52 protein-coding genes, 3 tRNA genes, 1 other RNA gene and 1 riboswitch (2 of these 57 running past the window's edge) are annotated in these 55,809 nt (G+C 62.0%); of the genes, 32 read left to right on the top strand and 24 right to left on the bottom strand.

The window, feature by feature from the left end:
* A protein-coding gene (locus tag ACQ4W0_RS21620) for an MDR family MFS transporter (protein ID WP_436578613.1) crosses the window boundary here: on the top strand, positions 1-534 show its 3' end. The gene continues 966 nt to the left of window position 1, outside the view; only the last 534 of its 1,500 coding nucleotides appear in the window; its start codon lies beyond the left edge, outside the window; it ends in the stop codon at positions 532-534.
* Here the strand turns inward: ACQ4W0_RS21620 and ACQ4W0_RS21615 are convergent.
* Positions 528-1,616, bottom strand: coding sequence for an NADH:flavin oxidoreductase/NADH oxidase (locus ACQ4W0_RS21615; RefSeq protein WP_436578612.1), 1,089 nt, complete (start codon positions 1,614-1,616; stop codon positions 528-530). The two genes, ACQ4W0_RS21620 and ACQ4W0_RS21615, sit on opposite strands and share 7 nt — an antisense overlap.
* A gap of 106 nt (positions 1,617-1,722) precedes the next feature.
* Here ACQ4W0_RS21615 and ACQ4W0_RS21610 point away from each other — a divergent pair, with 106 nt between their 5' ends.
* Positions 1,723-2,064: an ArsR/SmtB family transcription factor gene (locus ACQ4W0_RS21610; protein WP_436578611.1), complete on the top strand. Its 342-nt coding sequence runs from the start codon at positions 1,723-1,725 to the stop codon at positions 2,062-2,064.
* Between the two features lie 122 nt (positions 2,065-2,186).
* Entirely contained in the window at positions 2,187-3,308 is a 1,122-nt protein-coding gene (locus ACQ4W0_RS21605) for an acyltransferase family protein (protein WP_436578610.1), read from the top strand.
* Positions 3,309-3,326: 18 nt separating this feature from the next.
* On the opposite strand, the gene ACQ4W0_RS21600 is transcribed toward ACQ4W0_RS21605, so the two are convergent.
* The 10 genes from ACQ4W0_RS21600 to ybgC form a co-directional block, all read right to left on the bottom strand.
* Complete coding sequence (locus ACQ4W0_RS21600; RefSeq protein WP_436578609.1) at positions 3,327-4,457, bottom strand: sensor histidine kinase; 1,131 nt, start codon at positions 4,455-4,457, stop codon at positions 3,327-3,329.
* Positions 4,458-4,653: 196 nt separating this feature from the next.
* Positions 4,654-4,729, bottom strand: a tRNA-Lys gene (locus tag ACQ4W0_RS21595).
* A gap of 88 nt (positions 4,730-4,817) precedes the next feature.
* Positions 4,818-4,893, bottom strand: a tRNA-Lys gene (locus ACQ4W0_RS21590).
* A gap of 67 nt (positions 4,894-4,960) precedes the next feature.
* On the bottom strand, positions 4,961-5,719 hold the full coding sequence (gene ybgF, locus ACQ4W0_RS21585) for a tol-pal system protein YbgF (RefSeq protein WP_436578608.1): 759 nt from the start codon (positions 5,717-5,719) through the stop codon (positions 4,961-4,963).
* 134 nt (positions 5,720-5,853) lie between these two features.
* Positions 5,854-6,375 carry a peptidoglycan-associated lipoprotein Pal gene (pal, locus tag ACQ4W0_RS21580; protein WP_034786578.1) on the bottom strand — a complete coding sequence of 174 codons (522 nt, stop codon included), beginning with the start codon at positions 6,373-6,375 and terminating at the stop codon, positions 5,854-5,856.
* Between the two features lie 43 nt (positions 6,376-6,418).
* Positions 6,419-7,687 (bottom strand): Tol-Pal system beta propeller repeat protein TolB, encoded by a 1,269-nt coding sequence (tolB, locus tag ACQ4W0_RS21575; protein ID WP_436578723.1) that lies wholly within the window; start codon positions 7,685-7,687, stop codon positions 6,419-6,421.
* A gap of 5 nt (positions 7,688-7,692) precedes the next feature.
* On the bottom strand, positions 7,693-8,709 hold the full coding sequence (tolA, locus tag ACQ4W0_RS21570) for a cell envelope integrity protein TolA (RefSeq protein ID WP_436578607.1): 1,017 nt from the start codon (positions 8,707-8,709) through the stop codon (positions 7,693-7,695).
* Positions 8,710-8,757: 48 nt separating this feature from the next.
* The gene (locus tag ACQ4W0_RS21565; protein WP_242428498.1) at positions 8,758-9,198 is read right to left on the bottom strand and encodes an ExbD/TolR family protein; all 441 of its coding nucleotides are present in this window, start codon (positions 9,196-9,198) and stop codon (positions 8,758-8,760) included.
* A 15-nt stretch (positions 9,199-9,213) separates the two neighbouring features.
* On the bottom strand, positions 9,214-9,903 hold the full coding sequence (tolQ, locus tag ACQ4W0_RS21560) for a protein TolQ (RefSeq protein WP_102122543.1): 690 nt from the start codon (positions 9,901-9,903) through the stop codon (positions 9,214-9,216).
* Between the two features lie 47 nt (positions 9,904-9,950).
* Entirely contained in the window at positions 9,951-10,352 is a 402-nt protein-coding gene (gene ybgC, locus ACQ4W0_RS21555; protein ID WP_436578722.1) for a tol-pal system-associated acyl-CoA thioesterase, read from the bottom strand.
* 314 nt (positions 10,353-10,666) lie between these two features.
* A riboswitch (ZMP/ZTP riboswitch) is annotated at positions 10,667-10,791 on the top strand.
* A 111-nt stretch (positions 10,792-10,902) separates the two neighbouring features.
* Here ybgC and glyA point away from each other — a divergent pair.
* The 11 genes from glyA to ACQ4W0_RS21500 all read left to right on the top strand — a co-directional run bounded on the left by glyA (position 10,903) and on the right by ACQ4W0_RS21500 (position 23,431).
* Positions 10,903-12,147: a serine hydroxymethyltransferase gene (gene glyA / locus ACQ4W0_RS21550; protein WP_436578606.1), complete on the top strand. Its 1,245-nt coding sequence runs from the start codon at positions 10,903-10,905 to the stop codon at positions 12,145-12,147.
* Between the two features lie 144 nt (positions 12,148-12,291).
* Complete coding sequence (gene nrdR, locus ACQ4W0_RS21545) at positions 12,292-12,756, top strand: transcriptional regulator NrdR (protein ID WP_071078724.1); 465 nt, start codon at positions 12,292-12,294, stop codon at positions 12,754-12,756.
* A gap of 224 nt (positions 12,757-12,980) precedes the next feature.
* On the top strand, positions 12,981-13,565 hold the full coding sequence (pilV, locus tag ACQ4W0_RS21540; RefSeq protein WP_436578605.1) for a type IV pilus modification protein PilV: 585 nt from the start codon (positions 12,981-12,983) through the stop codon (positions 13,563-13,565).
* On the top strand, positions 13,562-14,539 hold the full coding sequence (locus ACQ4W0_RS21535) for a PilW family protein (RefSeq protein ID WP_436578604.1): 978 nt from the start codon (positions 13,562-13,564) through the stop codon (positions 14,537-14,539). The genes pilV and ACQ4W0_RS21535 overlap by 4 nt, the downstream gene beginning before the upstream one ends.
* Before the next feature lie 9 nt (positions 14,540-14,548).
* Complete coding sequence (locus ACQ4W0_RS21530; RefSeq protein ID WP_436578603.1) at positions 14,549-15,217, top strand: pilus assembly PilX family protein; 669 nt, start codon at positions 14,549-14,551, stop codon at positions 15,215-15,217.
* Positions 15,214-19,077 carry a pilus assembly protein gene (locus ACQ4W0_RS21525; RefSeq protein ID WP_436578602.1) on the top strand — a complete coding sequence of 1,288 codons (3,864 nt, stop codon included), beginning with the start codon at positions 15,214-15,216 and terminating at the stop codon, positions 19,075-19,077. Before ACQ4W0_RS21530 ends, ACQ4W0_RS21525 begins: the two co-directional genes overlap by 4 nt.
* Before the next feature lie 89 nt (positions 19,078-19,166).
* On the top strand, positions 19,167-19,658 hold the full coding sequence (locus tag ACQ4W0_RS21520) for a type IV pilin protein (RefSeq protein ID WP_436578601.1): 492 nt from the start codon (positions 19,167-19,169) through the stop codon (positions 19,656-19,658).
* 9 nt (positions 19,659-19,667) lie between these two features.
* Positions 19,668-20,240, top strand: a complete 573-nt coding sequence (locus ACQ4W0_RS21515) for a GspH/FimT family protein (protein ID WP_436578600.1) — start codon at positions 19,668-19,670, stop codon at positions 20,238-20,240.
* Between the two features lie 73 nt (positions 20,241-20,313).
* Positions 20,314-21,387, top strand: a complete 1,074-nt coding sequence (ribD, locus tag ACQ4W0_RS21510) for a bifunctional diaminohydroxyphosphoribosylaminopyrimidine deaminase/5-amino-6-(5-phosphoribosylamino)uracil reductase RibD (RefSeq protein ID WP_436578721.1) — start codon at positions 20,314-20,316, stop codon at positions 21,385-21,387.
* 31 nt (positions 21,388-21,418) lie between these two features.
* Entirely contained in the window at positions 21,419-22,054 is a 636-nt protein-coding gene (locus ACQ4W0_RS21505; RefSeq protein WP_436578599.1) for a riboflavin synthase, read from the top strand.
* A gap of 111 nt (positions 22,055-22,165) precedes the next feature.
* Positions 22,166-23,431 carry a hypothetical protein gene (locus ACQ4W0_RS21500; protein WP_436578598.1) on the top strand — a complete coding sequence of 422 codons (1,266 nt, stop codon included), beginning with the start codon at positions 22,166-22,168 and terminating at the stop codon, positions 23,429-23,431.
* On the opposite strand, the gene ACQ4W0_RS21495 is transcribed toward ACQ4W0_RS21500, so the two are convergent.
* A complete protein-coding gene (locus ACQ4W0_RS21495) occupies positions 23,428-23,853 on the bottom strand; it encodes an OsmC family protein (protein WP_436578597.1) in 426 nt (141 codons plus the stop codon). The two genes, ACQ4W0_RS21500 and ACQ4W0_RS21495, sit on opposite strands and share 4 nt — an antisense overlap.
* Before the next feature lie 434 nt (positions 23,854-24,287).
* Between ACQ4W0_RS21495 and ribBA the strand changes: the two genes are divergently transcribed.
* The 3 genes from ribBA to nusB all read left to right on the top strand — a co-directional run bounded on the left by ribBA (position 24,288) and on the right by nusB (position 26,629).
* Positions 24,288-25,406, top strand: a complete 1,119-nt coding sequence (ribBA, locus tag ACQ4W0_RS21490; protein ID WP_436578596.1) for a bifunctional 3,4-dihydroxy-2-butanone-4-phosphate synthase/GTP cyclohydrolase II — start codon at positions 24,288-24,290, stop codon at positions 25,404-25,406.
* Positions 25,407-25,584: 178 nt separating this feature from the next.
* Complete coding sequence (gene ribH, locus ACQ4W0_RS21485) at positions 25,585-26,067, top strand: 6,7-dimethyl-8-ribityllumazine synthase (RefSeq protein WP_094445951.1); 483 nt, start codon at positions 25,585-25,587, stop codon at positions 26,065-26,067.
* 91 nt (positions 26,068-26,158) lie between these two features.
* Positions 26,159-26,629: a transcription antitermination factor NusB gene (gene nusB, locus ACQ4W0_RS21480; protein WP_071324693.1), complete on the top strand. Its 471-nt coding sequence runs from the start codon at positions 26,159-26,161 to the stop codon at positions 26,627-26,629.
* A gap of 107 nt (positions 26,630-26,736) precedes the next feature.
* Here nusB and ACQ4W0_RS21475 read toward each other — a convergent pair whose 3' ends face one another.
* Complete coding sequence (locus tag ACQ4W0_RS21475; RefSeq protein WP_436578595.1) at positions 26,737-27,654, bottom strand: transglycosylase SLT domain-containing protein; 918 nt, start codon at positions 27,652-27,654, stop codon at positions 26,737-26,739.
* Between the two features lie 478 nt (positions 27,655-28,132).
* Here ACQ4W0_RS21475 and ubiD point away from each other — a divergent pair, with 478 nt between their 5' ends.
* From ubiD to ACQ4W0_RS21440, 7 genes are all read left to right on the top strand, one after another.
* Positions 28,133-29,617 (top strand): 4-hydroxy-3-polyprenylbenzoate decarboxylase, encoded by a 1,485-nt coding sequence (gene ubiD, locus ACQ4W0_RS21470; RefSeq protein ID WP_436578594.1) that lies wholly within the window; start codon positions 28,133-28,135, stop codon positions 29,615-29,617.
* Positions 29,618-29,739: 122 nt separating this feature from the next.
* Positions 29,740-29,838, top strand: an RNA gene (gene ffs, locus ACQ4W0_RS21465) — signal recognition particle sRNA small type.
* A gap of 236 nt (positions 29,839-30,074) precedes the next feature.
* Positions 30,075-32,390: a DNA polymerase III subunit gamma/tau gene (gene dnaX, locus ACQ4W0_RS21460; RefSeq protein WP_436578593.1), complete on the top strand. Its 2,316-nt coding sequence runs from the start codon at positions 30,075-30,077 to the stop codon at positions 32,388-32,390.
* 40 nt (positions 32,391-32,430) lie between these two features.
* Positions 32,431-32,757, top strand: a complete 327-nt coding sequence (locus ACQ4W0_RS21455) for a YbaB/EbfC family nucleoid-associated protein (RefSeq protein WP_034759121.1) — start codon at positions 32,431-32,433, stop codon at positions 32,755-32,757.
* A gap of 47 nt (positions 32,758-32,804) precedes the next feature.
* The gene (gene recR, locus ACQ4W0_RS21450; protein WP_071078710.1) at positions 32,805-33,395 is read left to right on the top strand and encodes a recombination mediator RecR; all 591 of its coding nucleotides are present in this window, start codon (positions 32,805-32,807) and stop codon (positions 33,393-33,395) included.
* A 7-nt stretch (positions 33,396-33,402) separates the two neighbouring features.
* Positions 33,403-34,623, top strand: a complete 1,221-nt coding sequence (locus tag ACQ4W0_RS21445) for a CaiB/BaiF CoA transferase family protein (protein ID WP_436578592.1) — start codon at positions 33,403-33,405, stop codon at positions 34,621-34,623.
* A gap of 32 nt (positions 34,624-34,655) precedes the next feature.
* The gene (locus tag ACQ4W0_RS21440; protein ID WP_436578591.1) at positions 34,656-35,798 is read left to right on the top strand and encodes an esterase-like activity of phytase family protein; all 1,143 of its coding nucleotides are present in this window, start codon (positions 34,656-34,658) and stop codon (positions 35,796-35,798) included.
* Here the strand turns inward: ACQ4W0_RS21440 and ACQ4W0_RS21435 are convergent.
* The 4 genes from ACQ4W0_RS21435 to ACQ4W0_RS21420 all read right to left on the bottom strand — a co-directional run bounded on the left by ACQ4W0_RS21435 (position 35,767) and on the right by ACQ4W0_RS21420 (position 43,381).
* Positions 35,767-37,926, bottom strand: a complete 2,160-nt coding sequence (locus tag ACQ4W0_RS21435; protein ID WP_436578590.1) for a putative bifunctional diguanylate cyclase/phosphodiesterase — start codon at positions 37,924-37,926, stop codon at positions 35,767-35,769. The two genes, ACQ4W0_RS21440 and ACQ4W0_RS21435, sit on opposite strands and share 32 nt — an antisense overlap.
* A gap of 1 nt (position 37,927) precedes the next feature.
* Complete coding sequence (locus ACQ4W0_RS21430) at positions 37,928-40,798, bottom strand: hybrid sensor histidine kinase/response regulator (RefSeq protein WP_436578589.1); 2,871 nt, start codon at positions 40,796-40,798, stop codon at positions 37,928-37,930.
* Positions 40,799-41,120: 322 nt separating this feature from the next.
* Positions 41,121-41,321, bottom strand: a complete 201-nt coding sequence (locus tag ACQ4W0_RS21425) for a YbdD/YjiX family protein (protein ID WP_436578720.1) — start codon at positions 41,319-41,321, stop codon at positions 41,121-41,123.
* Positions 41,321-43,381, bottom strand: a complete 2,061-nt coding sequence (locus tag ACQ4W0_RS21420; RefSeq protein WP_436578588.1) for a carbon starvation CstA family protein — start codon at positions 43,379-43,381, stop codon at positions 41,321-41,323. The genes ACQ4W0_RS21425 and ACQ4W0_RS21420 overlap by 1 nt, the downstream gene beginning before the upstream one ends.
* A gap of 245 nt (positions 43,382-43,626) precedes the next feature.
* On the opposite strand from ACQ4W0_RS21420, the gene ACQ4W0_RS21415 reads away from it, so the two are divergent.
* From ACQ4W0_RS21415 to ACQ4W0_RS21380, 8 genes are all read left to right on the top strand, one after another.
* Entirely contained in the window at positions 43,627-44,997 is a 1,371-nt protein-coding gene (locus ACQ4W0_RS21415; RefSeq protein ID WP_436578587.1) for a cache domain-containing protein, read from the top strand.
* Between the two features lie 9 nt (positions 44,998-45,006).
* Positions 45,007-45,636 (top strand): response regulator transcription factor, encoded by a 630-nt coding sequence (locus ACQ4W0_RS21410; RefSeq protein ID WP_436578586.1) that lies wholly within the window; start codon positions 45,007-45,009, stop codon positions 45,634-45,636.
* 264 nt (positions 45,637-45,900) lie between these two features.
* Positions 45,901-47,025: an EAL and HDOD domain-containing protein gene (locus tag ACQ4W0_RS21405; RefSeq protein ID WP_436578585.1), complete on the top strand. Its 1,125-nt coding sequence runs from the start codon at positions 45,901-45,903 to the stop codon at positions 47,023-47,025.
* 1 nt (position 47,026) lies between these two features.
* Positions 47,027-49,072 (top strand): putative bifunctional diguanylate cyclase/phosphodiesterase, encoded by a 2,046-nt coding sequence (locus ACQ4W0_RS21400; protein ID WP_436578584.1) that lies wholly within the window; start codon positions 47,027-47,029, stop codon positions 49,070-49,072.
* A gap of 119 nt (positions 49,073-49,191) precedes the next feature.
* Positions 49,192-49,281, top strand: a tRNA-Ser gene (locus ACQ4W0_RS21395).
* A gap of 262 nt (positions 49,282-49,543) precedes the next feature.
* A complete protein-coding gene (locus tag ACQ4W0_RS21390; RefSeq protein WP_436578583.1) occupies positions 49,544-50,560 on the top strand; it encodes a hypothetical protein in 1,017 nt (338 codons plus the stop codon).
* Complete coding sequence (locus ACQ4W0_RS21385) at positions 50,526-50,906, top strand: hypothetical protein (protein WP_436578582.1); 381 nt, start codon at positions 50,526-50,528, stop codon at positions 50,904-50,906. The genes ACQ4W0_RS21390 and ACQ4W0_RS21385 overlap by 35 nt, the downstream gene beginning before the upstream one ends.
* Entirely contained in the window at positions 50,903-51,769 is an 867-nt protein-coding gene (locus tag ACQ4W0_RS21380; protein ID WP_436578581.1) for an alpha/beta hydrolase family protein, read from the top strand. The genes ACQ4W0_RS21385 and ACQ4W0_RS21380 overlap by 4 nt, the downstream gene beginning before the upstream one ends.
* A 21-nt stretch (positions 51,770-51,790) precedes the next feature.
* Here the strand turns inward: ACQ4W0_RS21380 and ACQ4W0_RS21375 are convergent, their stop codons facing one another.
* The 7 genes from ACQ4W0_RS21375 to ACQ4W0_RS21345 all read right to left on the bottom strand — a co-directional run.
* Positions 51,791-52,849, bottom strand: a complete 1,059-nt coding sequence (locus ACQ4W0_RS21375; protein WP_436578580.1) for a tyrosine-type recombinase/integrase — start codon at positions 52,847-52,849, stop codon at positions 51,791-51,793.
* Positions 52,850-52,862: 13 nt separating this feature from the next.
* Entirely contained in the window at positions 52,863-53,114 is a 252-nt protein-coding gene (locus ACQ4W0_RS21370; RefSeq protein WP_046682344.1) for a DUF4224 domain-containing protein, read from the bottom strand.
* Positions 53,107-53,295 (bottom strand): hypothetical protein, encoded by a 189-nt coding sequence (locus ACQ4W0_RS21365; protein ID WP_436578579.1) that lies wholly within the window; start codon positions 53,293-53,295, stop codon positions 53,107-53,109. The genes ACQ4W0_RS21370 and ACQ4W0_RS21365 overlap by 8 nt, the downstream gene beginning before the upstream one ends.
* Positions 53,292-53,732, bottom strand: a complete 441-nt coding sequence (locus ACQ4W0_RS21360; protein WP_436578578.1) for a hypothetical protein — start codon at positions 53,730-53,732, stop codon at positions 53,292-53,294. Before ACQ4W0_RS21360 ends, ACQ4W0_RS21365 begins: the two co-directional genes overlap by 4 nt.
* Before the next feature lies 1 nt (position 53,733).
* Entirely contained in the window at positions 53,734-53,958 is a 225-nt protein-coding gene (locus tag ACQ4W0_RS21355; protein WP_436578719.1) for a gp53-like domain-containing protein, read from the bottom strand.
* Between the two features lie 78 nt (positions 53,959-54,036).
* Positions 54,037-55,422 (bottom strand): phage tail protein, encoded by a 1,386-nt coding sequence (locus ACQ4W0_RS21350; protein WP_436578577.1) that lies wholly within the window; start codon positions 55,420-55,422, stop codon positions 54,037-54,039.
* Positions 55,419-55,809: the 3' portion of a phage tail protein I gene (locus tag ACQ4W0_RS21345; RefSeq protein WP_436578576.1), read on the bottom strand. 230 nt of this gene lie beyond the right edge of the window; 391 of the gene's 621 nt are visible here — the last part of the coding sequence; its start codon lies beyond the right edge, outside the window; it ends in the stop codon at positions 55,419-55,421. Before ACQ4W0_RS21345 ends, ACQ4W0_RS21350 begins: the two co-directional genes overlap by 4 nt.

Below are 55,809 nucleotides of genomic sequence, written 5' to 3'. Positions count from 1 at the left end.
ATGGTGGGACTGGTGGCCTCGTCGATGTTCAACGGCCGCGTGCTGTCGCGCTCGGGCAAGTACAAGATGGTGCAGGTGGCGGGGCTGGCGGTGGCGCTGCTGGCGTTTGCCGTGCTGGCCTGGGCCATGGCAACGTCGCGCGGTTACTGGACCATCGAGCCGGCCATCTTCTTCCTGGGCACGGGGCTGGGACTGGTGATGCCGAACATGACGATTGCCGTGCAAAATGCCTTGCCGCTGGCGCGCCGCGGCGTGGGCACGGCCATGCTGGCCTTCTTCCGCTCGCTGGGCGGCTTGCTGGGTGTGACGGCCTCAGGCGCCATCCTTGCGCACCAGCTGCACCAGCATGGCGTGGAAGCCGTCTCGGCGCTGGGCGCGCATGCTGCGGCGCAGACGGTCGAGGTCTACCGCCATGCGATCGCCAGTGTGTTTGGCGCCGGCGCGGTGCTGCTGCTATTGGGACTGGTCTTCCTGCTGTTCCTGCCGGAGCTGCCCCTGGAGGGGCATCCGGCAACGGTCAAGGATGATCAGTAGCGCTCCAGCCAGTGCGCGTACGGCGCCGGCAGGGTCCACGAGGCGCGCTCCACGCCGAGTTCCTTGGCGGCAAAGTAGGCCCAGTGCGGATTGGCCAGGTGCGCCTTGCCCACCATCACCACGTCCAGTTGTTCTTCCTTGACGACGCGCTCGGCGATGGCCGGCGTGCCGAAACCCCAGGCGGACGAGACGGGCACACCCGCTTCGCTGCGGACGCGCTCGGCAATCGGGCCCATGAAGGCCGGACCCCACGGAATCGATACGTCGGGGATGGTGAAGCCCATGCTGACGCTGAGCATATCCATGCCGGCATCCTTGAACTGGCGCACCAGGGCTATCGATTCGAGCAGGGTTTGCTCGTCGCGGCCGTCGAATTCCAGCACGCCAAAGCGGATGGTCAGCGGCAGGTGCTCGGGCCATACGGCACGCACGGCTTTCAAGGTTTCCAGCAGGAAGCGGCTGCGATTTTCCACGCTGCCGCCATAGATGTCGTCGCGCTGGTTCGAGTGGACGGAAAAGAAGCTTTGCGCCAGGTAGCCGTGGGCGAAGTGCAGTTCCAGCCATTCGAAGCCCACTTCGCGGGCGCGTACGGCGGCATCGACGAAGTTCTGTTGCACCCGGGCGATATCGTCGAGGTCCATGGCGCGCGGCACTTTCGGCAGGCCGCCGCCAAAGGCGATGGCGGACGGGGCGATGGTTTGCCAGCCGCGCGCGTCGCCTGCAGCAATATGGTCGTCGCCTTCCCATGGGCGGTTGGCGCTGGCCTTGCGGCCTGCGTGGGCGATCTGGATGCCGGGCACGGAGCCGGCTGCCTTGATGGCTTTTACCACCGGCACGAAGGCTTGCGCCAGATCATCATTCCAGATGCCCGTGCAGCCTGGCGTGATACGGCCTTCGGGCGCTACGGCCGTCGCTTCGACGATCACCAGGCCCGCGCCGCCGCGCGCCATGCCCGCGTAATGCGACAGATGCCAGTCGTTGGCCTGACCATCGACGGCCATGTACTGGCACATGGGCGGCACGGCGATGCGGTTGCGAAGGGTAATGTCTTTAAGACTGAATGGCTGGAAGAGGGCGGACATGGTGGCCTTTGTGTTTGCTGGTGGAAAGATAGGGAAATACTGATTCGGTAGTTCGTAAATATTCGAAGAATAGAATTAGTATAGCGCATGCTGTATGATTCTGCTCATGCGTCCACACAAACATCCCTCCGCCAGCGAATTCGTCCTCGAGCGCGTGCTCTACGCCTTGAGTGACAGCATCCGCCTCGACATCGTGCGCCACCTGGCCAGAGTTGACGCGGCGGCCTGCGGCGACCTGGACGGCGGGCGGCCGAAGTCGACCGTCTCCCACCATTTCAAGGTCTTGCGCGAAGCGGGCCTCGTCTACACGGAAAACGCGGGTACGACGCACATGAACACCCTGCGCCGCGCCGATATCGAGAGCCGCTTCCCCCGCTTGCTCGATGCCATCCTGGCGCAGCAGCCCTTGGCGCCCGAGCCGCCGGAGGCGGAAAAGCCGGCAGCTTAGCCGCCTGCCGTGCCCCGCCATCTTCCGGGCTAGGCTATGATATCGGCCTTTCGGTAAGTCCTCAGCCGCGCGCCTGTTGCGCGACGGGCTGGCGACACTGCCTGGCACGGCAAGGGATGGGAATGACGGTAGTAGCAGCGGTATCACAGGCGGATCTGGCAAAGCGTCCGCAGTTTGGCTGGATCAATGGTTTAAAGGCAGGCGCGGCGCAGTTGATCGTGTTGCACCACTTGGCGTTTTACGGCCCCATGTCCGACTATGTGCGGCCCCTGTGGCCCGCATTGCTGGACTGGCTGGGCGGCAGCGCGCGCATCGCCGTGCAAGTGTTCCTCGTCATCGGCGGCTTTTTGGTCGCCAAATCCCTTTCGCCCGCCGGCCGCGCCGGCATCGCCACCCCGTTACAAGCCGTCTGGCGCCGCTATGCCAAGCTGGCGCCGCCTTTCCTGGCCGCCACCTTGCTCGCCGCCATCATCACGCCTGTGGCCGGCATCTGGATGCTGCACGATTCCATGTCGGCCGCCGTCACCCTGGGCCAGCTGGGTGCCCATGCCTTGCTGCTGCACGGCGTGCTGGGCTATGAATCGCTGTCGGCCGGCGCCTGGTATGTGGCCATCGATTTCCAGTTGTATCTGCTGACGGTATCGCTGCTGTGGCTGGGCGGCCGCCTGGCGGACCAGCGCCGGCACTGGCTGATGCCGCTGGCCGTCACCGTGGGCATCACCTTTTCCCTTCTGTATTTCAATCTCGATGCGGGCTGGGACAATTGGGCGCCGTATTTCTTCGGCAGCTACGGCCTGGGACTCATGGCCTGGTGGGCCAGCGACCCCAGGCGCAAGCCCGGTGTCATGGCCGCGCTCATGGCTATGGCCGCCGTGCCCGTGCTGCTGGCCCTGGCCATCGACTACCGCAGCCGCATCGCCCTGGCCCTGATCATCGCCTGCGCGCTATTCCTGTTCGGTCGCGCCCGCACGCCTTCCCAAGGCCGGGCCTGGAGCGCCATCAACGCCCTGGGACGCATCTCGTATGCCGTGTTTCTGGTCCACTTTCCCGTCAGCCTGCTGGTGAATGCCTTGTTTACGTCCTATGCCCCATTGGAACCGGCCTGGCAGGCGCTGGGCATGCTGACGGCCTGGGGCGCCAGCCTGGCGGCCGGCGCGGCATTTCACCGCTGGGTGGAGGTGCCGCTGGGGCGGGTGGTGCAATCGCTGATGGGGAAGGCTGGCATGCGGACGGTGACAGCGTAGGCGGGAATGGCGCTGGCGCTAATTGGACATGCCGGCAAATGGCCTGCTGTCGAGCGGCACGTCGATCGTGAATGTCGTGCCGGTTTCCGGCGCGCTGTCGACGACGACGCTGCCGCCATGGCTATGGGCGACACTGCGCACGAAGGGCAGGCCGATGCCCCAGCCGCTGGCCTTGTCGCTGTCCTCGCGCCGCAGATACTCGAAAATGCGCTCCCGGTTAGCCGAAGCTATCGGCGTACCTGAATTATGCACCGACAGCATGATCCGCTCGTGGGCCTGCACCAGGTGGATGCGTATCGGTCCTCCGTCGCCGTACTTGATCGCATTGCCTGTCAGATTTTCTATGGCGCGGCGCATGGAATTGGGGCACCAGTAGCCCACCACGCTTTCCCCCGTCAGTTCGCATGCTGCGGTGCCGCTGTCGTTGATTTCGCGGCACACGGCCTTGGCGATCGCAGTCAGGTCGGTCCGTTCTATTGCCAGCGGCAAGTCTTGCTGCTGGTCGATGCTGAGTGCTTCGAGCAATTCTTCGACCATGTCATTCAAGCGCTTGCCATTTTCCAGGATGCGGGCTGTCGTCAGGCGGCTCTGTTCGCTTGTATCTGCGCGCAGGTTTAACACGCTGGCGCCGTTCATGATTACCGATAGCGGCCCGCGCATGTCGTGTGACAGGGCTGCGGCGATCCGGTGGCGCAGCGACTGGTGCACTTCCGTGAAATTCTTGACCGCCTCGCGCACGGCGCGGTCGATGGAAGTCTGAAACACGGTCCACTGCACAGCGTCCAGTTCGATACCCTTCTCAGTCATCACATGAATGAAGGCGTCTCGAAACAACTGGTATTCGTGGATGACCTGCTCTGGCCCGTAGCTTGTCATGCGGGCACGCTCGTCGCCATGCACGCCCGCAATATTGGCGTGGCTATCAGCCATCGCGCGGGGATAGTCGGGCGTCATGGCCTGGGCCAGGTTGTCGTAAAAGATGGGCAGGGTATTGATCAGTATGGGGTAGGGCAGGCGCCGCGCCAAGTCCACATTGGCCCGCGTTTGCTGGCTCCAGCGTGCAATGACGTCGTCGCGCAGCGCAATTAGCCGGCGCGACATCGATGACAAGCCCCTGCCGTCGGAATTCTGGTCGGTCGCTAGTGTCATTGCTGCTGTTTCCGTAGAATGGCGCGCGGCATGGCGCAGCCTAGTTGTCGTCGTTTCATGATGTTACCAGAAGGCGCAGCCCGGAAAAAATTAACTTTGGCAGGCTGATGAGGGGAAGTGCTGAAAAGGGCAGCGATTCTGTTTCACACTGAAAACAAAAAAGCCAACCGCGAACGGTTGGCTTCTTCATAGTATTTGGTAGGCCGTGCGGGATTCGAACCTGCGACCAACGGATTAAAAGTCCGCTGCTCTACCAGCTGAGCTAACGACCCAAAAACTTGTACAACAACTTCGGTAACACTGTGCCGTAAAAAAATGCTTGCTAGTACAACTCGCAAGCAGATCAGTACTGCGTATTCGTGGTAGGCCGTGCGGGATTCGAACCTGCGACCAACGGATTAAAAGTCCGCTGCTCTACCAGCTGAGCTAACGACCCGAAGAAGAAAGATTATAGGGGGTGCCCGGGATTCTGTCAAACCTAACGGGCAACTTTTTCCCCGTTTTTACTTTTTGCCGCCCCGTTCCTTGGCGGCCTGGGCCGCGCTGGAGTCCGGGTAGCGCGAGATCAGCGCGTTCAGCGTCTTGGTCGCGTTGGGCTTGTCTTTCAGCTCCGTGTAGCAGCTGGCGATGTTAAGCATGGCGTCGGGCGCCTTGGGGCTGTCCTGGTAGTGTTTCAGCACTGCTTGCTGGGCCGTGATGGCGCTCTTGCAGTCGCGCTGGGCGTAATAGGCGTTGCCCAGCCAGTATTGCGCGTTGGCCGCGTAGGCCGATTCCGGATAGCGTTTCACGAAGGCGTCCAGGGCCGTGACGGCGCCCTTGTAGTCGCCCGACTTGAACAGGCCGAACGCGGACTCGTACGAGCTTTGCTCGGACACGCCCACGGCCGCTTCCTGACCATCGATGGTGACCTGGCGCGGCTCCAGCTTGCGCAGGCGCGCGTCGATGTCGGTGTAGAAATCCTTCTGGCGCTTTTGCGTGTTCGTCAGGTCGTTGCCCAGTACTTCGATCTGGCCGCGCAGGCGGGCGATCTCTTGCATGGTCTGGTCGTGCTGGTTGAGCAGGCTCAAGGTGCTGGTCTTGTCCGCCTTGGCATCGACGCGGCTGTTCAGGTCGCGTGCCATGGCGTCCACCTTGGCGCGCAGCTCCAGGATGGCCTTGCGCGCTTCGTCGTCGTCGAACAGAGCGGCGTTGGCGTGCAGGGGCAGGTAGGCAAACGCGGCCATCAAGGCGGCGGCGACGCCGGCTTTCGAGAATGTCATCATGGGTCGGGCTTTCAAAGGTTACGCAAACATGCAAACGGGGCGCCGGGCGGTGATACACCGCGCTGCGCCCCATTATTATGCCTATGACTGGCCAGTTAGGTAAGCGTCAATGCTGCGGCGCTCACCCATGAACATCAATAAACGATGTCAGCGCGGCGGTTTTCAGCCCATGCTGCTTCGTTGCTGCCTTGTGCTTTAGGCTTTTCTTTGCCCAGCGACACGGCTTCCATTTGGCCTTCTGGCACGCCCAGGGCAGCCATCGACTTGCGCACGGCTTCAGCACGTTTCTGGCCCAGGGCCAGATTGTACTCAGCGCCACCGCGTTCATCGGTGTTACCTTGGATCAGGATCTTGCGGCTAGGCGTTTTCACCAGGTAGCCAGCGTGGTTTTGCACGACTGGGGTGTCCGCTTCGCGCACGACGTACTTGTCGAAGTCGAAGTAGATGCTGCGGTTAGCCAGCACGCCTTTTGGATCGTCCAGTGGATCGACCGATGCGGTCGTCACTGGCTGAACTTGACGGGTGTCAACTGGTGCAACGACTTTTTCAGGAGCGCGCTCAACCACTGGGGTTTCTGCTACTTTGACTGGGGTGCTGCAGGCGGACAGCAGGGCTGCGGTAGCGGCGATGAAAGCCAAACTTTTAAAGTTACTCATTTTTATTCTCCGGGTCATGGTTAAAGGTGAAACTGTACAGCATTTACTTCATAAAAGGACCCCAGGTGGGCTCCTTGATATTGCCAGCTTGCGTAGTCAAACGCTGTTTGACGCGGCCATCCACCGATACCACTGCCAGCGACTTGCGTCGTCCGGATTCGGTCGCGTACATGATATATTTCCCGTTGGGCGAAAAGCTCGGTGATTCGTCGTTGGCGGTGTCCGACAGGCGCAGTTCCTGGCCACTAGCCAGGTCGAGCGCGTAGAGCTGGAAATTGCCGTCGCGACGGGAAATATAAGCGAGAGTCTTCCCGTCGGACGAAATCCGCGGGCTGATGTTGTAGGAGCCGCCAAACGTCACGCGCTTGGCTTCGCCACCGCTGGTCGACATGCGGTAGATCTGTGGTCCGCCGCTGCGATCGCTGGTGAAGTAAATGCTTTGTCCATCGGCCGAGAATTGGGGTTCCGTATCGATGCCGCTGCTGTTGCTGACGCGGCGCAAGCCGCTGCCGTCGGCATTGACGGTGTAGACCTGGGTATGGCCATCGCGCGACAGGGCCACGGCCAGGCGCGAACCATCCGGACTCCAGCTCGGCGCCGAATTGCTGCCTTTTTCATTCGAGACGATGGTGCGCTGGCGCGTCACCAGGTTTTGCACGTAAACGATGGGCTTTTTCTTTTCAAACGACACATACGCCACCTTGGTGCCATCCGGCGACCAGGACGGCGAAATGATCGGCTCGTTCGAGCGCAGGGCGACCTGGATGCCTTCGCCATCGGCGTCGGCTACTTCCAGGCGGTATTCGCGGCCCGATTGCGTGACGTAGGCGATGCGCGTGGCGAACGCGCCTTTGACACCCGTCAGTTTTTCATAGATGTCATCGGCAATTTTATGCGCCAGCAGGCGGTTGAACTGCGGCGCGGCCGCATTGTTCATGCTGGAGATCTGCGCGCCCTTGATGGTGTCGAACAGCTTGTAGCGCACGTCCAGGCGGCCATCGGCCATGCTCTGCACGGTGCCGGCCGCCAGCGCATCGGCGCCGCGCGACTTCCATTGGTCGTAGCTGACGGGCGCCGTTTCCGATACGGGCGCATCGGCGTCGATCAGCTTGAACACGCCGCTGCGCGCAAGGTCGGCCTTGATGATGCTGGATAACGATTGCGGCGCCGCCGATTCATTGACAAAGCTGGCGACAGCTACCGGGATCTGGTTGCTGCCGATCCCTGTAATCTCCACGCGCAGCTGCGCCTGGGCGCCGGAGGCTCCCAGTATCAGGCTGGCACAGAGCACGACATAGCTCATTTTTTTCATGGTCATCATTTAGGCAAATCCTTCATCTCGAATATGAGTTCAATCTCGCGTTCCACGGTGCCGTCTTTTTTCTTCGGCAGTGGCGACGATTTATTAATGGCGTTTTCCACCGAGCTGTCATACGCCGGCAGGCCGCTACTTTTAATCTTTCGGACCGAAATAATTTCCCCAGTTGGCAGTTGCTCGATCTTGAACACGGCGCGCGGGTTGCCCGGCACGTCCGTGCTACCGCTGTACGCGATATTGCTCTTGATCTTGCTCGTCAGGGCAGCGACATAGCCGCTGTCCTTGCGTGGCGCGGTCGCTTTCGCGGCCGTGCCCGTTGTGCCCGCGCCTGCCGCACCCGTGATGCGACTCATTTCCGCGGCACGCGCCTTGTCGGCGGCTTTTTTCTCTTCCGCCGCTTTTTTCGCCTTGGCCGCTTTTTCCGCCGCCGCTTTTTTATCGGACAGTTCTTTCTCGGCTTTTTCTTCCGCCGCTTTCTCTTTGGCTTCCTTGGCTTTCTCCAGCTTGTCGGCCTTTTCTGCCTTTTCTTTCTCCAGCTTGTCAGCCTTGTCTTTTTCTTTCTGCTTCTGTTTTTCCAGTTCGCGCTTTTCTTCTTCGCGTTCCTTCAATTCCTGCTTGCGGCGTTCTTCCGCTGCCGCTTTCTCTTCCTTCAGCTTGGCCTTCTTGCGCTCCAGGGCGATTTCCGCTTCGCGCAAGTCAACCTTCGGCTCGGGCGCGGCCACCGGTGGCGGTGGCGGTGGGGCCGGCTGCTCCACTGGCGGTTCCGGCGGTGGTGCCGGTGTCGGCTCCGGTTGCGTCGCCACGTCGGGCGGCGGCGCGGCCGTCTGCACTTTCAGGTCCCACACTTCCGCTTCGACGGCCACAGGCTCCGTATTTTGCCAGTGTACGCCTACCCACAGGAAAAACAGCAGGCCAAGGTGCATCGCCAGCGCCAGGCCCAGCGAGGGCCAGCGGCTGCGTTCGCGCGGCACGCTGTAGGGCTTGCCGAGTACATGGTCGATTTGTTTGGTCTGCAAAGTCTAGTCTATCTAAAAACGGTCAAGTCTGGAAACAGGATGCTGTGCTTACTTGGTGGCCAGGCCGACGCGGGTAATGCCCATCTTTTTCGCTTCCGAAATGAGCTGGATCACATCGTCGTACTTGCTTTCCTTGTCGCCCGCAATCATCACGGGATAGTCGGGATTGCTCTCGTGCAAGCCGCGCAGCTTGCGCAGCAGGGCGTCGCGGTTCGGTTCCGTTTCCGGCGACAGCTGTTCCTTGCCGATGACGCCGATCGACAGCGAACCATTTGGTTTCAGCACGATCTGAATATAGTCATCGGGCGGTTTGGCCGACCTTTCCGCGTTGGGCAGGTTCACCACGCTGGGATTGTTCGACGACGGCATCACCATGAAAATGATCAGCAGCACCAGCATCACGTCGATATACGGCACGACGTTGATCTCGGACTTGAACTTGCGGCCGCGGCCGCCGCGCATGCCGCCGCTATTGAATGAGGAACCCATGGACGCTGCTCCCTCTTAGCGCGACTGGCGCTGCAAGATGTTGGAGAATTCCTCGACGAAGCTCTCGAAGCGGATCGCCAGGCGGTCGATGTCATGCGAAAAACGGTTGTAGGCGACGACGGCGGGAATCGCCGCGAACAGGCCGATGGCGGTGGCGATCAGCGCTTCGGCAATGCCGGGCGCGACGGCGGCCAGGGTGGCTTGTTGCACGTTGGCCAGGCCGCGGAAGGCGTTCATGATGCCCCAGACGGTGCCCAGCAGGCCGATGTAGGGCGAGACGGAGCCGACGGAGGCGAGGAAGGCCAGGTGCGATTCGAGCACGTCCATTTCACGCTGGAAGGCGGCGCGCATGGCGCGGCGGGCGCCGTCGAGCACGGCGCCGACGTCCAGCGCTTCGCGCGAACCGTAGGAAGCCTTGCCCTTGATGAATTCGCCCATGCCGGCGTCAAAAATGCGGGCCAGCGCGCCGCTCTGGTCGCGGTTGCCGCTGGCGCTTTGATGCAGCGCATGCAGGTTGCCGCCGGCCCAGAAGCTGCGTTCAAATTCGATGGTTTGCTTGCGCGCCTGGCGCACGGCAAACATCTTGCGGAAAATGTAGGTCCAGCTGGTCAGGGAAATCAGCAGCAGCAGGGCCATGATCAGTTGCACGATCAAATGGGCATTGGTGATGAGCGCGAGGAAAGAAAGATCTTGTGTAACGTTCATTGGCTGGCAGTCTGTTGGGTGAATTGTCCGGGGGGGGCGGGTAGGGTTCAGGCGGCGCGCATGCGGGCCGCTACTGGATCAGGCACGGCGCGCGGGCGCAATGCCGAGTCGACGCAGCCGATCTTGACGCGGGCCGTGTTCAGCAGGCGGTCGCCGCACCAGGCTTGTTGCAGGAAAACAATGGAGGCGCGCCCCATTTTTTCTATGCTTAAGGTTAATCTTACCGTGTCATCGAGCCTGGCTGGCGCATGATAGTCAGCGTTGATGCTTTTGACAACGAACATTGCGTCGTGCTGTTCCAGCAATTCCTGCTGGCCCACGTCGATGGCGCGCAGCCATTCGGTGCGCGCGCGTTCGAAAAATTTCAGGTAATTTGCGTAATAGACGATGCCGCCGGCGTCGGTGTCTTCATAGTAGACACGTACGTTCCAGGTAAAGACTGAAGGCATGTTTATTGCGCCAGTAGTGAGATTGAGCAACATTTTACGCGATTTTTCTTCTTGTGACTGTGGGCGCTTGCTGGAAAGCCATGCAAAAGCTGCATATAAGTTGCACCGCAGCATTGTAAATCCGGGGCGCACAATGGCAAGCTTCGTAACATACGCTTACATGCCGTGGCCAGGTTTAAGTTCAGCTTAAGAGCCGCAGTCTTGCCCGGGGCGGTCTGTGCCCGTGCCCGGGCTGCATTGGCGCGCGGCGATTATAGCTGTACGGTTGCATTCCTTGCTCAATTTGGGCACTTAACTTACAATTTGCATTCCATTACGTCTCACGTGACTGGCGAAAAGTCGGGCGATCTCCATGGATGGCGATCGGCAAACCGGCGAAAGGTGGGCACCCACCGGGAAACGTGAGATTTTTCATCAGCCGTTCGCCTGGGTAGCCACTATGGAAAAGCACGAAGAGGCTGCCTGTCCAACGTTGTTATTCACTTAACGCCGGCTCCCCTCATTCGATCCAACCTGCCAGTACAAGCACCCTTATCTTTGGAGTTTTTACATGTTCGCAAAAGATCACACCCTCGCCAACGTCGATCCTGAATTGTTCGCCGTCATTCAAAAAGAAAACGTGCGCCAGCACGATCACATCGAGTTGATCGCGTCGGAAAACTACACGTCGCCAGCCGTCATGGAAGCGCAAGGTTCGCAACTGACGAACAAGTATGCCGAAGGCTATCCGGGCAAGCGCTACTACGGTGGCTGCGAATTCGTCGACATCGCCGAGCAACTGGCCATCGACCGCGTGAAAAAACTGTTCGGCGCCGAATGCGCGAACGTGCAGCCGAATTCCGGCTCGCAGGCGAACCAGGGCGTGTTCTTTGCCATGCTGAAACCGGGCGACCTGATCATGGGCATGTCGCTGGCCGAAGGCGGTCACCTGACTCACGGCATGCCGCTGAACATGTCCGGCAAGTGGTTCGACGTGGTGTCGTATGGCTTGACGGCGGAAGAAGACATCGACTACGAGGCGATGGAACGCCTGGCCCGCGAACGCAAGCCGAAACTGATCATCGCCGGCGCGTCGGCCTTCTCGAAAAAGATCGACTTCGAGCGTTTCGGCAAGATCGCCAAGGAAGTGGGCGCCTACTTCATGGTCGACATGGCCCACTATGCGGGCCTGATCGCCGCCGGCCTGTACCCGAACCCGGTGCCGTTCGCTGACTTCGTGACCTCGACCACGCACAAATCGCTGCGCGGCCCACGCGGCGGCATCATCCTGATGAAGGCCGAGCACGAAAAAGCCATCAACTCGGCCATCTTCCCTGGCATCCAGGGCGGCCCGCTGATGCACGTGATCGCCGGCAAGGCCGTCGCCTTCAAGGAAGCGCTGAGCTCTGACTTCGTCGAATACCAGAAGCAAGTGATCAAGAACGCCGACGTGCTGGCGAAAACCCTGATCAAGCGCGGCTTGCGCATCGTGTCCGGCGGTACCGAGTCGCACGTCATGCTGGTCGATCTGCGCGCCAAGAACCTGACGGGCAAGGAAGCCGAAGCCATCCTCGGTTCCGCGCATATCACCTGCAACAAGAACGGCATCCCGAACGACCCGCAAAAACCATTCGTCACCTCGGGCATCCGCCTGGGCAGCCCGGCGATGACGACGCGCGGTTTCAAGGAAGCGCAAGCGGAAGAAGTGGGCAACCTGATCGCCGACGTGCTGGACAATCCGCATGACGCCGCCACCATCGAGCGCGTCAAAGCGGCCGTGAAAGTGCTGGCTGACGCGCACCCGGTGTACGCATAATTATTTGTCCAGAATGTGTCATACAGAGTAAGATTCTGTATGACACATTCCAGTCGTGCCCAAGGGCGCCCGGAGTGATTCGGGCGCCTTTTGTACAAGGGCGGCGATTTCCCGTAATTATTACTATAAAGTTGTAGCCAGCCCATGAAATGTCCATTTTGCCAGCACGGCGATACCCAGGTTCTCGATACGCGCGTATCGGAGGAAGGGGATGCCATTCGGCGCCGCCGCCGCTGCGGCAAATGCGACAAGCGTTTTACCACCTACGAACGCATTGAACTTATCATGCCGGCCGTCGTCAAAAAGAATGGCAGCCGGACGGAGTTCGCTGCGGATAAGTTGCGCGGCAGTTTGATGCTGGCCTTGCGCAAGCGTCCCGTCGCGGCCGCCTCCGTGGATACGGCCATTGCGTCCATCCAGGAAAAACTGCTGACCAGCGGCTTGCGCGAAGTCGATTCCGGCTATATCGGCGAGCTGGTCATGCAGGAACTCAAGCGCCTGGACAAGATTGCCTACATCCGCTTCGCCTCCGTCTATAAGAATTTCGAAGATCTGGCCGAGTTCCAGGATGCGATCGCCGAAGTGGGCCAGGCGCGCAGCAAGCCCTGACGTTCACCTTATTGAAAATGGGGCCGCTCCTGCGCCCCGTGTTCACCACGCCAGCGTTCGCCTGGCAAGCGGCCTGATCAATCCAGGCGCTTTTTTTCCCTTCTTTTTCTCTTTTTCGCGGCGACGTTTGCGCTGCCTCATGCCTGCGTTTTTGCATGCGCCTATCGTGTAGCTGGGCCGGGCGTCCGCGCGGCTCCAGTCTATTCTCTCAGCGGGAGAAGCTCATGCACAGCGGTACGCGTGGTCCCATGGATGGCAGCAGCCTCGTCGAGGTGCTGGTGTCGCTGCTGCTGTTGGCGCTGGGCTTGCTGGGCGCCAGCATCCTGCAACTGAGCTCGCTACGTGCGCGCCATGAGTCGGCGCTGTTGTCGGCGGGCGTGCAACTGGCCGCCGGCATGGCCGAACGCATGCGCGCGAACAGCGTGCTCATGCATGGTCCCGATGCGGGCAATCCCTACCTGAACGTGGCCTATGCGGTGGCGGACGGCGCCGAGCCTGCCGGCGGCGCTCCCGACTGTTTCGGCGCTGCCGCCTGCAGCGCGGCCGAGTTGGCGCAATTCGACATCGCCGAATGGAAGCAAAGGCTGCAATCGGTCTTGCCCGGCGCGCGCCTGCATATCTGCCGCGACGCTCCCGCGTGGGACGCCGCCGCCCAGGGCTTGCACTGGGCCTGCAGCGGCGGCAAGGGCGCGCCCATCGTCATCAAGCTGGGCTGGCGCGGCCGACAGCCCGATGGCTCACCCGCCGTGAATGCGGCAGGCGAGTCGCTGCCCAGGCTGGCATTCCAGCTTGGGGGAGGCGGCGCATGAATGGCATGCACGCCCGCTGGCGCCGGCATCGGGGCATGAGCCTGGTCGAATTGCTGGTGGCCCTGTCGCTGGGCGCGCTGCTGATGCTGGCCGCCAGTACCGTGCTGCTGGCGGCCAGCGGCAGTTATGGCGAGCAGTCCGCCAGCGCGCGCCTGGACGACAACGGCCGCTATGCGCTCGACACCATCGCCCGCGCCGTGCGCCAGACGGCGTATGTGAATTGGGACAGCAGTGCCGCGCCCGTCGCGCATGCCGCGCACGACAGCGCGAATGTCGCCGGCCTCGACGCGCATAGCCTGGGCAAGAACAGCGAGGGCATCAGCGGCGCGCTGCCCGACGCCCTGCATGGCAGCGACGTGCTGGCCCTGCGCTATTACGGCGCTGGCAATGAGGAGGGCGGCGACGGTTCCGTGCTCAATTGCGCCGGCTTTGGCGTGGGCGCCGCGCAAACGGAGGCGCAGCGGGGTTGGAGCATTTTCTATGTGGCGCAGGGCGCCGATGGCGAAGGCGAGCTGCGCTGCAAATACCGTGGCGCGAACGGCTGGGGTGCGGATGCCGTCATCCGTGGCGTCGACGGCTTTCAGGTGCTGTATGGCCTCGACACGGATACGCCGCCCGATGGCGTGGCGAACCAGTACGTCAATGCCAGCGCACTCGACGCCTACGATGCGGCGCTGCAGCTGGCGGGCGCGGATGCGGCCGCGCGACAACGCGATTTTCACCGGCGCACGCACTGGAAGCGCGTGGCCAGCGTGCGCGTGGCGCTGCTCTTGCATGGCGAAGCGGGCCAGCTGGATAAGATGGCGGAACTGGGGCCGGTGCAATTCGACCTGTTCGGCAAGGCGTATGCGGAGGCGCACGGCGCCAGCGACACGGGCGTGCGCATCGCGCGCGCATCGTTGCCTGCCGCAACGCGCTCCAGGCTGCGGCAACTGGTGCAGATGAGCATCATGCTGCGCAACGGGCCGGCCTAGGCGGGGGCCATGATGGCTGGCGCGGGTGCCCGCTGTTGCGTACCTTGTTGCGTACCCTGCTGCGTTCTTGGTGCGCGGCGGCGTGGCGCCACCCTGGTATATGTGCTGTGCCTGTTGGTGATCATCTTGCTGCTGGGTATATCGGCAGCGCAGATGGCCTTGCAGGGTGAAAAGGCGGCACGCGGCGAGCGCGACCGGCAAATCGCGTTTCAGGCGGCAGAGGAGGCATTGGTGGATGCGCAAAACGATATCGAAGGCTTGCCCGGCGCGCCGGGACGCAGCAGCCTCTTCGCATCAGGCAGTGCGGCCGGGTTCGCGGTCGGCTGCGGCGAAGGGGGCGCACTGGGCCTGTGCCTGCCCGCAACCCCGGAGGCGCCGGCGCTCTGGCTGAGCATGGACCTGGATGGCGCCGAAGCTGACAGCCGCGTGGTGCCGTATGGCCAGTTTACGGGCGCCGTCATGCAGACGGGGCAGGGTTTCCTGCCCTCGCGCCGGCCCCGCTACCTGATCGAACTGCTGCCGTTTCACCCGCCCGGCGCACAGGCGGCGGCCGTGGCAGGCGGCCTGGCCACGGAAAGCTATGTGTACCGCATCACGGCCATGGGTTTTGGCGCGCAGGACAGCACGCAAGTCGTGCTGCAAAGTTACTACCGCAAACAGGCGGGAGCGGGGCCATGAAGGCGCTGTGGTCCGTCTGCTTGCTGCTGCTGGCTTGCCTGGCTTGCGCCGCCGTCGCGGCCCCTCCCGCGGTGACGCTGGCGCGGGCCGACGCGGGCTTGCACGGCGCCAAAGTGCCACCGAATCTGCTGCTCAACCTGTCCCTCACGCATGCGGCCGCCGCTGCCGCGCATGGCGGCGACTATGCGCCGCAGCGCGAGTACGCAGGTTACTTTCACGCGCGCATGTGCTACAGCTATCCGTACCGCAGCAAGGATGGCGCCATGCTGCCGGACTTGCGCGTAGCGACCGCTTACTTCTCCGTGCTGAAACGGGCCGATGCGCTGCACGGCTGCGGCGGTGATAGTTTCAGTGGCAACTTTCTCAACTGGGCCAGCACCAGCATGCTCGACATCGTGCGCTATGCCTTGACGGGCGGCGACCGCGTCATCGACGAAGTGCGCAAGACGGTGCTGCAGCGCGCCTGGCTGCCCGATGCTGGCAGCCCTATCGACTTCTTTGCCCACCCCGTCTTTTTCCCGCGCAAGGTCCTGCAGGCAGGCGTGTCAGCGGCGACACCGTTTGCGCTGGCGCAACTGGCCATCGTTTCCTGTCGCAACCGCCTGCTGTTCGGCGATGCCAGCTTGCCGCCGGGCGGCAGTTGCGACGCGCCCGGCACTGCCGCCACGCACGGCGTGTTCCTCGCGCGCGTGCGTGTATGTGACGCCGTTGAGGGGCCGCTGCGCGACGACTTGTGCCTGGCGTATGGCAAGAACTACAAACCGGTGGGCGCCGTGCAGCGCCATGGCGGCAGGGTGCGCGTGGGCGTGTTTGGCCACTTGAACGGCGTGAGCGCCAGCGCCGGTCCCGTGTATGGCGGCGTGCTGCGCGCGCCGCTGGCCCACGTGGGACGACAGCGCTGGGCGGCGCCCGATTTTTTGCCGCAAGACAATGCCGACGCCGAGTGGAATCCCGCCAGTGGCGTGTATGTGGTGCCAGCTGCGGCCCAAGCTGCGGGCCCTGGCGGCGGGGTGACCGCTTACATCAATGGCCTGGGCCGCAGCAATACGGGGCATCCTGGCGCCTACGCCAGGGCGGCGCCGCTGGCCGAATTGCTGTACGAATCACTGCGCTACTTGCAGGGAAGGCAAGCGAGCACAACGGTGCCTCCAGCCACGGCGCCGCCTGCCATCGACCACGGCTTGCCAGTCGTGACTCAATGGAGCGACCCGCAAACGGCCAGCTGTCAGCGCCACATCGTCGTCAGCCTCGGTGATGCGGGCATGGCGGGTGACCGTTACGTGCCTGGCAATGTTCCGGCAACGCCCGCATCAAACGGCGACCGCGCACGCGCCGCCGATGGTTTTGTGGCGCCGCCGTTCGATGCCATGGCCTGGACGCATGCGGTGGGCAGCCTGGAAAGCGGTGGCGCGCAGGGCAATCCCTCGCCACGGCCCGAGCTGGCGGCACTGGAACTGCTGGCCGACGGGCCGGGCGGCGCCAGCTACCATGCGGCAGGGCTGGCCTACTGGTCGCATGTGCAGCCACTGCGTCCTGGCGCGAAGAACGACGGCGTGGCAAAGGTCGAGCACTATGCGGGCGACTTGCGCCAGGGCGACCCGGCGGGCGTGCCTGCCGCCACGCCCGCCTCCACCCCCTTGTTGCTGGCGGCCAAATATGGCGGTTTTCTCGATGTGAACGGCGACGCCAACCCCTACAAGAGCGCAACGGGCAACGCGCTGGAGGAGTGGAGTGCTGACGGCCGCTGGCCCTCCCATTACCTGCCGGGCAGCGATCCGGCCGCCCTGATCGCGGGATTGCGCGCTGCCTTTGCGGCCGCCGACAAGGGCAGCTTGCCGGTGACGCTGGCGGGGCCGGCGCTGATGGCCTTGGCCAGCGGTACGGAAGAGGCATATTGGTTCCAGACGCAGATGCGCCTGGCCGATGGCAGCATGACCTTGTCGCGCACCGCGTTTGCCGTGGGTGCCAATGGGGCGCTGCTTCCCGGCAAGCCATGGTGGCGCGCCGGCGGGCAGGAGAAGGTGGCGCCGGATGGAACGTCCCCGGCCTTGCGTCCCGTCTACACGCTCGACGCCCAGGGCAGCCTGATGCCGCTGGCCTGGAACCGTCTCGACGCGGAACAGCGCAGCGCATTCGACGACGGCGATGGACAGGCGGGGCAAGGAGAGGCGCGCCTGGCGTATCTGCTGGGCAAGCGCACGCACGAGGTGGGCCAGCCAGGCGGCATCCTGCGGCGCCGTGCAGGCAGCCTGGGCGCTGCGCCGCATGGCAATTTGCTGTACGTGGGCGCGCCGGGGCTGGGCATGCCGGGCGCCGATTATGGCTTGCACCGCAAGTTGCTGCTGCAGCGCCGGAAAATGCTCTACCTGGGCGCCAACGATGGCTTGCTGCACGCCTTCGATGCGCGCACGGGCAGCGAGGTGTTTGCCTATCTGCCGCAGGCGCTGCTGCATGCTGCGGCAGCCGTTGCGAGCACTCACTACAGTCCCGGCCCGCTGCTCGATGGCGCGGCGGCCACGGCGGAAGTGCTGGCGCTGGGGCGCTGGAAGACGGTGCTGGTGTCGGGCATGGGCGGTGGGGCGCAAGGCGTGTTTGCGCTCGACATCACCGACCCGGCCCGCTTCGCGCAAGACGGGGCGCTGTGGGAATTCACGGACCGCGACGATAAGCTCATGGGCAATGTGCGCGCGCCGCCCGCCTTTGCCCGCATCAATATGGGCGGCAAGGAAGGCGTTGTGGCCTACCGCGATGTCGCCATCGTCGCCAGCGGCTACAACAATCATGTGGACGATGGCAAGGACACGACGGCGCCCGCATCGTCCGCTGCGATCTTCCTGCTGGCGCTGGACAAGGCGCCCGGCACGCCCTGGGTGCTGGGGAGTAATTACTTCCGGCTCAAGGTGCCCGTGGCCAGCGGCGGCGGCCATGAAAGCGTCGGGGAGGCGGACGCCATGTCCCGCGCGCTGGGCCCGCCCGCCGTGGTGCCGGGCGGCGATGGCGCACTGGCTTATATCTATGTAGGCGATTTGCAGGGCAATATCTGGCGCCTCGACATGGCTGGCGGGCCGCCTTGGAAGGAGGGCGCGGAGCGCAAGCTCGTGTTTGTCGCGCGCGATGCGCAGGGCCGGCGCCAGCCCGTGACGCAGCAACTGAACGTGGCGTATGCGCCCGGTGGCGGTTATGTGCTGCTGTTCGGCACGGGCAAGCTGGTCGAAACGGCCGATACCTGGCCCGCCGCCTTTGTGTCGCAGTCGTTTTACGCCGTGCATGACGATTTGCGCGATGCGTCCCCCACGCGCAGCCGGGCCGATCTGGAGCGGCGCAACTTGGGCGAGGTGGTGGGCGGCGTGCGCGTCGATGGCGCCGAACTGCGCTACACGGGCAGCGACGCCAGGCACGGCTGGTACCTCGATTTTCTCCATCCCGCGCAGACGGGCGAACGCAGCGTCAGCAGTCCCGTACTGGCCGCCGGCAAGGTGCTGTTCAACACTGTCCTGCCGGGGCGCGATCCTTGCGCCAAGCCCGCCACGCGCCTGTACGTGCTCGATGTGCTGAGCGGCTTTGCCGCCGATGGCGCCGGTGTCGTGCAGGCGGGCGAGCAGACGGGGCGCTTGTTCGACGGCCTGGCGCGCGCGCCGCCGCTGGCGCTGGAACTGAACAGCACGGTGGGCGCCGCGACGGCGGCAGGGCGGGCCGAGGGGCGCAAGGAACTGGCCGTGCTGCAACCGGGCTTGCCCGGTGCGGCCAGCGGAGTACTCCAGGCGCTCAAGGTCGTCAGCGCACCGCTGCCAGCGCGGCGCCTCAGCTGGCGTGAAGTGGCGAACTGGCGCGAATTGCACGAGGCGGCCAAGAAAAAATAAGCGGGCATGGTTGGGGCGTGCTGAAAGTTAACGATGCAAAGGCCCGCGCATCGCATCGGCTGGTGCTTTTTGCAGAGGAGGGACGTCGCATGGGTGTGCTGGCAAGGCGGAGCTGGTCCGCTGCAAACGGTGGTGGCCTCGCGGGCTTCAGCCTGATCGAACTGCTGGCCGCGCTGGCGATCATGAGCCTGCTACTGGCGCTGGCCGTACCCGCTTATCACGGCCATGTCGTGCGCGCCAGGCGGGTGCAGGGACAGGCGACCTTGCTGCGGCTGATGCAGCAGCAGGAGCGCTATTATTCGCAAAACAATCACTATCTGGCATTTTCCTCGGCCTCGCCGGCGCCGCCGTTTCCGTGGTGGTCCGGCGACGGGCCGGCTGCCAGCGCGGCCGGCAGCGCGTATGAAATCGAGGCGCTGGCCTGTCCCGGCTTGACGATCGGGCAATGCGTGCTGTTGCGGGCCATGCCGGGCACGTCCAAGGTCGATGCGCAGTTCCAGGATGCCGATTGCGGCATTCTGTCCTTGAGCAGCACTGGCCAGCGCGGCAGCAGCGGCCCCGCCAGCCATTGCTGGCCCTAGGCCATGGCCATGCGCAAGCGGCCACCGTGGATCGGGCACACCTTCGGGCATACCTTGCTCGAATTGCTGGCCGTGCTGGCGATTGCCGCGCTGCTGGCCGCCGCCATGCCCGGCTTGCAGCACGTGCTGGCGCGCCAGCAGGTGCGCGCGGCGGCCACGGACTTGTTCTCGGCCATCGAATTGACGCGGGCGCAGGCGATGGCGCGCGGACAGCGCGTACTGCTGATGCCGGCCGGGCCCGGTGGCACGGACTGGGGCACGGGCTGGCTGGTCTTTATCGACCGCAATGTCAACCTGGCGTTCGACGACGGCGACGAATTGCTGTTCCGCCAGGGGCCGCTGCCGGCGGGCATCACGGCCCAGTTCGCGTTTTCATCGGCCACGGTGCCGTTTTATATCGCCTACAATGGCGCAGGACGCAGTTGCAGCGCGAGCAATAGCCTGGCGGCGCGCTGGGGCACCTTGTCCCTGACTTTGGGAAAGCAGGTGCGCCATATTAAAATCAACATGCTGGGCAGGGTGCGCGTGTGCGACCCGCAGCAGCAAGCGAGCAATTGCAGCGGCGTGGCCGACAGTTCGTAACCCGACTCACCTATCATTCATCTATCACTCACTATCAAAGAAGCCCGTGGAAATACTCAACGATATCGATGGCATGCGCCTGGCGCTGGAATGGGCGGCGCGCGGTTTATACACGACCTCGCCCAATCCCCGCATCGGCTGCGTGATCGTCCGGGATGGCCAGGTGATCGGCGCCGGCGTGACGCAGGCGGCCGGGCAGGATCATGCCGAGGTGCAGGCGCTGGCGAATGCGGCGGCGCGCGGCAACGACGTGCGCGGCGCCACGGCTTACGTCACCCTGGAGCCGTGCAACCACCATGGCCGCACGCCGCCCTGCTCCGATGCGCTCGTGCGCGCGGGGCTGGGACGTGTCGTGGCCGCCATGACGGACCCGAACCCGCTGGTGGCGGGGCAGGGGCTGGCCAAGCTGCAAGCGGCCGGCATCGCCGTCACCATGGGCGTGCTGGCGGACGAGGCGCATGAAATGAATATCGGCTTCTTTTCGCGCATGCAGCGCGGCAAGCCGTGGGTGCGCATGAAAACGGCGGCCAGCCTGGACGGCATGACGGCCTTGCACAATGGACAAAGCCAGTGGATCACGGGGCCGGCAGCGCGTGCCGACGGCCATGCGTGGCGCGCGCGGGCCTGCGCCATCCTGACGGGCATCGGCACGGTCAAGGCGGACGACCCGCAATTGAACGTGCGCGCCGTCGAGACGCCGCGCCAGCCGCGCCGCATCGTCATCGATAGCCGGCTCGACATCAGCCTCGATGCGCGCATCTTGCAGGGCGGCGGCACGTGGATCGTGGCGGCCATCGCCCATCCCGAGAAAGAAGCGCAGCTGCGCGACCTGGGCGCGGAAGTCATTCTGTTGCCAAACGCGGCCGGCAAGGTCGACCTGGCCGCGCTGATGCTGGAGCTGGGCCGCCGGCAATGCAATGAAGTCCACGTCGAGGCCGGCTCCAGGCTGAACGGCTCGCTGATCCGCGAAGGCTGCGTCGACGAGCTGCTGGTGTACCTGGCGCCCACCTTGCTGGGTGATGCGCAAGGCATGTTTGCCTTGCCGACATTGACGGATCTCAAACAGCAGCGCACTTTGCAATTTCACCAGGTTCAGCAAGTGGGCGAAGATTTGCGTATCCTTGCAAGATTCGCCCAGCGCAATTAATACACTCACACTTTTTTATAGGGTTAGCTCCATGTTTACAGGAATTGTTGCCGCCATCGGCAAGATTGAAACCGTGCAAGCACTCGAAGGCGGCCTCGATGCCGGCGTGCGCCTGAACATCCACGCGGGCGGCTTGCCGCTGGCCGACGTGGCCCTGGGTGATTCGATCGCCATCAATGGCGCCTGCATGACGGTGGTGGAAAAATCGGATACGGGCTTTGCCGTCGATGTCTCGCGCGAAAGCCTCAATTGCACCGTGGGCCTCGATACCACCACGGAAGTGAATCTGGAAAAGGCCCTGACCCTGGCCGAGCGCCTGGGCGGCCACCTGGTGTCCGGCCATGTCGACGGCCTGGGCATCGTGCGCAAGTTCGAAGCCGTGGGCGAATCGTGGGAACTGGTGATCGAGGCGCCGCACGAGCTGGCGAAATACCTGGCTTTCAAAGGTTCCGTCGTCGTCAATGGCGTGTCCCTGACCGTCAACCGTGTGGAAGACCTGGGCGCGGGCGCCGTCAATGGCTGCCGCTTCTCGATCAACCTGATTCCGCACACGATCGCCATGACGACCCTGAAACACTTGACGGTCGATGGCAAGGTGAACCTGGAAATTGACTTGATCGCCCGCTATGTCGAACGCATGCTGTCGCTGGACCAGGCTGCCGCCTGATATAAGAACACAGCAATAAGAACACAGCAGCACAGCCTCCGCCTTGCCAAGCGTGTGTTGCTTTTCTTTCAAACGTGCATACTATGAAGCTTTCCGCAGTGGAGGCTAGCCATGGACCCGATTTCGCGCGCAACCGTGCCCAATGCCATACCGGCAACGCCCCGCGTGGGCGAGACGGCACCTCTGGCGCCGGCGCTGCCCGTGCCGTCGTCCAGCGCGGCGGCGGCCCTTGCCATCCAGTCCTCGACCCAGGTCGACATCTCCCCGCTGGGCCAGTTCCTGTCCGGCGTGGCCTTGTCGCGCCGGCAACTGCTGGCCTTGCAGGGCGCCACGGACGAGGCCAAGGCGGCAAATACCCCTGTGAATGTCAATGACGACTTGCTGGCGCTGGCGCGGCAGCTGACGGAATCGTTTGCCCAGCTGCAAACGAGTGGCATCGATGCCAGCCAGCTGGCGACGGCTGGCGACACGCCGGGCAGCCTGGCGCAGCGCTACGATTTGTTGTCGGGCGACGGCACCACGGATGCGGCCGCCGCGCTGGCGCAAGACGGCGGTTTGCTCACGCAAGCACAGCTGGCCCGCATGGGCATCGACTTGCGTAATGAAGATGTCGATGCAGTAACTTTGCAGGCCGCGTATGCGGCCGACAGCCATACCACTCTGAATGCCCTGCAACAGGGAACGGATGTGCTTGCGCAAGTGGGCGCCGTGCTGGTCCAGCTGCAGGGCGCGCCGCTGGCCGCCGTTGTGGTAGCGGATTTGACGGGCGAAGCACTGCCGGCCAGCGCCGCGCAGGCCACGCTTCAAGGGGGGGCGGCACAAACTGCTGCCATTGCACAACGGCAATTGGAACTGCAGCAGCAGCTGGAAACGGAAGAGCTGAACCTGGACTTGCAGGAATTGCGGCCACCGGCGCCGGCAACCGTCACCCTCGATGAGCAGGACTTGCTGCAGGCGCAGCGGACAGACAGCCAGCGCGTGGATGCCCAGCGCATCGACAGCGAACGCATGAATACCGATCAGCAGGCGCTGCAGGAGGAATCCGCAGGAGCGATACAGGCGGCGTCCGCCCGGACGCAGTCGTTGGTACGCGAAGCGCAAGTGCAGGCCGATGCGGGTCTTGCGACGGCGCAAGCCCAGCTGGCCCAGCAAAATGCGCAGGCGCAAGAGCTGACCGCGCAAGCGGCGGGCATGGCCGTGCCGCCGCCTTCATCGCAAGACCCGTCCGTGGCGGCGGCCATCGCGGCCTATAACTTGAACAATGCGGCGCTGAATCCCGGCTTGATGAATCGGCCATTGCCGGCCAGCGATTCGCGCCTGCCGCTGGTGGCGCCCGTCGCTGCCGTGGCGCCCGTCAAGCCCGTGCCTAAAATCTAGGGCAGTAGGGTAGCGTCCAGGGTAACGTTGGCTTTAAGCAACTTCGACACGGGACAGCCGGCCTTGGCCTTGCCCGTCAATTCCTCGAATCTGGCTTGGTCGGCGCCCGGTATCTTCGCTTTCAGGGTCAGGTGGACGGCCGTGATGGCAAAGCCGTCGTCCACCTTGTCGAGGGTGACTTCGGCCGTCGTTTCCATCTTTTCCGCAGTCAGGCCCGCTTCGCCGAGGATCAGCGACAGGGCCATGGTGAAGCAGCCCGCGTGGGCGGCGCCGATCAATTCTTCGGGATTGGTGCCGGGCTTGCCTTCGAATCGGCTGGCAAAGCCGTAGGGATATTCCTGCAAGGCGCCGCTGCGCGTGCTGATGGCGCCCTTGCCGTCCTTGATGCCGCCTGACCAGATGGCCGATCCGTTGGTTTTCATGTTGCCGCTCCTGTGTGGGGTGTCGCTGCGAGTGGTGTGTCAGCGCCGTGGCGGTGACTGGCTGATCTTATGCTCTTCGCAAGGCCGGCGGCGCGCGTTTTAGCGTCGCCGTTTGCGCTGGATCGAGGAATCGGCGCTTTGTGGGGCAGGCTGCGGCGCCCGTGCCGCAAACCTGTCTTATTTCAGGTCCGTAAGCGCTAAATCCTTTAAAATAGCAGGTTATAAGAAAATTCCCGGAAATTCGCGGAGTATTCGCGCTTGATGTTTCAGGTTCAGGTTCAGTTTTTAGTTACATTAACAACGCCCGGCAAAACCGTCGCGAGCGGAAGGGAGACGCGGCTGAGAAGCGCAACCGTACGAAGGTACGGTGAGCATCGCAGGCCGCCTATACCGACGCGCAGCAGGTTTTGCCAGGCGTCATACGAGGATGAATAATGTCTATATCCAGCACCGAAGAGATCGTCGCTGAATTGCGCGCCGGCCGCATGGTGATACTGGTCGATGAAGAAGACCGGGAAAATGAAGGCGATCTGGTGCTTGCCGCCGATTTCGTGACGCCTGAAGCCATCAATTTCATGATCACGCATGCGCGTGGCCTGGTCTGCCTGACCCTGACGGAAGAGCGTTGCGACGAGCTGAACCTGTCGATGATGACGTCGCGCAACGGCACCGCCTACGGCACGAACTTTACCGTCTCGATCGAAGCGGCCGAAGGCGTGACGACGGGCATTTCCGCCGCCGACCGCGCCAGGACCATCCAGGTAGCCGTGGCCAAGGGCACGCAGCCCAGCGATATCGTCCAGCCTGGCCATATCTTCCCGCTGAAGGCGCAAAAAGGCGGCGTGCTGATGCGCGCAGGCCATACGGAAGCCGGTTGCGACTTGACGGCCATGGCCGGCCTGACGCCCGCTTCCGTGATTTGCGAAATCATGAAGGACGACGGCACCATGGCGCGCCTGCCGGACTTGCTGGTGTTTGCCGAGCAACATGGCCTGAAAATCGGCACGATTGCTGACCTGATCCATTACCGCAGCCAGACGGAATCCCTGGTCGAGCGCGTTGCCGAGCGCACTTTGCACACGGCGCACGGCGAATTCCGTTTGATCGCGTTCCGCGACAAGCCCAGCGCGTCGGCCCATCTGGCCCTCGTGCATGGCGACCTGGCGCCCGGCCTGGAAGCGCTGGTGCGCGTGCACCAGCCCGTTTCCCTGCTGGACGTGCTGGAAAGCGAAGCGACCACCCACTCGTGGACGGTGGCCGCCTCGATGGCTGCCATCAAGCAGTCCGAGCGGGGCGTGATGGTCTTGCTGAACTGCGGCGAGACGTCGGGCGAGCTGTTTGCCCAGTTCACCGCGCTTGACACGCCGCAAGCCAAGCCGAAAGGCCGCGCCGCCAGCATGGACTTGCGCAGCTATGGTATCGGCGCGCAAATCCTGCGCGACCTGGGCGTGAGCAAGATGCAGTTGCTTGCCAGCCCCCGCAAGATGCCGTCGATGGTCGGTTTCGACCTGGAAGTTACGGGTTTTCAGTGCCATCCAGGCCAGGACGCCTAACTAAATCTACTGCGCGTCGCGATTTGCGGCCTGCGATGCTCACTGTACTATTCGTACAGTTGCGCTTCTCGGCCACAACTCACTGCCGCTCGCTACGATTTTGTCAGGCGTCGATGAGAGAGTAAACGATGGCGGCATGTGCGTGTCGCCCTGAACCACCAGATTAAAGAGGCATATGATGACCGTAGGAACATACGAAACAAATTTTGCCGGCGAAGGTTTGCGCGTCGGTATCGTCCAGGCACGATTCAATGAAATCGTCGGTGGTGGCTTGCTGTCGGCATGCCTGGAAGAGTTGAGCAAGCTGGGCGTGGCCGATGAAGATATCCTGCACGTGACCGTGCCGGGCGCCCTGGAAATCCCACTGATTCTGCAAAAAATGGCAGAAACCGAGCAATTCGACGCCCTGATCGCACTGGGCGCCGTGATTCGCGGTGAAACCTACCACTTCGAGCTGGTATCGAACGAATCGGGCGCGGGCATCACGCGCATCGGTCTCGATTACGGCATCCCTATCGCCAACGCAGTGTTGACGACCGAAAACGACGAGCAGGCGGAAGTGCGCATGCTGGTCAAGGGAGCCGAAGCGGCACGCGTGGCAGTGGAAATGGCCAATCTGGCGCAAGCGCTGGAAGAGTTGCAAGACACAGACGAAGATTAATCGTGCTTGCGCCGCAGTGTGCTGCCTGGCAGCGCGCCGCGGTATTCGTCACTATTTGCAGTACATACGTATTTAAGAACAGGTAACAATCATGACTGAGAAAAATTTGCTCGCCAATCCCAGCAAAAACCGCACGCCGCGTCACCGCGCGCGCGAGTTTGCGCTGCAGGGCTTGTACCAGTGGCTGCTGAACAATGAAGACGCGACCACCGTCGTGAACAATATTCGCGCCGCGCATGGCTTCGACAAGGCCGATGGCGATCATTTCACGGTGCTGCTGTACGGCACCATCAAGGATTCGCTGGCGCTGCGCGACAGCATGGCACCCTTGATCGACCGCAACATCGCGGAGCTGTCGCCGATCGAACACGGCATCCTGCTGATCGGCGCTTTCGAGCTGAAGAACAACATGGAAATCCCGTACCGCGTCGTCATCAACGAAGCGGTCGAGTTGGCCAAGTCGTTTGGCGGCATCGACGGCCACAAGTATGTGAACGGCGTGCTGGACAAGCTGGCAGTGAAATTCCGCGAGGAAGAAGTCAACGCCAACAAGCGCAAGTAATAGAAGAGCAGTTCCTGCGGCTAGCGCCGCAGGGCAATAAAAAAGCCACCGCACGCAAGTGTCGGTGGCTTTTCTATTTTGACGCCCCTGTGAGGGCTTTTAAAGGGTCACAGGCCGGCGATCTCGTTGTGGGGCAGCACTTTGATGGTGATGCCACTTTCCGCTGCCGGTGCCTTGGCTGGCGCTGGCGTGTTCGAAGCCATCACTGGCGTCGTGGTCGGCACGCGCTGGCCGGCCGATACTTGCTTCAGGCGGCGGTATTCTGCCAGCACGCGCGAACCGTAGCCCGAGTCGGTGGCGAAGTTGGCGGCGCCCACGTAGGTTTTCAAGCCCGCTTCGACGGAACCGCCACGCGTGACGTAGTCTTTTAGGATCAATGAGCCGACACGGATGTTGGCCACTGGATTGAGGGCTGCTTGTACGCCGCCCATTTCCTGGAAGCGCTCATGGTGCACTTTCGACATGACTTGCATCAGGCCTTGCGCGCCCACTGGGCTTTCGGCGAACGGGTTCAAGCCCGATTCGATGGCCATTACGGCCAGGATCAGCAGCGGGTCCAGTTTGATTTCGCGTGCCGTCAGGTAGGCCGTCGACACCAACATATTGGTCGCATCGTTGGCCACGCGGTAGCGCTTGGAGAGCCAGGTGGTGACCCATTGCTGCTGCTTTTGCGTGCCCAGCAAGGCTTTTTCTTCCTTGGTCAAAGGTGCGTCGTTGGCGGCGGCCGTTTGCACGGAAGCAGGCGCTTCCATCAGTGCCGACAGGGCCGGTGCTTCAACGGCTTGCGCCTCTGCCATGGGCAGCGGGAACAGGCTGTGCGTCAGTTGCTTGCCCAGGTCGGGGCGGAACATCAGCAGGGCGATCAGTGCCAGGGCGGAAATGCCGAAGACTGTCAGTGTGTGTTGCGCCGTGGTTAATACGCCACGTGCCGAAATGGCCTGTGCGCGGGCGCGCAAACGCGCCAACGCTGGCTGGCCAGCCACGGTTGAAGCAGGCAATGCTGCTTCAGTGCTACGATGAGTCATAGAGTTCCCCGAAATGTCGCGTCAACAGGCAGTCCCTCCGCGGTCTCGCGGTGTTGTGGGTACTGCCAATGCCGTGCATCAGAAATATCATCGTTTCCGCCGCGTATGGATGCGTGCGAGAAACGCCGTCATTGCTTGCTTGAGCTGATCGGTCCCGTTTTGGTATTGGATCAGTCGCAATACAACTTTTACCGGGGGTAAGGCAGACGCCTTTTGAAAACACTCCTTAAAATGTCATGTGGAGCCCCGACTCCGTGAATGAAAGAGAAACGCTAAAATCAAGCTCTGGGCCGGCGTGCTCTTTCAAGTTGGGCGAATTGTAGAAGCCGTTTTATATCAAGTCAATACTAACGAATCGATTCTTTATTACTTTTATGTCTTACTTTTTGTCTTGCATTGTGCCAAAAGCCAATAAAATCAATTACTTGGCATAGATCCTTCAGCAACGGCGTCCGACGTCAAAAAAAATTAAAAACACATGAAATATTCAGATTTGCGAGATTTTATTTCCCAACTGCAACAAATGGGTGAACTTAAGCCCATTTCGACCCCCATTTCACCGATTTTGGAGATGACGGAGGTTTGCGACCGCACCTTGCGCGCAGGTGGGCCGGCCTTGCTGTTCAATCATCCGACGGGACACACGATGCCGGTGCTGGGCAATCTGTTCGGCACCACGCGCCGCGTGGCGCTGGGCATGGGGGCGGAAGATGTCAGCGAGTTGCGCAAGATCGGTCATGTGCTGGCGCGCCTGAAGGAGCCGGAACCGCCGAAGGATTTCAAGGATTTGCTGGGTCTGGGTTCGCTGGTGAAATCCGTGTGGGACATGTCGCCGAAAGAGTTGCGCGGCGCGAAGTGCCAGGAAATCGTCTGGGAAGGCAACGACGTGGACCTGGCGCGCCTGCCCATTCAGCATTGTTGGCCCGGCGATATCGCCCCCCTGATCACCTGGGGCCTGGTAATCACCAAGGGCCCGAACAAGAAGCGGCAAAACCTGGGCATTTACCGCCAGCAGGTATTGGGGCGCAACAAGGTCATCATGCGCTGGCTGGCGCACCGGGGCGGGGCGCTGGACTTCCGCGAGCATGCGATTCAAAGCAAGGGCAAGCCGTATCCGATCGCCGTCGCGCTGGGCGCCGATCCCGCTACTATATTAGGGGCCGTGACGCCGGTGCCGGACAGCCTGTCCGAATACCAGTTCGCGGGCTTGCTGCGCGGCAGCCGCACGGAGCTGGTGAAAGCCATCGGCAGCGAGCTGCGCGTGCCCGCCTCGGCTGAAATCGTGCTCGAAGGCCATATCTATCCGGACGAAAACCATCCGAGTGGCTATGAGCATGCGCTGGAAGGGCCGTATGGCGACCACACGGGCTACTATAATGAGCAGGACAGTTTCCCCGTGTTTACCATCGACCGCATCACCATGCGTCGCGACCCGATCTATCACTCCACCTACACGGGCAAGCCGCCGGACGAGCCGGCCGTGCTGGGCCTGGCCCTGAACGAAGTGTTCGTGCCCCTGCTGCAAAAGCAGTTCAGCGAAATCACAGATTTCTATCTGCCGCCCGAAGGCTGCAGCTACCGCATGGCCGTGGTGCAGATCAAGAAGCAGTACGCGGGCCACGCCAAGCGCGTGATGTTCGGCGTGTGGAGCTTCTTGCGCCAGTTCATGTATACCAAGTTCATCGTAGTGGTCGACGAAGACGTGAATATCCGCGACTGGAAAGAGGTCATCTGGGCCATCACCACGCGCGTCGACCCCATCCGCGACACCACCCTGGTCGACAACACGCCCATCGACTACCTGGACTTCGCTTCGCCGGTCAGCGGTCTGGGCAGCAAGATGGGCATCGACGCGACGAATAAATGGCCGGGCGAAACGACGCGCGAGTGGGGCACGACGATTGCCATGACGCCGGAAGTGAAGGCCAAGGTGGATGGCATCTGGCAAGAGCTGGGTTTGTAGAGCGGCTGGGGTCAGACCCTCAACACCGCTAACACCAAGGTCATTGCCAACTCGACCGGGGGGCTGACCCCGGATTTCAGCTTGCTTCCCCAATCCGCCCCAGACCGGTTATAATTGTCCCTGGCGGGCCCCTGCGCATCGTGGCATGGCTAACCTGGTCAGGTCGGGAACGAAGCAGCCACGGCTATTAACCATGAGTGCCGCAGATCAGGCTCGCCTCCTTCGGGAATGTTTATCAGGATCACCAATCAAGCTGCCATGGGCAGCTTTTTTGCTTTTACGACCACATTTTCTTGCCGACCCGCAGCATTGCCGGGCTTGCCGTGTTTTCCCTGTTTCTACCGGGCCATGTTATACAATTGCTGCTTTGCCGCGTTTGCCAGGAAGCCTGGCCCGGCCATGAGGCTTGCGCCCGCCGCGCAGGATCACACCGCAACTCGCATGGTAAAATCTCAGCATGTCCTATCAAGTCCTCGCCCGTAAATACCGCCCCAAGAATTTCGAGACGCTCGTCGGCCAGGAGCACGTCGTGCGCGCGCTCACGCATGCCTTGCACAGCGGCCGATTGCATCACGCCTATTTGTTCACGGGCACGCGCGGCGTCGGCAAGACGACCCTGTCGCGCATCCTGGCCAAATCGCTCAATTGCATCGGCCCCGATGGCACGGGCGGCATCACCGCCCAGCCTTGCGGCGTGTGCGAAGCGTGCACGGCGATCGATGCGGGACGCTTTGTCGACTATATAGAGATGGATGCGGCGTCGAACCGCGGCGTCGATGAAATGGCGCAGTTGCTGGAACAAGCGGTCTACGCGCCAAGCAATGCGCGCTTCAAGGTCTATATGATCGATGAGGTGCACATGCTGACGAACCACGCGTTCAATTCCATGCTGAAAACGCTGGAAGAGCCGCCCGAGCACGTCAAATTCATCCTGGCCACGACGGACCCGCAAAAGATTCCCGTCACCGTGCTGTCGCGCTGCCTGCAGTTCAACCTCAAGCAGATGCCGCCCGGCCACATCATCAGCCACCTGGACAATATCCTGGGACAGGAAGGCATCGATTTCGAACAGCCGGCCTTGCGCCTGCTGGCCCAGGGCGCCCACGGTTCCATGCGCGATGCGCTGTCGCTGACGGACCAGGCCATTGCGTATGCGGCCGGCGCAGTGACCTTGGATGCCGTGCAAGGCATGTTGGGCGCGCTCGACCAGTCCTACCTGGTGCGCCTGCTCGACGCGCTGGCGCAGCAGGACGGTGCCGACTTGCTGGCCGTGGCCGACGAGATGGCGTCGCGCAGCCTGTCGTATAACGGCGCGCTGCAAGACCTGGGTACTTTGCTGCATCGCATTGCGCTGGCGCAAACCGTGCCAGCCGCCTTGCCGCAGGATTTGCCCGAGTATGCAGATATCGTGCGCCTGTCTGCCGCGTTTGATGCGGAAGAAGTGCAGCTGTTCTACCAGATCGCCGTGCATGGCCGCAATGAACTGGGCCTGGCGCCCGACGAATACGCGGGCTTTACCATGACCTTGCTGCGCATGCTGGCCTTTCGGCCCGGCATAGGCGGCGCCGATGGCATGCCGGCCGTCGCACCGGCTTCTGTACATGGTAACCGTCCCGCTGCCGTGGCCGCCGCGCGCGCCGCGGCAGGGGCGTCCGTCCCGGCAGCCCGGGCCGCCACGAACAGCGTGGCCAGCCACGCAGCCGTGACACCGCCCGCCGTCGTGGCCGCCGCTGCCGCCAGCATGGCCCGCAGCGAAGCGCCGCCGCCACGCGTGGCGGCACCGGCACCCGCACCTGTAGCAGCGCCGGCACCAGCAGCGCCGCCGCCCGCCGCCGCCGCTCCTGCTGCGGCTGCGGCTGCCCCGGCAGCATCGGGCGCGCCCATCAGTTCCGCCCGCGCCGCCATCAACGCGGCGCTGGAAGCGGCCCGCGCCGCGTCGAAAGGTCGTCCGGGCAGCACGCCATCGGCGCCATCATCGGCGCCCAAGCCAGCTGCCCCCGCACCGGCCCCGGCCGCTGCCGTAGCCGCGCCAGTGCCGGCAGCGCCCGTTCAGGCGGCGCCGCCACCGCCGGCCGCCGCGAAAGCGCCGGCGCCGTGGGACGATGCGCCGCCCGTGGCCGTCATGGAAGCCCCCGCACCCGTGCAGCAGGCGCGTCCTGCCGCACCGCCGCCACAGCAGGCGCCCGCCGACGACGACTTGCCGCCGTGGGTTACCGAATTTTCCGACGATAGCGCCTCGGCCGCCGTGTCGGCGCCAGCCGCGCAGAGCACTGAGCAGCCCGCCGTCGTCATGCCGCAGCGTGCCGCCAAGCAAGCCGCGCCCAGCGGACCGTATGTGATCACGCCCGTGCCGGGCCTCGATTGGGATGGCAACTGGCCGGCCGTCGCCGCTGTGCTGCCCTTGCGCGGCGTGGCCCAGCAGCTGGCCGTGCAGGCCGAGCTGATCGAATGCCTGCACGATGGCCACAGCACCACGTTCCGCCTGCGCGTACCGATCGACACGTGGCGCAGTCCGGCCAACGTGGAAAAACTGGCGGCCGCGCTCACCGAACGCTTTGGCCGCAAGGTCGCGGTCGATACGGAACTGGGCGCCGTCTGGTACACGGCCAGCGCAGAAGCGCAGGCGCACCGCGAGGCGTGCCAGCTGCAAGCGGAAGAAATCATTGCCAGCGACCCCTTCGTGCTCGACATGAAGCGTGCATTTGACGCTTTTGTCGTGCCGGGAACGATTACCCCTGCACCGGCCGGCTCCGCCGCGCCGACCCTGCATTGATGATTAACAAACTCACAAACTGAATTAACGGAGCATTCTTATGATGAAAAATCAACTGGCTGGCCTGATGAAGCAGGCGCAAGCAATGCAAGACAACATGAAAAAGGCCCAGGAACAACTGGCGCTGGTGGAAGTGGAAGGCCAGTCCGGCGCCGGCCTCGTCAAAATCGTCATGACGTGCAAGAACGACGTCAAGCGCGTTTCCATCGACCCGTCGCTGCTGGCCGACGACAAGGACATGCTGGAAGACCTGGTGGCTGCCGCCTTCAACGACGCCGTGCGCAAGGCGGAAGCGACGTCCGCTGAAAAAATGGCAGGCTTGACCGGTGGCATGAACTTGCCAGCCGGCTTCAAAATGCCATTCTGATGCCATACCGCATGCGCTCGATCTGTGGCACGGGGCAGGGTTGATCCATGTCCAAGTCGCTTGAATTTTTGACCGAGGCGCTGCGGCGCCTGCCCGGCGTCGGCCCCAAGTCGGCGCAGCGGATGGCATTTCATTTGTTGCAGCACGATAGGGAAGGCGCGGCCATGCTGTCGCGCGCCCTGTTCCAGGCCGTCGATGCCGTGCATCACTGCGGCCTGTGCAATACCTTTACCGAACACGAAGTGTGCGAGACCTGTCTCGACGAAGAGCGCGACAAGCGCTTGCTGTGCGTGGTGGAAACGCCCGCCGACCAGTTGATGATCGAGCAGACGCTGACCTACAAGGGCCTGTATTTCGTCCTCATGGGGCGGCTCTCTCCGCTGGACGGCATCGGCCCGAAAGATATCCACCTTGAAAAATTGCTGGGCCGCGCCAACGATGGCGTGGTGGGTGAAGTGGTGCTTGCCACCAACTTCACCAATGAAGGCGAAGCGACGGCCCATTACATCAGCGAAATGCTGAAGGCGCGGGGCTTGCGCGTGAGCCGTCTGGCCCGCGGCGTGCCCGTGGGCGGCGAACTGGAATACGTCGACGCGGGCACGATTGCCCGCGCGATGCTCGACCGCAGGGCAACCTGAGCACAATATGACAGAATCCTCCGCGAACGCTGGTCCCTTGACGGGCATCAAAGTCCTGGAACTGGGCACCCTGATCGCGGGGCCGTTCTGCGCCCGCATGCTGGCCGAATTCGGCGCCGACGTGATCAAGATCGAGTCGCCCGATGGCGGCGACCCTATCCGTACCTGGCGCGTGCTGAAGGATGGCACCTCCTTGTGGTGGTCGGTGCAGGCGCGCAACAAGAAAAGTCTGACCTTGAATCTGAAAACGCCGGAAGGCCGGGCCATCGCCCGCCAGCTGGCCCTGGAAGCGGACATCATCGTCGAGAATTACCGCCCCGGCGTGCTGGAAAAGTGGGATCTCGGCTATGAGCAGTTGAAGAAAGACAAGCCCTCCCTCATCATGGTGCGCCTGTCCGGCTTTGGCCAGACGGGTCCGATGAAGGATTTGCCGGGTTTCGGCGCCATCGGCGAATCCATGGGCGGCTTGCGCTATGTGTCCGGCTTTGCCGACCGTCCGCCCGTGCGGGTCGGCGTGTCGATTGGCGACTCGGTGGCGGCCCTGCATGGCGTGATCGGCGCCATGATGGCCCTGCGCCACCGCGATGTGACGGGTGGTGCGGTTGCCGGCGAAGGCCAGATGGTCGACGTGGCCCTGTACGAATCCGTGTTTAACCTGATGGAGTCGCTGGTACCTGAATATGACCAGGCGGGCGTGGTGCGCGAGCGCACGGGCGGCTCCTTGCCCGGCATCGTGCCGTCGAATACCTACACCACGGGTGACGGCGAAAACATCGTCATCGCAGGCAACGGCGACGCCATCTTCAAGCGCCTGATGCTGGCCATGGGCCGCATCGACATGGCGGGCGACCCGCAGCTGGCGCGCAACGACGGCCGGGTGGCGCGCACGCAGGAAATCGATGACGCCATCGGCGCGTGGTGCGCCACGCACACGATCAACAGCGCGCTGGCCGTGCTGAAGGCGGCCGACGTGCCGTCCGGAAAAATTTACTCCGTGCGCGATATGCTGAGCGATCCGCAATTTCTCGCCCGCGATATGTTTGAACAACACCATTTCGCTGACGGCACGCCCGTCAAATTGCCCGCCATCAGCCCGAAACTGTCCGCCACGCCGGGCAAGACCCAGTGGCTAGGACCGACCCTGGGCCAGCATAACGACGAAGTGCTGGCGTCGCTGGGCTATGATGCGGCCGCCATCGCGCGGCTCAAGACCGATGGCGTGGTGTAAGCCACGCTCCTGCCGACTCAACGATACCGATCATGCCTCCATTGTTCCGCCGCGCGCGTAGCGCGCTTGCCCTGGCGTCTGCCGCCATCCTCCTCTCGGCTTGCGCCAGCTTCCCCCACGATGCGCCGATCACGACCCTGCGCCTGATCGGCGAGCAGCGCATCGCGCTCAGGCACGCGTTCGAGGGCACCACGGTGGGCGGCTTGTCCGGCATCGATTACGCTGCGGACAGCAACAGCTGGGTGATGGAAAGCGATGACCGTTCGGAAATCAATCCGGCCCGCTTCTACCGCGCCACTTTGGCCTACGACAGCAAGGCGTTTACGGGCGTGACCCTGAGCAGCGTGCATTTCTTCACGCAGCCCGACGGCAGCCGCTATCCGAACCTGGCACATGCCAAGCTGGAAAGTGGCGACCAGGTGCCCGACATCGAAACCATCCGCGTCGACCCGCAGGACGGCAGCCTGTGGTACGGCAGCGAAGGCAACCGCAAGGTGGGCTTGCACCCCTTCGTGCGCCACGCAGACCACGATGGCAAGTATCTGGCCACCTTGCCCACGCCCGCCATGTTCAATGTCTCGAAGGAAGAAATCGGTTCGCGCAACAACATGAGTTTTGAAGCGCTGTCGTTTTCCTCGGATGGCAAGAGCTTGTGGCTGGGCATGGAAGCGGCCCTGTACCAGGATGGCCCGCTGGCCACGCCCGATCACGGCTCCGTGGTGCGCATCACGCGCCTGGACCGCGCGGGCAAGGTGCTGCGCCAGTATGCTTATCCGATTGAGCCGGTGGCGTCGCGGCCCGCGCCGGGACGCGAAGCGGACAATGGCGTGTCGGAAATCCTCGCCGTGAATGACCACCAGTTGCTGGTGGTGGAGCGGGCCGGCGTGGAACACGCCGATGGCGTGTATACGAACCACGTGCGCATCTATGCGATGGAGACGGAGGGCGCCACCGATATCCAGTCCATCGCGGCCCTGGCGGGCGCGGCCTATATGCCGGCGCGCAAGCGATTGCTGCTGGACCTGGAAAAGATCGGTCTTGAAAGAGTCGATAATATCGAAGGCATCAGCTGGGGCCCGCGCCTGGAAAACGGCCGCCGCAGCCTGGTGATGATTTCCGACGACAATTTCAACGCGCAGCAAGTCACGCAAATCCTTGCCTTCGAAGTGCTCTAGTTTCCAGGCTGGCCAGTTGGTCGGCTTGCCTGGCCAGCATGGCCGTGATCGTGTCGTGCGGCGACGGGTGGCCCAGGAAATAGCCTTGCGCCATGTCGCAGCCGTATTCTTCCAGCATCAGCAACTGCTCGTCCGTCTCCACGCCCTCGGCCACCACCACCATCTTCAAGCCATGCGCCATGGCAATGATGGCGCGCGTGATGGCCGCGTTTTCCGTATCTTGCGGCAAGCCGGCGATAAAACTCTTGTCGATTTTTAAGGCCCGCACGTCGAAGCGTTTCAGGTAATTCATCGACGAGTAGCCCGTGCCGAAGTCATCGATCGACAGGTACACGCCGATGCCGCGCAATTGCTCCAGGGTCACCATGGTGGCGCGCGCATCGTCCATCAACGTTCCTTCCGTCAATTCCAGTTCCAGCAGGCGCGCATCGAGGCCCGTGTCGGCCAGCACCGAGAGCACGATCTGCATCAGGTTTTCATCCTTGAATTGCTTGGCCGACAGGTTCACGGCCATGCGGATGGCACGCCCGCCATCGCTTTGCCACGCCTTGGCCTGGTTGCAGGCCGTGCGCAGCACCCATTCGCCGATGGGCACGATCAGCCCCGTCTCTTCGGCCAGCGGGATGAATTCCGTGGGCGAAATGATGCCCCGTTCGGGATGGCGCCACCGGACCAGCGCTTCCACGCCCACGATCTGCGTGCTGGGCACGTCGATCTGCGGCTGGTACAGCAGGTACAGTTCGTTGTTTTGCAAGGCCTTGCGCAGCCCCACTTCCATTTTCACGTGGCTCATGATTTCCATCGTCAGCGATGAACTGTAGAGCTTGGCGTTGTTCTTGCCGCAGTTCTTTGCGTGGTACATGGCCGTGTCCGCATATTTCAACAGCGAATTGCAATCCTCTCCATCTTCCGGATACAGCGAAATGCCGATGCTGGCCGTGACGAAAATCTCGTGCCCCTCGATCATGAAGGGGCGCCGCATGGCTTCCTTGACCCTGTGCGCCACGTTGAGCGCATCTTCCACCCGCTCCAGGTCGGGAATCAATATTGTGAATTCGTCTCCGCCCAGGCGCGCCAGATTGCTGCCGCCGGAGCTGGCCTCAAACTCGTGTTCGGCGCGCAGAACCAGGTCGCTGGGGCGGATGGTTTCGCGCAGGCGTCCGGACACCACCTTGAGCAAATGGTCGCCCACGTCGTGGCCCAGGGTGTCGTTGATGCGCTTGAAGGCATCGAGGTCCATGAACAGCACGGCGAATTTCTTGTCGTGCTCTTTCGAGCGCACCAGTTCGCGTTCCAGCGTTTCCAGGAAGGCTTGCCGGTTGGGGATGCCCGTCAGGCTGTCGCAATAGGCGAGGCGGCGGATCTGCTCTTCCGTGCGCTTGCGCTCGCTGATGTCGCGCACCAGGCCCAGCACCTCGTCGGCCCCCGTTGCCACCAGGCGCGCTTCGAAATGGCGCGTGCTGTTTTCGTGCGTGAGCGTGTAGTCGACCGAGCCGATGTGCTGCGTGGCCAGCACGGCGTGCGCCTTGTCCAGCAGGCGCGCGGCGATTTCGGGCGGTAGCACGTCGCCGATATGGCTGCCCACGCAGTCGCTGATGGAAAAGCCCGCGCTGGCGTCGTGCCCCTGTTCATAGTCGAGATAAAAGCCCTCGCGGTTCAGACGAAAGAAGGTGTCGGGGATGGCGGCCAGCACGGCGCGGTTGTGCGCGTCGGCGATGCGCAGGCGGGCGATGGCGTCGCTGGCGCGCAACACGTACAGCGCGCGATGACCCAGGATGGGCCAGTTGATGGGCTTGGAAATGAAATCCGTGGCGCCCACCTCGTAGGCACGCGTGACCGCTTCCAGCTCGTCGTCGCCCGTGACCATGATGATGGGTACGGTGCCGCCCACTTCCTGGCGGCGGATTTCGCGGCACACGGCAAAGCCGTCCAGGGCCGGCATGTCGACGTCGAGCATGACCAGGTCCGGCCCGCTGTGCTTGTAGCTGGCCAGCGCCTGCACGCCATCCTCGGCCTCGATCACGTCCAGGCCCACCTGCGTGAGCATTTGCCGCATCAGCAGGCGCATCACGGGATCGTCGTCGGCGACCAGCACCAGGCCGCGTGGGGGAGGGAGGGGCGCTGTCATGTCAGTGTTCCTTCACGAGGATGGCGCTCAGCGATTCGCGTACGGCCAGGAAGGCTTGCTGCATCTGCTGCAGCAGGATGGCGGCGCCCTCGGTACTGCCGGCGCGGCCCAGTTTTTCCATTTCCTTGCACAGCTGCGCCAGGCCATCGGCGCCCACGTTGGCGCTGCCCGACTTGAGGCTGTGCGCCACCTTGCGCAGCGCTTCCGCATCCGCGCCGGCAATCGCTGCGCGCATGGCGCTCAATTGGCGTGGCGTCTCGCCGGTAAAAGCGAGGATGACGCGTTCCAGCAGCGCATCGCCATCGGCGCGCGACAGGGCGCGGATGTTTTCCAGCGCCTGCCGGTTCAGCGGCAGGCCGGCGGGCGGGACGGTAGGCACGGGCAGCTGCACCTCGGGCGGCATTTCCACAGGCGCTTGCGGCGTTTGCGGCTGCGGCGCCTCGCTGTGGTGCACGGTGGCCGCGCGCGGCAGGGTGATCCAGCGCGCGATCGTGTGGCCCAGGTCTTGCTGCGTGAACGGTTTGCTCAGGTAATCGTCCATGCCGGCCGCCAGGCATGCTTCGCGGTCGCCCTGCAGCGCATTGGCCGTGATGGCGACGATGGGCAGCACGCGCGCGTGGCCGCACTGCTGTTCATGGCGGCGGATTTCCGCCGTGGCGGCAAAGCCATCCATCACGGGCATCTGGCAATCCATCAGTATCAGATCGAAATCCTCGGCCTGCGCCGCCTGCAAGGCTTCTTCGCCGTTGCCCGCACACACCACATCCAGGCCCAGGCTGTCGAGCATGGCCAGCGCCACTTCCACGTTGACGCGATTGTCCTCGGCCAGCAGCACGCGGCGGCGCTGGCGCCGGCCCACCTGCCGCGCCGCGTGCGGCGGATGGATGCGCATGCCCTCGCTGGCGCGCGGCGGCGTGACGATGCAGTCGAACAGGTCGCATTCGCGCGCCGGCTTGATCAGCTGGAAGGCCACGCCCGCCTCGCGCCGCTGCACGGGGTCGGCCGCCGCCTGCTCCGTGCTCAGCAGCAGAAGCTTGAGGTCGGCCAGCAGCGGGTCGCTCTTGATGGTGGCGGCCAGGGCCAGGCCGCTGGTGCGCGGCAATTCCATGTCGAGCAGGGCCACTGCATACGGCGTGCCCGCCTGCGCGGCTGCGCGCAGCTTGCCCAGGCAGTCGCTGGCCGTGCCGGCGCTGTCGCTGACGATGTGCCAGCTGGCCAGTTGCCGTTCCAGCACGGCGCGCGTGGCAGGTGTGTGGTCGACGATCAAGGCGCGTAACCCTCGCGTGGTTTTCAGGTTGAAGGACGGGTCGTCGCTGTCGACGCGCCGCTTATCGAAATTTACTTCGAACCAGAAGATCGATCCTTGCGTTAAAGCATTATCAACGCCGATAGTGCCGCCCATCAGCCCTACCAGCTGTTTCGAGATCGTCAGTCCCAGGCCCGTGCCGCCGTGCTTGCGCGTGGTCGAGCCATCCGCCTGCGAGAACGATTCGAAGATGCGCGTCTGCGCCTCGCTGGAGACGCCGATGCCCGTATCGTGCACCTCGAAGCGCAAGCCCACGCTGGGCGCGTCTTCGCTGCACACTGCCACTTTGACGGTGACCTGGCCCGTTTCCGTGAACTTGATGGCATTGCCCAGCAGATTGACGATGATCTGGCGCAAACGGTTCGGGTCGCCGCAGATGGCGATGGGAATGTCGTGGGCGATATCGAATTCCAGGCTGATATTTTTCGCTTCCGCCTGCGGCGCGAATACGTGTTCTATATCGTCGAGCAATTCGCGGAAATTGAAGCGGATGTATTCCACGCTCAGCTTGCCCGCCTCGATCTTGGAAAAGTCGAGGATGTCGTTGATGATTACCAGCAAATTCTGTCCCGAGCGCTGCACCATGCTCGTGTAGTGGCGCTGCTGCGGGCTCAAAGGGCTGGCCAGCAGCAGTTCCGTCATGCCCAGCACGCCATTCATGGGCGTGCGGATTTCATGGCTCATGGTGGCGAGGAACGCGCTCTTCGCCTGGCTGGCCGCCTCGGCCGCGTCCTTGGCCTTTTCCAGCTGCGCCGTGCGCACGCCCACCTGGCGTTCGAGCTGGTCGCGGTAATTGGCCAGGGTGCTGTCGCGGCTGTCGATCTGCGCCAGCATGTCGTTGAAACTGTCGATCAGCACGCCCAGCTCGTCGCTGCGCTGGTGCGCGATGCGGTGGCTGTAGGTCTGGCTGCTCGACACTTTTTGCGCTGTATCAATCAGCTTGGTGATCGGTTCGGCAATCACGCTCTTGAAGCGCCGCGCCAGAAACACGGCCACCAGGAAGGACAGCACGGTGGCGCCGCCGATGGCGCCCACGTGGCGGCCGATGTCGCGCCACATGTGGTTCAGGTCGGCCTCGATCAGCACGGCGCCGATGATCTGTTGCGCCTCGCCTGGCCGGTACACGGGATGGTACAAACGCATGGCGGGCGCCAGGGTCGTGCCCGCGCCTTGCGTGACGGGCTGCACGGCCATGTCGGCCAGCAGGGCCGGGTCCATGTCTTCCGGCGTAGCCAGTCCCTCGGCGTGCTGCGGCGCGCGGTACAGGGCGAACAGGCGCCCGCCCCGGTCAAACAGGGCCGCCTGGGCAATCTCGTCGCGCGCGGCCAGTGACGCCAGCACCTGTTGCGCCTGCGCCTGGGCAGGCTTGCCCGCCAGCAAAGGCACCGCGCTGGCCGCACCGATTACGCCCGCCAGCGACAGCAATTGCTTGCCTTCATCGTTCTTGTGGCTGAGCACGGACGTCAGCGCAAACGCCACGAACACCAGCAGCAGCGCGCAGCCTGACGACAGCACCGAAATCATGGTCAACTTCTGGCTGATGCTGGAGCGTTGGAAATTGAACATGATGGCGGCGCTTCTCCGGGCTATCCATTGACTGTTTTTTTAATGCCTATTGGAAAAATATAGACGCGAAGACACACCCAGATATTGATGTGGGTCTAAGGGAAGAGAGGGGAGGGGAACTTATACGAGATGAAACAAATAGGGCGGTCCCGCAAGACCGCCCAAGACTGCCCTTTACTGAGTTACGACACCGGACAAAACCGTCGCGAGCGGAAGGGAGAGGTGGCTAAGAAGCGCAACCGTACTTTGTACGGGGCCGCCGAGGCGGTGAGCATCGCAGGCCGCCTATACCGACGCGCAGCAGGTTTTGTCCGGTGTCCACCTAGCAACAGCCGCCGCGTTTGCCGGCTCCGCCATAACGGGCTTCCTGCCGTTCGCGGAAGAACTCTTCATACGTCATCATCGGCTCGCCGGGATGGGTTAATTCCCGGTGCGCCACATAGGTGTCGTACTCGGGCAAGCCGCACATGAGCCGCATGCTTTGCCCCAGATACCGTCCAGCCTTGATGATTTCGTCTAGCATCATTGCACCGTGGGCATGGCCTGGAACGGTGTTTCTCTGGTGCTAGGCTGGCTGTCGGCGCGCGCCTTCATGATGGTGCGGATGCCGAAGAACAGCACGCTGATCACGACGATGACGAAGAAGGCGGCCAGGCCGGCGTCCAGGTAGTCGTTGAAGATGATCTGCTGCATCTGCGCCACCGACTTGGCCGGCGCCAGCAGGGTGCCTTCATCGAGTGCCGCCGAGTATTTCTTCGCATGCGCGAGGAAACCCACGCGCGGATTGGCGTCGAAAATCTTTTGCCAGCCCGCCGTCAGGGTGCACAGCAGCAGCCAGATGGTCGGCGTGATGGTGACCCACGCGTACCGGCCCTTTTTCATCTTGAACAGCACGCAAGTGCCGAGGATCAGGGCAATCGCCGCCAGCATCTGGTTGGCGATGCCGAAAAGCGGCCACAGGGTGTTGATGCCGCCCAATGGATCGACCACGCCCTGGTACAGGAAGTAACCCCAGGCCGCCACGCACAGGCCCGTGGCCAGCAGGTTGGCGATGACGTTTTCCGTCTGTTTCAGGCTAGGCACGAAGCTGCCCAGCAAGTCTTGCAGCATGAAGCGGCCCGCACGTGTGCCCGCGTCGACGGCCGTCAGGATGAACAGCGCTTCGAACAAGATGGCAAAGTGGTACCAGAAGGCCATCATGACCTTGCCGCCGATGGCGCCGGACAAGATCTGTGCCATGCCCACCGCCAGGGTCGGTGCGCCGCCCGCGCGCGAGATGATGCTGTGCTCGCCAACATCCTTGGCCGTTTGCGTCAGCATTTCCGGCGTCACGTAGAAACCCCATTGCGAAATCGCCTGTGCGGCCGACTCGGCCGTGGTGCCGATCAGGGCTGCCGGGCTGTTCATGGCGAAGTAGATGCCTGGCTCGATGGTCGAGGCGGCTACCAGGGCCATGATGGCAACAAACGATTCCATCAGCATGGCGCCATAGCCGATGAAGCGGGCGTGGCTTTCGTTTTCAATCATCTTCGGCGTGGTGCCCGAGGAAATCAGCGCGTGGAAGCCGGAAACGGCGCCGCAGGCGATGGTAATGAACAGGAAGGGGAACAGATTGCCCGACCAGACGGGGCCGGAGCCGTCGATGAACTTGGTCATGGCCGGCATTTTCAGGTAAGGCGCGACGACGATGATGCCGATGGCCAGGCCCAGAATCGTGCCGATTTTCAGGAAAGTGGACAGGTAGTCGCGCGGCGCCAGCAGCAGCCATACGGGCAGCACGGAAGCGATGAAGCCGTAGCCGATCAGCATCCACGTCAGTTCCGTGCCCGTGAAGGTGAACATCGGGCCCAGCACGGCGGATTCCTGCACGTACTGGCCGCCAATGATGGCCAGCATCAGCAGCACGAAGCCGATGATGGAAATTTCGCCGATGCGGCCCACGCGGATGAAGCGCGAGTACACGCCCATGAACAGGGCGATGGGGATGGTCGCCATCACGGTGAAGCTGCCCCATGGGGAACCGGTCAGCGCCTTGACGACGATCAATGCCAGCACGGCCAAAATAATGACCATGATCATGAAGCAGCCCAAGAGCGCAATCATGCCGGGAATTTCGCCCAGTTCAGCCTTGATCAGGTCGCCCAGCGAGCGGCCGTCGCGGCGCATGGAAATGAACAGCACGATGAAATCCTGCACGGCGCCCGCAAACACCACGCCCGCCAAAATCCACAGCATGCCGGGCAAATAGCCCATCTGCGCGGCCAGCACGGGGCCGACCAGTGGACCGGCGCCGGCGATCGCCGCGAAATGGTGGCCGAACAGCACATATTTATTCGTCGGCACGTGATCCAGGCCATCGTTGTGCTTGAAGGCGGGCGTCATGCGGCGCGCGTCCAAGCCCAGCACCTTGTCGGCGATGAACAGGCTGTAGAAACGGTAGGCGATCAGGTAGACGCAGACGGCGGCGATGACGATCCAGATCGCGCTGATCGGTTCGCCACGTTGCAGGGCGACGACGCCCAGGGACCCGGCGCCGGCCAGCGCAAGCGCTGCCCAGCCGAGCTGTTTGAAAATGCGGTTCATGCTTCCTCCAGAGATTGACGGGCGCTATGCCGTGCGATGATGTGTGCTGCGGGTCCTGGTCGTCGCCAGTTTGATGTTACTTTTGGTGTATTTGCAGCTTATGGCAAGTATTCAGGAATCGTATAATTGCCGCAAGCGCACGACTACGCAGTACCGCTCAGTATTACTACGCAGGGCTAGCGCGGCGCTGCGACGTAAAATCACGCATTCCCACCAGCATCGACGCCGCCGGAGCGCGCAAGGCCATGAAACTCAGACAGAAAGTCATCTTCCTGGCCATCACGCCGCTCATTCTTGCCCTGTGCGCCATCGCGTTTGCCGTGCGGCACCAGGCCATTACCCTGGCTGAGCAGCAGCGCGCCACCATCCAGCAGGCGTATCTGGCCAGCAAGGAAGCCGAACTCAAGCATTACGTGACCCTGGCCAGCCATTCCATCGCCTCGCTGTATGGTTCTGGGCGCAAGGATGCCGCCACGCAAGAGGAAGCCAAGCGCATCCTGTCGGCCCTCAGCTATGGCGACGACGGCTATTTCTTCATCTATGATTTGCAGGGCAAGTCGCTGATGCATCCGCGCCAGCCCGAATTGGTGGGGCAAAATCTGTGGGAGTTGCGCGACGCGGACGGCAATCTGACCATCCAGCGCCTGATGCAGCGGGCGAAGAGCGGCGGCGGCTTCGAGCGCTACAACTGGATCAAGCCCTCGACGAACAAGTCGGCGCCCAAGCTCGGCTATGTGATATTGATGCCGGAATGGGGCTGGATGATGGGCACCGGCATCTACATGGATGACGTGGACCAGGCGTTGGCCAAGGTCGACGCCCAGCAGTCGCGCAATATCCGCTCGACCATGGAACTGATCGCCGCCATCGCCATCCTCGGCTCCCTGCTGGTGGCCGCCAGTGGCCTGGCGCTGAACTTGCGCGAATTGCGCGTGGCCGACGCCAAGCTGAAAGTGCTGGCGCAACGGGTGGTCGAGTCGCAGGAGGAAGAGCGGGCGCGGCTGTCGCGCGACTTGCATGACGGCATCAGCCAGTGGCTGGTCTCCATCAAGCTGCAGATCGAGGCGGGTATCGCGCGCCTGGCCGGCAATGCCGAGCAGAAAGACAAGGCGCCCGCCACGTTCGAGCGGGCCGCCGAGCAGCTGAACAAGGTGCTGGGCGAAGTGCGGCGCATTTCGCACAATCTGCGCCCGGCCATCCTAGACGACCTGGGCCTGGCCGCGGCGCTCGACCACCTGGTGCACGAATTCAATGACAGCAGCAGCGCGCAAGCCAGTTTCACGGCCAGTCCGGTAGCGGCGGGCGAGGGCTTGCCCGACATGGTCAATACCGTGTTGTTCCGCATCGCCCAGGAAGCGCTGACCAATTGCGAGCGCCATGCCCACGCCAGCGGCGTGGAAGTGAGCCTGCGCGAGGCGGGCAAGGCCGTGGAATTGCGTATCCAGGATAATGGCGGCGGCTTCGACTTCGACGGCATCGCCCTGCATCCGCAGCGCGGCATCGGCCTGCGCAACATGACGGAACGCATGGAAGCCATCGGCGGCAGCCTGCACATCACATCGTCCCCGGCCGGCACCCTGGTGCTGGCGCGGCTCGCCCTTCCACCCACACACTGATAGATATACATGACCGAGACGATCAACATCCTGCTGGTGGACGACCATCCCCTCGTGCGCGACGGCTTGCGCGCGCGCCTGGAGGCGGTGGTGCATTTCGACGTGGTGGCCGAGGCGGGCGGCGCCGACGAGGCGCTGGCCCAGGCGCGCCTCCACCAGGTGGACCTCGTGTTGATGGATATTAATATGCGCGGCATCAACGGCATCGAAGCGACGGCGCTGTTCAAGCAGGCGTTTCCGCAGATTGCCGTGCTGATCCTGTCCATGCACGACAAGCTCGAATATGTGTCGCAAGCCATCGCCGCCGGCGCGCGCGGCTATGTGCTCAAAGATGCTCCAGGGAAAGATATCGTCTTCGCCATCGAGACGGTGATGTCCGGCGGCATTTATTACAGTGCGGCCCTGGCGCGGCAATTGTCACGCCCGCAAGTGCACGATTCCTTCCTCACCACGCGCGAGCAGCAAGTGCTGCAGCACATCGCGGCGGGCCAGTCGAACAAGCAGATCGCCCGCGACCTAGACCTGAGCGTGCGCACGGTGGAGACGCACCGCCTGAACATCAAGCGCAAGCTGGGCATCGAAGGGCAGGCCGAATTGATCAAATATGCGGTCGAGCATGCGCATGGCGGCGGCGCCTGAACGGCGCTGGCGTCACGGCGGGTTTTTGCAAACCCGCATGACAGGCGGGTCTCCCGGCGGAATGTTTTTTTTGAACATTTATTGCCAAAATTAAACTGTTTCACTGGTGAGATTCGGATAGAATGATTCTCGCTGTCGAGGGCATCCCTGTCGGGCCAGGGTTGCCAATGCTGGTCAGTTTATTTACTATGGCGCCCTACCCACACTGAGATACCGATGTCAGCGTCTGAATCAAACCTGTTTCCGTTGGTGGGATTACAAGCAGTGGCCAATGCTCATAACGAGTGGGTCGCTGTCACCTTGCATATACCGCAGGCCTCGACGGCGCCGCTGCTGGCGGTGCTGGCCGCCGCCGATGCGTATGCCTTCCTGGCGCCGCTCGACTGCATCATTCCCCTGGCCGATCCGCATGGCGTGGACGAGGCCGTGCTGGCGCAACTGGCGCCGCAACGCACCATTTTCCGTTTGCCGGCCCAGCTTGCCGGCGACAAGCAGATCCAGAAAAAATGCCAGCAATGGCGCGACGCCGGCTATCGCATCCTGCTCGATGGCGCCGATGCCGGTCCCGTGGTGGCGGCGCAGGTCGAGGCGCGCGCGCTGAGTTTTGACGCGGCGGGCGCACGCCCGGGCCTGCATCAGCTGCTGCCGTTGCCGGGGCCGCACCTGGCTTACAACATCGTCGACGCCGAGCAGTTTGCTGCCTCGCAAGCGCTGGGTGCGAGCTGGTTTGCCGGTGATTACGCCCTGCACCATGCGCGCCAGCAAAGCGAACCGGAAGACGCCACCTCGCGGCGCCGGCTGCTGGCGCTGCTGGGCCTGCTGGCCCGCGATGCCGACGCGCACGAGCTGGAAGTGCCGCTCAAGCAAGACCCATCGCTCAGCTATCATTTATTGAAACTGGTCAACTCAGCCGCCTTCGGTTTCACGGCGCCGATTACCAGCTTCAGCCAGGCCATCACGCTGCTGGGCCGGCGCCAGCTGCAGCGCTGGCTGCAACTGCTGCTGTATGCGCGCCAGCAAGACGATGGCAAGATCCACGCGCTGCTGCCGCTGGCGGCCGTGCGCGCGGCGCAGATGGAAGCGCTGTGCCAACTGCGCGGCGGCGACCGCGACGCGCAAGACCTGGCCTTCATGGCGGGCGTGTTTTCCCTGCTCGACGTCCTGCTGGGCATGCCCATGCCGGACATCATCGCCACCCTGAACCTTGCCCCCGAAGTCAGCGCCGCCTTGCTGGAGCGCAATGGCGAACTGGGCACCTTGCTGGCGCTGGTCGAAAGCGCCACGCCGCCGCCCGAAGGCTTGCGCCGTGCCGGCATCGATGGAGAAACCTATTGGCGCAGCCTGCTACAGGCCTACCAATGGGCCATCCAGGTCAGCCGGAACCTGTAACATGACCTTGCTGCCGGTGTCGGATTACCTTGGTGACAGCGCCGCCCTGTGCGATGCCGTCGTGCGTTTGCGTGGCCCCGCGCTGGTGGCCGAACTGGGCCGTATCGCCAGCGCCGTGATGGCCAGCCCGCATGGCCAGTTCCTGCCTGCGGCCAGCATGGACGCCGCTGCAGCGCCCGCACTTTTCCCGCGCGATACGTCTGCCTTGCTGCAGGAAATCAGTTTCGACGGCCACTGCTTCGGCCATTACAGCGTGGCCGGACGCAGCCTGTACAACGAGGCCGACCGCCGCCACCTGGCCAGCCTGGCATCGCTGACGGCCGGTGTGCTGCAGGTGCATTCGCTGGCGCAACGTTCGACCCATGCTTTTGCGCAAGTTGAAGCCTTGCTGGCGCAGCAGACGCAAATCCTCGACCAATTGCACGAATCCGTGCTGACGATGGACTTGACCGGCTACATCACCAGCTGGAACAAGGGCGCCGAGCGCCTGTTTGGCTATACCTCGGTGGAAGCCGTGGGGCGCAACATTTTGTTCCTGTACGACGATGAAGACACCGGTTTCCACGACGCCTTCCTGGAGCAGGGAGGGCGCCTGATGGAGGTGCGCCGCCGAAAGAAATCAGGCGAAATCTTCTGGGCCAGCCTGTCCTTGTCGCCGCTGCAGGACATGGACGACAAGCCCATCGGACTCATCGCCTACCTGACGGACATCACGGAACGCAAGCTGGCCGAAGAGCGCCTGCACCACCTGGCGTATTACGACCCGCTGACCAGCCTGCCCAACCGCACCTTGCTGGCCAAGCTGGTGGACCAGGCCCTGAGCGTGGCGCAGCGCAGCAAGATGCTCGGTTGCGTGCTGTTCATCGACCTGAACCGTTTTAAGCTGATCAACGACACCCTGGGCCGGCGCATCGGCGACGAATTGCTGCGGCAAGTTTCGCTGCGTTTCCGCAAGGTATTGCGCGACCAGGACCTGGTGGCGCGCCTGGGTGGCGACGAGTTCGCCGTTGGCCTGTTCGACATCGGCCAGCATTTCGAGGCCAGCATGGTGGCGCAAAAGTTGCTCGCTTCCCTGGTGCAACCGTTCCTGATCGAAGGCCACGACTTGCGCGTGGGCGCCAGCATCGGCATCAGTGTGTATCCGCAAGACGGGCAGGACGCGGAAACCCTGCTGCGCTTGGCCGACATCGCCATGTACCGCGCCAAGCAGGACAGCGGCGGTGAAGCGGAAAGCGTGGCCTTTTACAGTCAGGACATGAACGTGGGCATGCAGGCACGCATGCGCCTGGAGACAGGCTTGCGCCAGGCATTATCGGAACAGCAATTGCTGCTGCACTACCAGCCGAAATACGCCTTGGGCAGCGGCCGCATCATCGGTGCAGAGGCCCTGGTGCGCTGGCTCCACCCGCAGCACGGCATGATCCCGCCCGCCGAGTTTATTCCCCTGGCCGAATCGACGGGCCTGGTGGTGCAGGTGGGCGAATGGGTCCTGGAAGCGGCTTGCGCCCAGGCGCAGGCGTGGAAACTGGCCGGCCTGCCTCCCATCCGTCTGGCCGTCAACGTTTCCGCGCGCGAATTCACCTCGGCCCTGCCCGCCAGGGTGGCGGCCACTCTGGCCCGCTACGGTCTCGAAGCGGCCTGGCTGGAGCTGGAAATCACGGAAAGCACGCTGATGCACAACATCGAGCGCGTGATCGGCATCATGGACCGCATCACGGCGCTGGGCGTGGCCCTGTCGCTGGACGATTTCGGCACCGGCTACTCAAGCTTGTCCTACCTCAAGCGTTTCCCCATCGACACGCTCAAGATCGACCGCTCGTTCACCACCGGCATCCCGACAGACGCCAGCGACTGCGCCATCGCCAGCACCATCATCAGCATTGCCCAGCAGCTGCACCATAAAGTGATCGCGGAAGGCGTGGAAACGGCGGAGCAGCTGGCCTTCCTGAAGAGTTCAGGCTGTGACGAAGTGCAAGGCTATTTGTTCTCGCGCCCGCTGCCGGCGGTGGAGTTTGAAAGAGCGCTGCGGGAAAACTGGGGCCTGTAGGTCTTCTGCCTCGGCGTCTGCGCAGGTATCGCCCCCGGCCCTTGCCGCCGGGGAAAATAAGACCACGACAGTACTAGGCATTGGTAAGCCTCTGACCTTTATGTATAATGCTGCCACCAGGAAGCGTGGCCGAGTGGTTGAAGGCACTAGTCTTGAAAACTAGCGACGGGTTACACTGTTCGTGAGTTCGAATCTCACCGCTTCCGCCAGAAAAATAAGATAAGCCCTTGATTTTCAAGGGCTTTTTTTTGTCGATAATTTTTGTTCCTTAGGGCAAGACATGTGGGTTAAGAGCCCGAGTTGCGGAAGCGTTTCCGCAACTCGGTCAGTTTTTTTTCAAATTGGCAACTATTTGCCACGTCATCAAGTAAAATAATGCAATAGCGTGATAGTTGGAATTTCCACGCCTTACTTCATTTTATGCACCTCAGGTGAATTTTATGTCATTTGATTAACGGAAATAGAGACACGATGCTGGCAGAACGTCAAAAAACACTACACATCATTGAGTTGCTTGAACAAGCAACTAGCCTGGACGTCGTCCGCGAATTTTTAAAGTCCAAGGGGCTGCGTCATTCCGCAGGAAGCTGGGATGACTTAAGGGAAAAGCGATTATTGCCTGCCATAGATGGTGGTGAAATTGTTAACGCTGATCTTATTGCCTTACTTACATCGGCGGAAGAGTGCGGCAAGCAACACGTGTTTCTCTATTTTTGTGACCCTGCCCGCGCAGTTGCCATGATCGACCGTGGCCGCGTGAATGCTGCCCTAAAGCATGCGAAATTGGCGCACCTTTTAACCGAGCCGGATATCTTGGTCAAACCAGAGTCCCCAACCATTGTTGATGTTCGGTGGGAAACGGCTAATGTCGATACTGCCTTAATTATCAAGGAAGTTGAGGTGCGTACTCACCGACGCTTCCTGCGTGACGAGATCATAGGTGACAATTTTCATAGGGTGTACACTAATCAAGTGCAGCGCGCCGTCAACTTGGCAAGATTGCATCGTAACGGTGCCCTTGAGGTAAGGATTGCTGCGCATGCAAACTCATCAAAGTATGAGGGAGACGTACTCCGGTTTTTTCGACAAATTCAAAATTTCATATCGTTGTTCGATTTTTCGGAAGTCTCATTAACTAAGGCCAAAGATACTCTGTGGGCTAAGCGTGCGAGCATTGGGGCGTTGATAAGTTATACTGATGCATCAGTGACCGATAAAGCAGGCAACGTTTTACGTGCCGTTGCCGGTTCAGATAAGAGCGATTTATCGAACGATAAAGCAATAGGTGAATCTATCGATCATTTGATGAACCAGGATAAACATGCTTATTGTTCTGATGCTAATCTATGGTTTAATAAGTCGGCACAATTGACCTCAAATATCCATGTTTTATTTAATGGTGAAGCTAATGAATTTGCTTTGCCTGCAAATTGCAGTCAGGGGGATTACGAATATGTCCTCAACCAGATTAAATTTTTTAATAAATGAGTTTCCTGAAGAGGTAGATGCAATAAGTCGCCTCGGGGATATCGTATGCGATTCGGAGTCTTCCGAGGCAGGCGTTCGTGAAGTTACTTCGCAACGAATGTACGATTTGGTTCGTCCATCAAGTTTACGCGTACTCGTAAGGATGATGGCGCGCGCAGCCGAATTAGGTGTTGTCGAAAAGAGTGTACGTGTTGAATCTATAGCTAAAGGTGGAATTGGTGATTTTGCATCAGTATCGGATATTCCTCCCGTGATATACGATTCTCGCCTTGGGTACGAGGTTGAAGTTTCTTTAGAACAAATTCGCCTTATATATAAGGTTAATACTTTCCCTTGCACTAAATGATTGAACGATTTACTGCAAAAGGCAGCTCTAAAAGCCTACATGAGATAAAAGCGGAATTATGCGCCATCCATGATGTTAGGGAACGTGAGATCGCAGAAACGTGGTTTTTCATGGGGCAACTAGTGCCCCATGTTCAGCCAAAACAGCATATTGTCGCGATGATTCATGGCATCAATACCCATGCCGAGTGGCAGCAGGAGTTGACTAATCAATTAGACGCTGAATGCGGCATTAAAGCTATTCCAATTGGTTATAGGAAATTTCGTGTTTTTAAGTTTATATTTCCTCTCTATTTTAGGTCTGTTCCGGTCAAGCTTGTTAGTCGCAAGCTTCGGTCGCTAAGGAATGAGTATCCAGATGCAGATATTTCAGTAATCGCGCATAGCTTTGGAACCTATATTCTCACCAAGTTTCTTGAAGAAGAGACTGATTTTAAATTTTATAGAATTCAGCTGTGCGGTGCAGTCTTAGACACTGATTATCGCTGGGATAAAATAAAAACAAGAATTTATGGGCAGATTGTGAATGATGCTGGTTCTCGTGATGTTTTTCCTATTCTTGCGAGTAAGGCAAGTTGGGGCTATGGCGAGAGTGGAACCTTTGGTTTCAAACACCCATCTGTAACTGATCGGCATTTTGACTATGCGCATAGCGACTTCATGAAGGCAGAACACGTAAGCAATTATTGGAAGCCTCTTCTGGCTTATGGTCAGATTGTGCCTTCAACTTTTAAGCGTGAACCTCCGAAATTTGCTTATCGTGTTCTACGAAATATTCCATTTAACTATATTTTGTGGATAGTAATTCCATTATTAGTGGTGTTTTTTTTGATTCCTTTTCTGTCTTCAATTATTAAATTCTAAATCGTCCGTTTGGGAATTTTTTTATCGAGTTGGTTTAACTGCTTGACCAATTCGCCGATAGACCTTTTCAGTTATAACTTTTTCACTATGTCCCAGCAGGGAACTGGCGGCGCCCAGGTCGGCAATGTCACTGGCTGAGCGCGCCCGGATATCGCGGAACTGGAAGGCCTTGATACGGCTGGCAAGCTCTTCGTCTCCAGCCTTTAGCGCCAGTTCCGCTGCTGCCTTCCGGGCGCTATCGAAGCGCAGGCGCAAATGCCACTTCTTTACCTGGTAACCATTCGGCAGCGCGACGATGAAAGTGGTGCGCGGCCGGTGCGCGCGCGCGTGGATGCGCTCGATGACCTTCGCCAGTTCGGACTTGATGCCGTCGTGCTCGAGCACGATGCGCAGCAGCTTGTTGCTCTTGCCCTGCCGCACCTGCAGGGCCCCATCCTTCAAATCGCCGTCGCGCATCTTGAGCACGTCCGCAGGCCGCTGGCCGGTCAGGTAGTTCAGGTCCATGGCGTCCTGCAGCTCTTCACAGCCAGCGTTCCGTACCGCATCCCACACGGCCTTGTCGGCATAGAAGTCGCGCGGCACCTCTTTATTTTTGCGCACGCCCCTGCAAGGGTTCTCGCGCTTCGTGTAGCCCCATTCCCTTGCCATATTGAATACATGCGACAGCAACGCGATTTCGCGGTTGGCGCGTACCTTGGCGCTGCGCGCGTCGCGGTAGCGGGCAATGTCCTGTGGCGTGATGGCGTCGATGGGCGCGCTGTCGAAGACCGGGCGCAGCTGGCTCAACGAGCTGGAGTTCTCGCGTTGCGTGCTTGGCGCCTTGCCCGGCAGGATGTCCCGGACGTATTGCGCAAACACGTACTCCATGAGCGTGGCGTCGGTCGGGACTGGCTTGCACTCGTATTCTGCCCACAGGCGCTTGGCCTCGACCAAATCCGTGCCCAACGGGTACTCCTTCCGGTTCCCGGCGTCGTCCCGGCCGTTGTAGTAGTAGCCGGTCCATGTTTCGCCCGATTTCAGCTTGCGTACGCGGCGCAGCATGCGCGGTGGAAGTTTGTAGCCAGTGCTCTTAGGTCGCATTGTTTTCTTTCTATTAACGTACTTTGGACAGGTCCGGCGCCCAGGCCGGCGTGCTTACCAGGCTGGCGGGATTGATGCCGCTCAAGCGCAACCTGGCGTACAGGCGCCCAATGATGGGCGCGCCGGCGCGGTTCTTGATGAAGGTCCAGCCGTTCTGCTGCAGCCATTTGATCTGATCCACTTTCCGGCAGCAGCCTGAAATGGTTTCCAGCTCTTCCGCAGTCAGGGTTTCGGACTGGATAGAATTATCAAAAAGATTATTCATTGGATGCCGCTTTCGTTTTGGCGGGGCTGCATGCCTTGCATTTGTCCGTGGCCAGGGAGAACGCTTCTGCCTCCGTGTATAGCGGAACTTCGGCGCCAGGCTTGCGATAGTCGCGCAGCCGACAGAATTGCTTGTAATTCGCTTCCTCGGTCAGGGCGGTTATTAAGCGTTCCGCCATCATGCTGGGCACCCGACAGGCGCGGCTGCTTTCTTGACCTCCTCGATGGCGCCCAGCGGCACGGCCCGGAACATGCCCGGCCACTGGTGGTCCAGCTCCACCCACGCATGCAGCTCGCCATTGCCGGCGTCGCCATCGGCCATGGCGGCAAAGCCGATGCCGGCCAGGCGGTTGAGGATGGCGTCGCGCGTCTGGCGCACGCTGGCCAGGTATGGGGCGGCCAGCACAGCAAAAGGCAACGGCGGGGGCGCGGTGATGTCCCACTTGCCACCGGATTTTTTACGGATGGTCGCACCGGCGGTAATCGCCGCGCGCAGCTTGGCTTCATCCTCGGGCGTGACTTCGACGCCATCGGCCGGCCAGGTGCCCGCCGCTTCATACGCGGCTTGCATGTCGGCCGGAAAGAAACCACGGGCCTTGTTGGAGTAGAGCGTCGTCATGTTATTTCCCGATGGCGAGGAAGTTGGCGGAGGCATCTGCGGCGGCATAGGCGTTAAACCCGGTAATGGTGGGAGAATCCGAGCTGACATAGCCAGGGTAGTTTCCGTTCGATACGGTGAGGAAGACGCGCAGGCACTGCTTCGGAAAGGCAAACTGAAAAGCCACGCGCGTGCCTGCCGGCCCTGCCGTAACGGAACCCCATTGCATGATGAAATCGCCCGGCAGTTTCAGATCGCCGTCGGGCAGCAGCCTGGATGCAAAGTCCGCATTGCGCCACAGTTCGGCGGTCGATTCGATGACTTGTCAGATGTTGGGCCCGGTCTCCATGAGAGTCAGGTATTGCCCCGGCTTGATCGTGATGCTTGGCACACTGCCTACATCAAATCCAATGACGACACCGGGCGCGGCAAGGATGGTGCCGCTATGGAAAAGTCCGAAGAACCGGACGCACTTTCCAGAATTGGGGGGAATGCCCAGCGATGCTGGGTCGGGAATGGTGAGAGTCCTGCCCGCATACGGGAAGTACAGGGCGCAGCCGATATCCTCGGCGGTGAGCGTGCGGCTCTCCAGTACGTGGGAATAGCGCACCATGTTGCCTTGTGCGCGCTGCACAAAATCGGTGTTGGCCAGCTTGTTCGACGCGTCAAACTTTGGCGGCGTCGCCACCTCTTTCATGCTGTATTGCGGATGCGGATCAGCAGCCGCTGCGTGCTTGGCCAGTTGCGCGTCTGCGTAGTCTATGACGGCCTTGTCCTGTTGATCCATATGGCTGCGCTTAGCCAACAGTGGATGGGGATCGTCAGCAGCCAGGTGCTTGGCCAGTTGCTGGTCGCCATAGGCGTGTGCGCTGGCGTCTTGCCGGTCGATGTAGGCAACGACATCACGAACCTGCTGATCGACGTAAGTGACCTTGGCCAGGAGCGGGTGCGGGTCGGTGGCAGCCTGATGATTGGCCAGTTGCTGATCGCCATAGCTGCATACGCTGGCGTCCTGCTGGTCGACATAGGAGGATCTAGCCAGCGTTGGATGCACATCGAGGGCGGCCAAGTGCCTGGTCAGTTGCAGATCACCATAGGCAGCGACATCTTTGCCCTGCTGCTCGACGTAGGCGCGTATGCTGGCATCCTTCTGATCGACATAGGTGCGATGGGCCAGCAACGGGTGCGGGTCAAGAGCGGCCAGGTGCTTGGCCAGTTGCGCATCGCTATAGGCGCGCACGGTAATGTCTTGGTCATCGACATATTTACGGGTGGCCAGGATGACGGACGGATCGATTTTCAGTTCGATGGCGGCCGTGCTGGCGACGATCAGCACGATGCGCACCACTTGCGTGCGCCCGCTGCCCTCGGCCATCAGGGGCTTGTAGCTGGGCGGGCAGTTGGCCACCGCGCACAGGTCGCCGGCCTCGTCGAAGATGCCGATTTCGCGTATCCACCAGCCGCCCACGTCCTCGGGCAAGACTTGTTCGACGATGATTTGGCTGGCGTTGGCCGGGTCGATGCTCAGTTGGTTCAAGCCGGCGCGGCGCACTTCGCGCACCAGCGCCTTTTGCGTGCGCACAGGCATCGGCAGATTGCCGTTGCCGTCGCCCACGGCCAGGCTTTTCAGTTTCAGGGTTTGACCCAGGGCGATGGCGTTGGCCAGCTTGGCCTCGCCCACTTCGGTCAGGATGGCAAAGTATGTGCTCATGGATAGATGGTCAGGGTGTCGATGGTATGGGATGCGCCGGCCTGCAACAGCCTGCCGCGCACTTCGATGGTTTCCGCGATCCAGGGATACACGGTCATGGCGTCGCCGTGGTACGCACAAGCGCCCGCGTAAATGCTGCCGCGACTTTCCAGATAAATCGCCAGGCCCGTCATGTGACGGCTGACGGGCTTGGCGTCGGCAATCAGGCGTTCCATTTCCTGAAACATGTCGTCCGTGATGCCCGTATCCAGCACGCCCACGTCGAGGCGGAAAGTGCCCGGTACGCCCGGTGGCGTGGTCTGCCACCATTCAGTAATGCGGATCAGGTAGCCCAGTGACTCCACCACGCGGCGCACGGCGGCAATCGTGCCCTTGTGCTTGTGGATG

It is taken from the genome of Janthinobacterium breve, assembly GCF_051380895.1.
In the GTDB taxonomy this organism is placed as follows: Bacteria; Pseudomonadota; Gammaproteobacteria; order Burkholderiales; family Burkholderiaceae_D; genus Janthinobacterium.
This window is presented reverse-complemented; position numbering and strand designations above follow the sequence as displayed.

What these genes read in the sequence shown, in the direction of transcription:
- ACQ4W0_RS21615 (WP_436578612.1), bottom strand. Translation starts at nt 1,616, where the DNA reads ATGTCCGCCCTCTTCCAGCCATTCAGTCTTAAAGACATTACCCTTCGC.
- ACQ4W0_RS21610 (WP_436578611.1), top strand. Translation starts at nt 1,723, where the DNA reads ATGCGTCCACACAAACATCCCTCCGCCAGCGAATTCGTCCTCGAGCGC.
- ACQ4W0_RS21605 (WP_436578610.1), top strand. Translation starts at nt 2,187, where the DNA reads ATGACGGTAGTAGCAGCGGTATCACAGGCGGATCTGGCAAAGCGTCCG.
- ACQ4W0_RS21600 (WP_436578609.1), bottom strand. Translation starts at nt 4,457, where the DNA reads ATGACACTAGCGACCGACCAGAATTCCGACGGCAGGGGCTTGTCATCG.
- ybgF (WP_436578608.1), bottom strand. Translation starts at nt 5,719, where the DNA reads ATGATGACATTCTCGAAAGCCGGCGTCGCCGCCGCCTTGATGGCCGCG.
- pal (WP_034786578.1), bottom strand. Translation starts at nt 6,375, where the DNA reads ATGAGTAACTTTAAAAGTTTGGCTTTCATCGCCGCTACCGCAGCCCTG.
- tolB (WP_436578723.1), bottom strand. Translation starts at nt 7,687, where the DNA reads ATGAAAAAAATGAGCTATGTCGTGCTCTGTGCCAGCCTGATACTGGGA.
- ACQ4W0_RS21565 (WP_242428498.1), bottom strand. Translation starts at nt 9,198, where the DNA reads ATGGGTTCCTCATTCAATAGCGGCGGCATGCGCGGCGGCCGCGGCCGC.
- tolQ (WP_102122543.1), bottom strand. Translation starts at nt 9,903, where the DNA reads ATGAACGTTACACAAGATCTTTCTTTCCTCGCGCTCATCACCAATGCC.
- ybgC (WP_436578722.1), bottom strand. Translation starts at nt 10,352, where the DNA reads ATGCCTTCAGTCTTTACCTGGAACGTACGTGTCTACTATGAAGACACC.
- glyA (WP_436578606.1), top strand. Translation starts at nt 10,903, where the DNA reads ATGTTCGCAAAAGATCACACCCTCGCCAACGTCGATCCTGAATTGTTC.
- nrdR (WP_071078724.1), top strand. Translation starts at nt 12,292, where the DNA reads ATGAAATGTCCATTTTGCCAGCACGGCGATACCCAGGTTCTCGATACG.
- pilV (WP_436578605.1), top strand. Translation starts at nt 12,981, where the DNA reads ATGCACAGCGGTACGCGTGGTCCCATGGATGGCAGCAGCCTCGTCGAG.
- ACQ4W0_RS21535 (WP_436578604.1), top strand. Translation starts at nt 13,562, where the DNA reads ATGAATGGCATGCACGCCCGCTGGCGCCGGCATCGGGGCATGAGCCTG.
- ACQ4W0_RS21530 (WP_436578603.1), top strand. Translation starts at nt 14,549, where the DNA reads ATGATGGCTGGCGCGGGTGCCCGCTGTTGCGTACCTTGTTGCGTACCC.
- ACQ4W0_RS21525 (WP_436578602.1), top strand. Translation starts at nt 15,214, where the DNA reads ATGAAGGCGCTGTGGTCCGTCTGCTTGCTGCTGCTGGCTTGCCTGGCT.
- ACQ4W0_RS21520 (WP_436578601.1), top strand. Translation starts at nt 19,167, where the DNA reads ATGGGTGTGCTGGCAAGGCGGAGCTGGTCCGCTGCAAACGGTGGTGGC.
- ACQ4W0_RS21515 (WP_436578600.1), top strand. Translation starts at nt 19,668, where the DNA reads ATGCGCAAGCGGCCACCGTGGATCGGGCACACCTTCGGGCATACCTTG.
- ribD (WP_436578721.1), top strand. Translation starts at nt 20,314, where the DNA reads ATGCGCCTGGCGCTGGAATGGGCGGCGCGCGGTTTATACACGACCTCG.
- ACQ4W0_RS21505 (WP_436578599.1), top strand. Translation starts at nt 21,419, where the DNA reads ATGTTTACAGGAATTGTTGCCGCCATCGGCAAGATTGAAACCGTGCAA.
- ACQ4W0_RS21500 (WP_436578598.1), top strand. Translation starts at nt 22,166, where the DNA reads ATGGACCCGATTTCGCGCGCAACCGTGCCCAATGCCATACCGGCAACG.
- ACQ4W0_RS21495 (WP_436578597.1), bottom strand. Translation starts at nt 23,853, where the DNA reads ATGAAAACCAACGGATCGGCCATCTGGTCAGGCGGCATCAAGGACGGC.
- ribBA (WP_436578596.1), top strand. Translation starts at nt 24,288, where the DNA reads ATGTCTATATCCAGCACCGAAGAGATCGTCGCTGAATTGCGCGCCGGC.
- ribH (WP_094445951.1), top strand. Translation starts at nt 25,585, where the DNA reads ATGACCGTAGGAACATACGAAACAAATTTTGCCGGCGAAGGTTTGCGC.
- nusB (WP_071324693.1), top strand. Translation starts at nt 26,159, where the DNA reads ATGACTGAGAAAAATTTGCTCGCCAATCCCAGCAAAAACCGCACGCCG.
- ACQ4W0_RS21475 (WP_436578595.1), bottom strand. Translation starts at nt 27,654, where the DNA reads ATGACTCATCGTAGCACTGAAGCAGCATTGCCTGCTTCAACCGTGGCT.
- ubiD (WP_436578594.1), top strand. Translation starts at nt 28,133, where the DNA reads ATGAAATATTCAGATTTGCGAGATTTTATTTCCCAACTGCAACAAATG.
- dnaX (WP_436578593.1), top strand. Translation starts at nt 30,075, where the DNA reads ATGTCCTATCAAGTCCTCGCCCGTAAATACCGCCCCAAGAATTTCGAG.
- ACQ4W0_RS21455 (WP_034759121.1), top strand. Translation starts at nt 32,431, where the DNA reads ATGATGAAAAATCAACTGGCTGGCCTGATGAAGCAGGCGCAAGCAATG.
- recR (WP_071078710.1), top strand. Translation starts at nt 32,805, where the DNA reads ATGTCCAAGTCGCTTGAATTTTTGACCGAGGCGCTGCGGCGCCTGCCC.
- ACQ4W0_RS21445 (WP_436578592.1), top strand. Translation starts at nt 33,403, where the DNA reads ATGACAGAATCCTCCGCGAACGCTGGTCCCTTGACGGGCATCAAAGTC.
- ACQ4W0_RS21440 (WP_436578591.1), top strand. Translation starts at nt 34,656, where the DNA reads ATGCCTCCATTGTTCCGCCGCGCGCGTAGCGCGCTTGCCCTGGCGTCT.
- ACQ4W0_RS21435 (WP_436578590.1), bottom strand. Translation starts at nt 37,926, where the DNA reads ATGACAGCGCCCCTCCCTCCCCCACGCGGCCTGGTGCTGGTCGCCGAC.
- ACQ4W0_RS21430 (WP_436578589.1), bottom strand. Translation starts at nt 40,798, where the DNA reads ATGTTCAATTTCCAACGCTCCAGCATCAGCCAGAAGTTGACCATGATT.
- ACQ4W0_RS21425 (WP_436578720.1), bottom strand. Translation starts at nt 41,321, where the DNA reads ATGCTAGACGAAATCATCAAGGCTGGACGGTATCTGGGGCAAAGCATG.
- ACQ4W0_RS21420 (WP_436578588.1), bottom strand. Translation starts at nt 43,381, where the DNA reads ATGAACCGCATTTTCAAACAGCTCGGCTGGGCAGCGCTTGCGCTGGCC.
- ACQ4W0_RS21415 (WP_436578587.1), top strand. Translation starts at nt 43,627, where the DNA reads ATGAAACTCAGACAGAAAGTCATCTTCCTGGCCATCACGCCGCTCATT.
- ACQ4W0_RS21410 (WP_436578586.1), top strand. Translation starts at nt 45,007, where the DNA reads ATGACCGAGACGATCAACATCCTGCTGGTGGACGACCATCCCCTCGTG.
- ACQ4W0_RS21400 (WP_436578584.1), top strand. Translation starts at nt 47,027, where the DNA reads ATGACCTTGCTGCCGGTGTCGGATTACCTTGGTGACAGCGCCGCCCTG.
- ACQ4W0_RS21390 (WP_436578583.1), top strand. Translation starts at nt 49,544, where the DNA reads ATGCTGGCAGAACGTCAAAAAACACTACACATCATTGAGTTGCTTGAA.
- ACQ4W0_RS21385 (WP_436578582.1), top strand. Translation starts at nt 50,526, where the DNA reads ATGTCCTCAACCAGATTAAATTTTTTAATAAATGAGTTTCCTGAAGAG.
- ACQ4W0_RS21380 (WP_436578581.1), top strand. Translation starts at nt 50,903, where the DNA reads ATGATTGAACGATTTACTGCAAAAGGCAGCTCTAAAAGCCTACATGAG.
- ACQ4W0_RS21375 (WP_436578580.1), bottom strand. Translation starts at nt 52,849, where the DNA reads ATGCGACCTAAGAGCACTGGCTACAAACTTCCACCGCGCATGCTGCGC.
- ACQ4W0_RS21370 (WP_046682344.1), bottom strand. Translation starts at nt 53,114, where the DNA reads ATGAATAATCTTTTTGATAATTCTATCCAGTCCGAAACCCTGACTGCG.
- ACQ4W0_RS21365 (WP_436578579.1), bottom strand. Translation starts at nt 53,295, where the DNA reads ATGATGGCGGAACGCTTAATAACCGCCCTGACCGAGGAAGCGAATTAC.
- ACQ4W0_RS21360 (WP_436578578.1), bottom strand. Translation starts at nt 53,732, where the DNA reads ATGACGACGCTCTACTCCAACAAGGCCCGTGGTTTCTTTCCGGCCGAC.
- ACQ4W0_RS21350 (WP_436578577.1), bottom strand. Translation starts at nt 55,422, where the DNA reads ATGAGCACATACTTTGCCATCCTGACCGAAGTGGGCGAGGCCAAGCTG.